Source organism: Thermoplasmatales archaeon (assembly GCA_014361195.1).
GTDB lineage: Archaea > Thermoplasmatota > E2 > UBA202 > JdFR-43 > JACIWB01.
The window spans coordinates 229,638-278,831 of sequence record JACIWA010000001.1; the positions used below are offsets into that span (position 1 = coordinate 229,638).

A 49,194-nucleotide genomic window follows, 5' to 3' on the forward strand; every position below is an offset into this window, starting at 1 on the left:
TTCAATCTTCATATTTTCCAAGTAAATATTTTATCCTTTTCCTTCTGAAAAAGTCTTCTCTCTCCATCTCCTCAAGCTGTCTTTCTATATAAGAAATAGTGTTCTTAAGGCGAGGTATGAATATGTATTCAAGAGCATTTACTCTTCTTTTTGTCTTTTCTATTTCCCTTCCTAGCAATTGTATGCTTGCTTCTATTTCCGCCACCTCAACTATTTTATTCATCAGCTCCTCTGCTTTTTTAACAGATTCATCAAACTCACTTGAAGTAGAAAACAAACTATAAGAAAAATTTTCTTTTTCTTCTAGCCTTAGTTCTGGTATGCTCACACCCATAATATTTCTCCCACCTGATATCAATTTTCTTTCCCTATGAATTGCTTCTGCCAATCTTTTTACCTTTTCCTCACCCAAAACCATTTCTGCCTTCACAATCGCCTTTAAAGCACTATTTATCATCTCCTCTAGCTCCTTCCTCTTTTCCTTCCTCTTTTTTATTAACTCAAGGAAAGAAGCTACAAGAGCATCCCTTTTCTCAGACAGCAGTTTATGTCCTTTAACCGCAAGTTCCTTCCTCTTCTTCACTTGCAGAAGTTCCATCCTTGTTGGCTTAACATCCTCTATAACTTTTTTCGTCATGCTCTATAATACTTCTCTATATACTTTTCATCTATTTTCTTCAGCTCGCCCTTTGGAAATCTTGAAAGGAGTTTCCAGCCCAGATCAAGAGTTTCCTCAAATGTCCTGTTCTCATCCCTCCCCTGCCTAACAAACTTATCCTCAAAATCATCCGCAAATTCCAGATATTTTCTATCCCTATCAGTAAGAGCTTCCTCACCTACAACCGCAACCAAGTCCCGCAAATCGCACCCCTCCGCATAAGCAGCATACAGCTGATTTGAAAGAGCATGATGGTCTTCTCTTGTTTTTCCCTTTCCTATCCCCTCCGCCATCAGGCGTGATAAGGATGGCAAAACCGCAACCGGAGGATATATTCCCTTGTTGTGAAGTTCCCTTGACAGGACAATTTGCCCTTCCGTTATATACCCTGTTAAATCTGGAATTGGGTGGGTTATATCATCATCTGGCATTGTAAGAATTGGTATCTGGGTTATTGATCCTTTCTTTCCAATAATTCTTCCCGCTCTTTCATAATTTTGTGCCAGATCAGTGTACATGTACCCTGGATACCCTCTCCTCCCTGGAACTTCCTCTCTTGCTGCGGATATTTCACGCAATGCTTCTGCATAATTTGTCATGTCAGTAAGTATAACCAAAACATGCATACCTTTGTTAAAAGCAAGATATTCCGCGGTTGTAAGAGCAACTTTTGGAGCAATCAATCTCTCAATTGTTGGATCATTTGCAAGATTTAAGAAAAGAACACTTCTTTCAATCGCTCCTGTTTCCTCAAAATCCTTAATAAAGAAATCAGATTCTTCAGCAGTTATTCCCATTGCACAGAAAATGACCGCAAAATTTTCTTCTCCACCCACTTTTGCCTGCCTCGCTATCTGGGCGGCGAGCTCATTATGTGGCAATCCCGCACCGCTGAAAATTGGCAATTTTTGGCCTCTAACCAGCGTATTCATTCCATCTATTGTTGAAATTCCTGTCTGGATCGGGTCGCGAGGATATTCTCTTGCTGAAGGATTTATTGGATAACCATTTACATTCCTTATTTCATCTGGTATTGGAGGAGGGGAGCCATCTATGGGCAAGCCCATACCATTGAATATTCTTCCAAGCATTTCTGCACTTATACCTATCTCCATTGGCTTTCCAGTAAAATTTACAGAAGTATTTTTTACATCTAAACCACGAGTTCCTTCAAAAACCTGAATGACTGCTTTTCCTTCACTTGCTTCAAGCACCTGTCCTAATCTCTCACCATCCCCTTTAATTTTTACAATTTCCCCATAACCTACTTCTCCAATCCCTTCCACAATGAGGAGTGGGCCTTTTATTTCTTTAACTGTTGAATATTTTATTCCTTCCATCAAGAAGTAATGTTTCCTTATTTTTAAGTTTTATCAATGCAAAAAGCATCTCTGTCCAGTAAATACCATTATTAAATTATGCTCATTTGCTGCTTCAATAACTTCCTTATCTCTTATTGAACCTCCTGGCTGGACAATTACCCTCACACCCGCTTTTGCAGCTTCATCAACCGCATCTCTAAAAGGGAAAAAGGCGTCAGAAGCCATTATTGAACCTTTTATTCTTTCTTTTCCCTTAAATGTTGCAATCCATACCGCATCAACTCTTGATGTCTGCCCTCCTCCTATTGCTACAGTACTTTTATCTTTAACAAAAACAACCGCATTTGATTTAACATGCCTAACGCATCTAACCGCAAAAACCATTGATGATATATCTTCTTTGCTTGGCTTTTTTATGCTCACCGTTTTCCATTCCCTTGGATCAATTCTTTTTACATCTTTTTCTTGAACAAGAAGCCCTCCTTCTACACTTCTTAATTCAATTTCCTTTTTCCTCTTTTCCTTTCCAAGCCCACTTATTTGTAAAAGCCTCAAATTTTTTTTATCCTTGAATATTTGCAAAGCTTCCTTGCTAAAAGAAGGGGCTATAATAACTTCAAGAAAAATTTTGCTCATTTCATTTGCCAAGTTTGCATCAATTTTCCTGTTTACCGCAACAATCCCTCCATATGGAGAATATGTATCTGTTTCAAATGCTTTTTTCCATGCCTCATCTATTTTTTCACAAGAAGCAATTCCGCAGGGAGTTGCATGCTTTACAATAACAACAGTTGGCTCATCAAATTCCTTCAAGCACTCAATCGCATGATTTGCATCTAAAATGTTGTTATATGAAAGCTCCTTTCCCTGTAGCTGAACAGCATTTGAAATACAAACTTTGCCAGCATTTTCTTTTACATAGAAAGATGCTTTTTGATGAGGATTTTCTCCGTATCTCAAATCCGCTTTTTTAACAAAGGGCAGGCACAGTATAGAAGGAAAATTTTTCTCATACTTTCTCAAAATCATTGCATCATAATAGGAAGTTTTCTGAAGGGCTTCAATTGCAAATTTCAACCTGATTTTTTCATCAAATCCCTTTCTCAAATACCTTTTTGCTATTTCATACTGAGAAGGAGAAGAAATTACGACGATTCTCCTCCAGTTTTTTGCGGCAGCCCTCACCATCGCGGGCCCACCAATGTCCATTTCATCAATTCCCAGCTCATAGGGATAAAAGTTGCAAACAACCATATCAACTGGTTCAATTCCTTTCTTTTTTAACTCCTCTATCTCTTCATCTCTTGCAAGAATTGCGGAGTGCAATTTTGTGCTAAGGGTTTTTATCCTACTTCCGAGCAATTCTGAAAAGCCTGTATAACGGGATATACTTTTTACTTTAATTCCTCTCTCATCTAAATATTTTTTTGTTCCCTGAGACGCATATATGCTAACTTCATTTTTTATTAATTCTCTGCAAAAATCTTCTATTCCTTTTTTATCATATACGCTCACAATTGCAATTTTTGGTTTCATTTTTTTCATGATTAATAAAAATCAATAAAAAAACTTTTTGGAGAAGCGGGCTCGAGGGGATTCGAACCCCTGGCCAACAGGTTAAGAGCCTGCTGCTCTACCTAGCTGAGCTACGAGCCCAGTAAAAAATAAAATCCGATATAAAAATTTGTTGCATTAAAAGATTTCTTGAAGATCTCAAAAATCATGCTTGCTGGCATGATTATCCTGATCGAGGATGGATACAATTCCTTCTCATGCAAATACTCTATGAAAAGCCAATGCACGGCTACAAGCTATTAGAAGAAATTAAGGAAAGAAGTTGCTGATGTCATAAGCTTGAGTCAGGCTCGCTCTACACTCTTTTAAGAAGAATGGGGGAAAGGGTTTTGCTCCAATCCAAGTGAGGAAAGAAGAATGTTGGCCAGATAGAAGGATATATAATATGACAAGTAAAGGGGTTGAAGCTCTAAAAAGCTTGAATCAATTATAAAGAGGAAAAAAACTCTTCGATGACCTATTAGATTTCTACCTTGAAAATTTTGAAAAAGTAGGTGATGGAGGTTAAATTATGGAATCTGCAATATTTCAAAATTTAACAAAAAGTTTTGGAGATGTGATAGCGGTGAACCATATAAGCTTCAACATTAAAAAGTGAAATCTTTTGTTTCCTTGGCCTGAGTGGGGAAGAAAACCTGATGAAGGGAGTACATCGATAATGGGGTATGATGCTATAAATAATCCTATATAGGCTAAGCAATACATTGGAGTGAAAAAGCGGGCAAACTTTTGAAAGAATTTGGTCTATATGAATTTAAGGACAAAATTGTCAGAGGATTTTAGAAAGGAATGAAGCAGAAACTTCTATTATGTATGGCTTTAGTGAATGATCTAGAAGTGCTTTTTCTAGATGAGCCTACTTCAGGGGTTGATGGTGAGAGTGCTAGATTTATGCGGGAATAAAGAAGGGAAAACTTTTTTCAAGTCACAATAGGAAGAGGTAAACCAGTTATGCCATAGAATAGCAATAATAAACCACGGTAAAATAGCAGTCACAGATACACCCGAAAATCTTAGGCGCCAGAGCATTGAAGAAATTTCAGAAAATCAGGATTTATACATCTAACCCTCAGCGATAATAGAATTTTTAGTTGAATTCATCGCTTGAGGATGTTTTTATAAAATTACAGAGCAATTTAGGCGATTTGTTATTGCAAAAAAGAATATAAAAATTTATTATTTGAAATGGCTAGTTATTATTTTCGGATTAATATTTCCACTTTTTTTCACATCAACATCAGTAGGCCCTATCATTATTCCATGGGAAACTCGCTCAAAAACCTTGAAAGACTTTTATGCAGCCCTTTTTCAATCTGCAATTATTTTTGGAGACATGCTCTCTTCTTTTTTGGCTTGATTATTGCAAGCTTTTGTTTTTCCGCCTTAAGCATTCTTTTATCCACCAACAGATATTCCTGCTACAACCCAGATGTTATTTTCCTTGATAAGATTCCCTTTGGTTTTCATCAGCGGTGTTTTTATACCTGTTGAGCGGCTGCCCGCGTGGAGAAGAATAATAGCATTTTTTTTCTTTAATATTCTCTCTCAGCGATAAAATTACACGAAAAAACTTTACCAAGGAGGCTGAGTTAATTAAAAAATCGGGTTAGAGCTTGGCCAGATTAAGGTGAAGAATAAGAGAAAAGTTTTATAGCTCTATTAATTTTCAATTTTATCTCCTATATCAGGATACTTAATGTGAAGTTTGCAAACAAAGTTGATTCATCAAAAATGAAGGTGTAAGCGATGCCTGGCTCGATAGCACAATAAATGAAACAAAAGCTAAAGCAAAGAAGGTTCTTTGCATGAAAAATCCTAGGAGCCGGATGGCGAGAGTGGAATAAAGCCAGCGGGCAAAATCGATGAAAAAAAGAGAAATTTGATATTATTGTAAAGATGGGTTGTTTTGATGGATGCCTGATAACTCCAAAAGAAAAAAAATTGAATTAAATATTCTTGATCCAAAAGGTAAAGATATTGAAGAATATAGAAAAGTTTTTTATTTGTATTTTAATATCAATTGATGAAGAAGGAAATACTTGTAAAGGACATAATGAGCAGGAGTCCGGTTATAATAAAAGGTGATGCAACTGTTCTTGAAGCATCAAAGGAAATGAAAGCAGAAAAGGTTGGGAGTGTGGTTGTTGTTAAAAATGGAAAACCTGTTGGAATACTTACTGAAAGCGATATCTTGAAAAAAATTGTTGCAGAAGGAAAAGATGCTTCAAAAACAAAAGTAAAGGATGTTATGAGTTCTCCTTTGATTAGCATATCTCCAAACGAAAAAGTTGAAAAAGCATTGAAATTATTCGGGGAAAACAGAATAAGAAGATTGCCGGTTGTTGAGAATGGAAAATTAGTTGGAATGATAACTGAAAGAGATATTGTTCAATTTTCTCCTTTATTCATTGATTTGATCGAAGAATGGGCAAAAATAACAAAGGAAAGAATTGATTATGAAAGAAAAGAGGGCATGCCTGGAAAATGCGAGGAATGCGGGATGGCCACGGACAAACTTATAGAAGTAGATGGAAGAATGCTCTGCGAATTTTGTGCTGAAATTTAAGGTGATTTTATGAAAGTAAAGGATATAATGACAAAAGGAGTTATTTATGTAAATAAGAGAGATGATGTTGATTATATACTTCAACTGATGGGAAAATATAAGATAACAAAAGCCCCGGTAATTGAAGATGGGAAAATTGTTGGCATAGTAACTGATAATGAGATAGCGGATAAGCTTGGAAGTATAAGGAGCAGAGGTGTTACTCCCGCCCGCTTGCGTGCGATGACTGTTATGGAAAAGAAATTTGATGTTGTTTCTCCTGATACGCCAATTGAGGAAATTCTTGAAACAGTTGGTGAGCCCGGGCCGACAATGCTTCCTGTTGTTTCAAATGAGCATCTTGTGGGGGTGGTAACAAAAGCGGATTTGCTACCTCTTGTTGAGGGGGATGAGAACATAAAGGAGATAATGACTTTTCCTGTAATTTCAGTTTCCAGGGAAGATAGGGTGATTCATGCAAGAAGATTGATGATTGATAAAAATATAGCGAGAATTCCTGTAGTTGAGAATGGCAAGGTAATTGGAATAATATCCGACTGGGAAATTGCAAATGCTTTTGCAAAACTTAAGAAGGGTATATCACTGGGAAAGCAGGGCTCTCATATAAAGAATTTACTTGTAGGAGATGTAATGAAAAGCCCAGCAATAACCGCAAAAGATACAATAACTATAAAAGAAGCTGCACAGATAATGATGAAGAATGAGGTTGGATGCCTGCCAATAGTTGGAGGAGATGAAAAAATAAAAGGAATTGTGACAAGAACAGATTTATTGAAGCACTTGCTAAAAAAATTAAAGCAGAGGCAATGAGCGAAGCCATCCTATATCACTGAAATAAAGCATCCTTATATCATTCAGCCCGAGCAAATTCATAGCTATCCTCTCCAGCCCAAGCCCCCAAGCAAGCACAGGATATTTTATTCCAAATGGCTCAGTAACTTCCGGCCTGAAAATTCCCGATCCACCAACTTCAATCCATTTTCCATTAAGTTCCACTTCAATTTCCATTGATGGCTCAGTATAAGGAAAATAAGAAGGACGAAATCTTATATTTTCAAATCCAATTCTTGAATAAAATTCTCTCAATATTCCTTTTAGCATACAAAAATTTGCATCTTCTTCATAAACTATCCCTTCAATCTGATGGAATTCCGGAAGATGTGTCGCATCTATATTTTCTCTCCTAAAAACCTTTTCTATTGAAAAAACTTTTGCTGGAGGAGAAGGATTATTTATTAAATATCGTATTGTATTTACAGTTGTATGAGTTCTTAAAATTGCTCTTTTTGCTTCTTCCTTATTAAATTTATATCCCCATCCCTTTGAGCCAGTTTTTCCTCCACTTTCATGTATTTCCGCAACAATATCAAGCATTTTTTCATCTACTTCTATTTTGCTTGGATTCCTGCAATAAAATGTGTCCTGCATATCTCTTGCGGGGTGGTCTTGAGGTATGAAAAGGATATCCATGTTCCAGAAAGAAGATTCAACATAGCTCCCCTTTATTTCTTTAAATCCCATTGAGGAAAATATTTTCCTTATTTTTTCTATGATCTGAGTTAATGGATGCATTTTTCCTAGATATATGGAAGGAGAAAATGCTCTTATATCATATTTTCTGAATTTTTTTTCTCTCCAGCTTCCATTTTTTAGCATTTCTGGAGTTAATTGAGAAATTTCATCTTCAAATTTTATCCCTTTTCTTATAACTTCCCATCCCTCTTCAGTAACAACAATGCTCCTTGAGATTTTTTTCTTTTCTTTTATTGCCTCCCTTCTCTTCAAAATATTCAGAATTTCTTCATCTATATCATAATTGCCTTTTTTTATCTTATCAAGCGCCTCCTCCTCCACCTGCCTTGCTTGCATTTCCTTTTTTCCTTTATTTGTGATTTTGAGATATTTTTTGTCGCCTATTTCATCTATTTCGCACCATCCCTTCTTTAAAGCCCAACCAAGCATAATTGAAAATTTTTTACCAAATTTTTCCTCAAGCTCTCTTATTTCACCTTCCTCTATTTTTTTCTCTGGCAAACCATCCTTCAAAAATTTTTCTCCTTCAGGAGTTAATGAATATTCTTTAACAATTTTCTCCTCTGTTATTACAAGCCCCTTTGACTGAAGCCAGGAAACAGCGTTCATTGCTTTAACCATATCCATTTCAATCTCTTCAATGCTCGCTTTACCATTTTTGTCAGCTAGCTTAATTAGTAATTGCTTTTCTAATGGCGAGAGGATTTCCATTGCTTTGTTATTTATGAAAAGTTTAAATTAATTTCTATATCTAATTTAACCTGCTTATATATTTTCCATCTATTTTATCCGCTATATATACCTCATTCCCCGCTTTCTTTATATTAAAACCATCTTCCAGCATCTTCTTCACATCTATCTTAAGTATCACTGGATTTTCACATCTTCTTTTACCCGCCTCAACCGCCTTCTCTATGCTTCCACTTAAATGAACCTTCTTTCTATCAACTGGAAATAATCCTTGCTCAAGGACAATTTCCGCTTCCTCTTCAGTTACTGGATAATATAGCTCATCAACATCCGCATCTGGCAAATCAGATAAATCAACATCTATCGTATGAGCATATGTTGCCCTTATTCTTCCATTTTTTATCTGATATCTTCCCTTTTCATCAGTTGTTGCAACCGCTTCAATGTGTTTCCTCCTTACCCAGTAAAAACCCTCTACTTTATCCTTTATTGCGTCCGCCATTCTTTCTATTTCTATCCATCCATTTTTATCAAGCTCCAAATCAAAATTTTGTGGGAAATGGCGAAGGATTCCAACCATCAAACTGCTCAACTTCCTTGCTTCCTTATCATTCATCAAAAATTTTCCCTTCTTTTTACATGATGGACATTCCTCGCCTCTATAAAAGCCATGTTGTTCGCATATACCAATCATTGAGTATAATTGCTTAGCAATTTAAATTATTTTCTTAACTCTCCTAGCGTTGTAATTCTTTCAGCAAAAGCATTATGTTTATGTATTGATTCAAGGCTTTCACTTCTTGCAATAACAACCGTGCTATCTGGAAGATTTTTGTATCTATTAACTATTTCTTTTAAAATATCTCTTACAACATCCTCAACAAACTTTGGGTTTTCATGAGCTTTTCTAACAATTTCCATCTCATCTTTTCTTTTCAATATTTCAAAAGTAGGGGCACTCATCGATTTTTCTATTATTGATATAATATCATCCGCATCTATGCTTCCGTCATTTTCAATAAAAACACTTGCAACATTTCTTTGGTTGTGAGAATAAGCTTCCCTGTAAGTGGCTTTTATATTTTCCATTGCACATGGACAAACCGTCATTCCTACCACTTCTACCCCTATAAATTTTTTTACTGCCCCTTCTCTTTCTCTTATTGCAACCGCCATTATCTTATATGGCTCCAAGCTTTTTTTCCCGCTAGGCGTGCATCTCTCAAGAAAATAATCTGAGCTAATTCTTACTTCCGCCCTCCTTGCATAGTCATGCCTTGAAAGCATTTCTTCCGCTATTTTTTCGCATAGATCTTCCAAACTTCCAGATGGTTGCCTCACTGATATATCAACTATTTCCTCTATTATTTCTGCATTTCTTGAGAGATCGCTTCCTTTTCTTGTAGGTGGCAAGTCAACAAAAAGGTCAATGTTTGCTATAAGATTTACAACTTTCTCCTTTCTTTTTATACAAACTGGTTTTCTAACTCCTTTAATACCTACTCTCGTCAATTTGAAATTTGCCTCTGGTTTTCTTGATTGAACATCTGGTAATACCATTACATAGATAAAAATTTAAGTATTTTAATATTTACTCCGCATGAAAACCGCATTATATGAATTGCATAAAGAGCTTGGAGCAACTTTTACAAATTTCATGGGATATGAAATGCCTTTAAAATATAGTTCTGTAAATGAAGAGCATATAAATGTTCGCAGAAAAGTTGGAATTTTTGATGTTAGCCACATGGGAAAAATTTTTTTGAAAGGAAAAGATATAAAAAGTTTCATAAGTAAAATTACCGTTGAAAGAGGGGAAAAGATAAGCGAGGATAAGGGAGCTTATACCCTGCTCCTTGATGAAAATGGTCATATAATAGATGATGAGCTATTCTTTAATTTGGGAAATGAGCATTTATTTATTCCAAATTCTGGAATGCAAAAAAAGATAATTGAATGGATGGAAAAAAATAATGAAGAAGGAATTGATATAGAGGATGCAAATGAAAATTATTCAATATTAGCCCTGCAGGGCCCTCTATCGCAGGAAACATTACAGGAAATAATCTCTCCTTTCAGCCTGCCACTTTTTGGATGCATCGAGCTGAAGAAGGAGCAATTTAAAATAGATTTTGATGGGAGATGCATATTGTCAAGAAGTGGATATACCGGGGAGAAAGGATATGAAATGTATATCTCTCCAGCTGAAGAAGCGGAAAAAATATTCAGGGCTTTGCTTCAAAAAGGAAATAAATATGGTATAATGCCCATCGGGCTGGCTGCAAGGGATACATTAAGGCTTGAAAAAGGATTTATGTTTGCTTCAAATGAATTTTCTGGAGGAAGAAATCCAATAGAAGCGGGCTTAGAGTGGTGCATTGATTGGGAACACGAATTTATAGGAAAGAATGCTCTCATTGAATTCAAGAAAAGGGAAGAATATGAAAGAATTGCTTTCCTTGAATGCATTGGTCCAGGAATACCAAGACATGGAGAGCATATATTTAAAGAAAATGAAAAAATAGGAATTGTAACTTCAGGAGGATTTTCTCCTTGCCTAAAGAAAGGCATAGCAATGGGTTACATAAGAAAATCTTTCATAACCATTGGAAATGAAGTAGAGATAATAGGGAGAAAAAATATAAGGGCAAAAATCGTAAAACCACCTTTTGTAGGAAAGGATGCTTGCTAGAAGCGATAGAAAAGCAAAGATTTTCAAATAATTTACCATATGCTTCTTTTTCCTATGGCCTTCATTGCAGATATTGCAGCTTTTGCTCCTTCTGAGCAGGCAACAACTATCTGCCTTACTCCTCCTGTTATATCACCCGCAGCAAAAATTTTATCAATATTTGTCTTTCCCATATCATCTATTTTTATGAAACCATGTTCATCCAAAGCCAGACCAACTTTTTTAGCAATCTCATTTCTTGGCTCCTCCCCTATTGAAACAAATACTCCATCAATGCTCATTTCTTTAACTTCATTTGTCTTAACATTCCTTATTTTAATCCCCTCCACCTTTTCTTTTCCAAATATTTCCTCAACCACACTATTCCATATAAAATTTATCCCTCTTTCTATTGCCTCTTCCTCAATTATCTTTTCCGCCCTCAGCTCGTCCCTCCTATGAACAATACTTACATCCACCCCTATATTTCTAAGATATATTGCTTCTATTACCGCACTATTCCCTCCTCCAACAACCACAACTTTTTTTCCTTTGAAAAAGAGGCCGTCACAAGTAGCGCAGTAGCTAACACCTCTTCCACTAAATTCTCTCTCGCCCTTAACATTCAATTTTCTCGGCTCTGTTCCAGTGCAAATTATCACCACCTTAACCCCGTATCTTCCTTTATCGGTTATAACTTCAATTTCTTCTCCCACCTTTATATCCTTTACTTCTTCAAAAAGCCTCATTTCCGCATACTGCGAGGCATGCTCCTTCATTCTTTCCATCAACTCCACTCCCCCTATGCTCAAAAATCCAGGATAATTTTCAATCTTAGGCGAATTTATTGCAAGCCCCCCTCCCATTCCCCTATCAAAAATAACAGCCTTTGCCCCTCCTCTACCCGCATATATGCCAGCGGAGCAACCCGCGGGCCCCGCTCCAATTATAGCTATTTCATAATCCATATTTGGATAATTTTTTCCATATAAAACCTTTTAGCTTCTAGAACTGGAAAAGATAGGATTGCTTGCCCTTCATCTCATATTTTTTAACATTTTCATATATTTCCCTAGCCTTTTCCTTATCTATGCTCAATATTGCGGAAATTTCATCTTCACTTAAATCAAATTTTGCAAGTATTTTTATTCCTTCATCACTTATCAACAAATTTCTCAAAATTTCGACAATCTCAAGAGTTTTTTTAGATGATGCATGAATTTTTTCTCCTATCTTCTTTGCTGCGCTCAGCTTTGCCTGCCTTATTGCCTTACTTTTCGCCATCTCTCTCAACCAGCGGGGAAAATAGCATGCCCTACCTTTTACCTCCTTTCTCCTTGAAATCGCGACACACCCGCTCATCAAATCACTTGCATAGCTCCACATTCCATAATATTGCCTTTTCCATCTTCTACCGAGAAAAACATCCGCTCTTGATAAATAATAATAAGCGGATGGCAAATCTGAAAAATGAAATAGATGAGGTAAATTTTCATCTATCCATAATATTAAGCTCTCGGGTTCTTCATCAATCTCCCTTGCTGTTCTTACCGCTTTTTTAATATCCTTTGCCTCAAAAATCTTTATAATACCTTCAAAAATATTCATTTCTCTATCCCTATATCCCAAGAAGGAGAGCATTTCCCTTCCTATTCTCTTGCTATATGATATTGATTGCAAATCATTTATTGCACTTCTCAAATCTCCTCCACTGCGATTTGCTATTACATAAAGTAAATTTTCATCGCAGATTATACCCTCATTGGCACAAATTTTTTTTAATAAACCAACAATTTCATCATTTCTTATCTTTTTGAATTCTATCAGCTTGCAAATTTTCCTCATCTCCTCCGCATTTCTAAAAAGCTCGTATAAATCATTCGCTATAATTATTATCGGCTGTTTGCTTTTCTTTATTGTCTCTATTATTGCTTTCTTTCCTCCAAAATCACCCTCTCTCTCATATAAATTATCCGCCTCATCAAGAAGAATGAGTTTTTTCACTCCCTCCTTCCATTCTCCGCTTGTTCCATAGCCAATTGCTTCATTTACCGCGCCCGCCAGCGCAACCTCCTCAATAACGCCTCTGCTTCTTTCATCGCTCGCATTTAGTTCTATCACATACCATCCAAAATCATTTGCAAGGGCATATGCGGAAGATGTTTTCCCTACGCCTGGCTTGCCATATAATATTACTGCTTTCTTCTCTGGCTTATTGCTTTCCCATTCTTCTGCCCATTTTTTTAGTTCAAGAATTGCCTCAGAGTTACCGACAATATCTTTTAAACTTTTTGGCCTGTATTTTTCTGTCCAATTCATTTAAATTCAATTTCATTGAAAATATCTTTCTTGAATTCTTCTCTTATTATATCCCCCAATTTTGTTGGTATTCTTATTCCATATTCCTCATAAACTTCAATCCCATCTCCTGTTATATATGATGGATTGAAAGGATCAAAATCGTGTGGAAGCTTCACAAGCTCATATTTATACTCTCCAGTTTCAATATCTCTTATGCAAACTCTATAGTTATATTTATTTAAAACAGTATAGCTCCCCTGCAATTTACTTACTAAATCCCTGTAGTAATTTATGCTATTTTTCAATTCTCTTATCTCATTTTCAAGTTCTCCAATTTTCTTTTTATGACTTTCCAGCTCCTGTAAAAGTTTTTCATTTTCATATTTCATTAAATCGCCCGTGGGATTTCCAACTTGTGATAATCTCATCCTCAAAATCTCATTTTCCCTATATAATTCAGTCAGCCATGAAAGCAATTTTTCATTCGCTGGCCTTTCTTCTTCAATTTTCTTTATTTTTCCTTCCAGCTCCTCTATTCTTTTTTTATAAATTTCTATTTCATTTTTTTCTCCCGCTTTTTCAACTTTCTCAACTTTTTCAACCCTTTCCTCTTTTTCCTCCTCTTTTGGCTTGGTTGTTATAATCATCACTCCGAACCATGCAAAAAGGAATAGCAGTATTGCCACTATCGTGATTGAAACATTATCCATTTTATCACATATATATACATTTCATATTTCTAAACTTTTCGCTTTTGGAATACTTCTATTATATGCTCAACAATTTCTGGGTTTCTCAATGTTGTCACATCACCAAGCCTTTCATTATTTGCAATTTGCTTTAACAGCCTTCTCATTATCTTACCACTCCTTGTTTTTGGCAAATCTTCAACAAATATTATATCCTCTGGTCTTGCGGTCGGGCCAATCACCTTATCAACCTGCTTTATCAATTCCTTCTTCAATTCATCGCTTTGCTTAAATCCTTCCCTGAGGACAACATATGCGAGAGGGGCTTGCCCCTTTATTTCATGAGATATTGCAACAACCGCAGTTTCAGCAACCGCTGGATGGGTTATCAATGCACTCTCCACCTCAGCGGTCCCAAGGCGATGACCCGCAACATTTAATATATCTCCGATTCTCCCGAGAAGCCAGAAATAACCATTCTCATCTATGAATGCTCCATCCCCTGTATAAAATTTATCATAGCCATATTTGCTCCAGTATTCCTCAATATATTTATCATCCGCTTTATATAAGCCGAGAAGCATCGATGGCCATGGCCTTGTTATCACAAGCTCTCCTTTTTGTCCAACTGGGCATACACCATTTTCATCTCTCACCTCCGCTTTAAGCCCTGGAAATGGGAATGTTGCGGAGCCTGGCTTGAGGGGCGTTATACCTGGCAATGGGGTTATTAAATGCATTCCAGTTTCAGTCATCCACCAGGTATCGACAATCGGACATCTTCTTTTGCCAATTACATTATAATACCAGAGCCATGCTTCAGGGTTTATCGGCTCACCAACAGAGCCAAGCAATCTTAGACTGCTCAAATCATGCTCATTTGGCCATTTCTCACCCCATTTCATTGCCATTCTTATTGCGGTTGGTGCGGTATAAAATATTGTAACCTTATACTTCTCTATAATTTCCCACCATCTACCAGGATCAGGATAATCTGGAGCCCCTTCATATATTATACTTGTTGTTCCAGTTGCAAGAGGGCCGTATACAATGTAGCTATGGCCTGTAATCCATCCAATATCAGCGGTGCACCAAAAGATATCTTCATCTTTAATATCAAAAACCCATTTCATTGTTGTTGTAACTCCAACAAGATAGCCACCTGTACTGTGCATCACTCCTTTTGGCTTTCCAGTTGTTCCGGAAGTATACATTAAAAAGAGTAAGTCGCAAGCATCCATCACTTCCGGCTCACATTCGCTTGGCATACCTTTTATAATTTCATCCCACCATACATCTCTTCCTTCTTTCATCTCCACACTCAAGCCCCCTCTTTTAACAACAATCACTTTCTCAACAGGCAAATTTTTGATACACTCATCCGCCTTTTCCTTATGATTTATCAATTTTCCTCTCCTATAATACCCATCACACGTTATAAGGTATCTCGACCCCGCATCCTCCATCCTGTCTTTCAGCGCCTCACTGCTGAAGCCCGCAAAAACAACAGAGTGGGGCGCCCCTATCCTGGCACAGGCGAGCATAGCTATCGGCAATTCTAGGATCATCGGGAGATAGATTGTTACAACATCTCCCTTTTTTACCCCTATGCTTTTGAGGGCATTTGCAAACTTGCATACTTCCTGATGCAATTCCTTGTATGTTATTTTTTTATTTTCTCCCATTTCTCCTTCCCATATATATGCGATTTTATCTCCTTTCTCATTCAACCATCTATCAATACAATTATATGAAGCATTTAATTTCCCGTTTATAAACCATCTATAATAAGGAGGATTTGCATCCAAAACTTTATCCCATTTTTTATACCAATGAACCATTTCTTTCGCTCTTTTTTCCCAGAAGGCTATATAGTCCTCTCCTTCTTCATAAACTTTTTTATCTTTTATCCATGCTCTTTTAACGAAATCATCTGGTGGCAATATTACTTCTTTTGATATCTCTTTCATATCGGGTGAATAAATAAACAATACTTAAATTTTATGATGTGAATTAAAAATCATGTATCCTTATTTTTCCATCTGATATTCTGCCTTCTGCAACAAGTGAATATATTGCAAAAACTGGTTCAACTTTTGGTTTCGCATAAACCCTTAAATTATAACCCTCTTTATTTTTTTCATTTACATATATCTTAATTTCCACATCCGCATTCTTTACCTTTGCAAATTTTGAAAATTCTTTTCCATATTTTTCAGTTAAATTTTGATTAAAAATCCAGTTTCCATCAATTTCTGGGTATTCATTAACAACCTTAAAATCTTCAAAGGTTTCAATAAATGGATCTTCATAAAAAGGCATATCTATCTTGAAAGTTGGCAAATAAATGTGTGCCCAATCATTGAAATCATATTGACCATTGCTTCCATCAGAATAATCAAAAAGATATTTCCCATCTTTTGAAAAGAACCATGGCTTGTTATAGATATATTGATAATTCATCACACTATAATAATCTTTTAGATAGCTATTGTATTCCTTTTCTGACATGCTTGGATATCTATCACCAAATCTTCTGCTCATAATATCTATACCAGGGAAAACGCCCGGCATAAGGCCGATGGTATGACCTAGCTCATGTAAAACAGTTTTTGCCAGCATAACTCTTATTTCTCTCGGAGTAAATGCAAGTCTCTTTTTAATTGAATTAAAATCATTGCTTGTATAAATTGTATCAAACTTATTGTAGTTTAAAGGTGTGGCAAATCCTCCGCCGTCCTCCCTTGAGCCAATTATTACATATCTAAATATGCCCTTTCTCTCGTCGGGAAAATGGTCGCGATAAAAAGCTAGGATTTGTTTCCCAATAACATCATCCGGATTTTTTATATTGGGTAAGAGTTCCCCTCCGCCATTCGGATACTGCTTCATCCATCCATCATCAATATAAACATTTATTCCATGGTGTGCAAACCTTTCAATTATCATTTGCTGGGATTCTTTATAAAATACATGCTCAATGTCAATAATACCTCTCTTTTCCATTCCATCTGTTTCTATATAAATATCTGGTTGAAACGGATCCGCAAAATATTTTCTCATCAAATATTCTTCATAATTTGTAAGCCCGTCTATATCTGGATCAAGATTTTTATGCTCATTATAAGTAAAGGGATCATATCCATAACGCCATTCCCAGGAAGTAGGAATGCCATCATTATCAAAATCCGTTTCTCTATCATCCTCAAGAGGATTTGTTCCCAATATGTTTACTTCTGTCCAATAGGGAATGCCATCATTATCAAAATCCGCTTGATAGAGATTAAACCATATTTCATAGTTTTCTCCCAAATAATGCCCCAGCCCATCATTATCTCTCAGACAATCATCTCCTTTCCATTCGCCAATTCTATAATCATATCTTAACCTTATTTTTTCTTTATCTACTTCTTGCTCCCCAAAAATTCCCTTCTCTATTTCAATAATTGAAATTGTTACATCTGAAAATGCCTTTTCTTCCTCAACATCAAAAACCATAACGCTTTCATATCCCGCAGTATCCCAGGTTTCATAAATTCCGCTTTCTCCTATATAACCTTTAGTGCTCACTTCTCTCCCATCCACAGCAATTTTATAATAAAATGATGGAGCATTTTTCCAGCTTCTTCCATAGCTTAGCATTTTTTCCATCAAGCTTCTATTTCTTATTCGCAATATCTCCACATAGAGAGCTTGATTTTCCATAGGACTTATTCTATCATCGATAACCTTTCTTTCCTCAGAAGGATGAGGAAATTTATAAAAAAATAAGATAATGGCTGATATAAGGATTATTAATAAAGCGACAAATGAAATCGCAATAAATGAAATCTTTTTCTTTTTCATTAAAACAAATAAATTTTCCTTTTTTATAGATTACGGATTTAACCAATATAAAGGTTATATATGGATAATAAATACCTCATGAATGTATGAAAAAATAATAGCATTAACAATATTTGCTATATGCTATTCGATTGCAATTTCAAGAAAAATAAAAATAGCATATCTTGCAATTGCTTCTGCAATCTTCCTTGTTTTGCTGGGTATTGTACCCGCAAAATACGCATTTTTTGAAGCAATTAAATGGGATGTTTTGGCAATTTATTGGGGCTTTATGATGGTTTCATATATCTTTTTAGAAAGTGGTATGCCTTCACTTATTGCCCATAGAGTAATAAAAAAATTTAAGAAAGAGAAATATGTAATTTTTATTCTATGCGCCATAACAGCTTTTATTTCCTCTTTCATGGAAAATGTTGGAGTTGTTCTTATAATGGCTCCTGTTGCAATAGAAGTTGCAAAAAGACTTAAATCAAATCTTTTCTATTATATTGTCCCAATTGCCATAAGTTCAAATGTTGCAACAACAGTTACGATGGTTGCGGATCCGCCTTCAATTATACTTGCTATAGAAACAGGAATGAATTTTTTTGATTTTTACTGGTTTTCTAACAGGGTGAGTATTGGGACATTATCTATTCTCGGAGTTGTTTTCGCTCTGCTTTCCCTTCTATTAATTTTTAGGAAATTGAATAAATCTTTTGAAATGGAGGATGAAAAAATAGAAGTTGATTATATTCCTTCAATTATTTTCATCTGCGGTGTTTTAGCGCTCGCAATAGCCCCGTATTTTGGAATAAGAGTTGGAATTGTTGGTATAATTGTTGGTATAATATCTCTTGCTTTTGGAAGAAGAAAAATAAAAGAAATGATTTTTGAATTTGACTGGAATTCTTTCTTTTTTATAACAGGAATATTTGTTGTTGTTTCCTCTCTTGAACTAACTGGCTTGCTGGGAGATTTTTCAAACTGGTTCGGAAAATTGGGAATAAAAAGCTCAAGCATAATGGTTGCAATATTAGTTTGGATTTCCGTTGCAATCTCTTCATTTGTCGATAATGTTCCATATACAATAATCATGATACCTGTATGCAGGCAAATAGCAAGCGTATTAAACATTTCTCCTTATCCTCTCCTCTTTGGCATGCTTATAGGCACTGGCATAGGAGGGAACATCACGCCCGTAGGAGCAACCGCAAATGTTTTTGCCTGCGGAATTCTGGAAAAGAATGGTTATAAAATAAAATTGAAAGAATACCTTAAGATAAGCCTTCCTTTCACAATTGTTGCGGTTGCAACCTCCCATCTCTTACTGCAACTTTTCTGGCTCTGAAGTATTGCAATAACTAAAATTTTGATAGGGAGAAAAATTTAAAAATTGTTAATCAATAATTTTTTTCATAATTGTGGCCTGGGTGGTGTAGCGGTAACATAAGGGACTGTGGATCCCTTGACCCGGGTTCAAAATGCAGCTTGCCTGCAAGTTGCGTGGAAATCCCGGCCCGGGCCCTCCCAAAATTTTTATTTATGTAAATTATAAAGGAAAGAATGATTTTACTTGCCATACTTGACGGATGGGGATATACAAACAATAAAATAGGCAATGCGATTTATTATGCAAAGAAGCCAAATCTTGAAAGATACTGGAGAAGCTTTTCTAAAACATTGCTTGGAGCAAGTGGTGAGGATGTTGGCTTACCTTCATGGCTCGCTGGCAATTCAGAAGTAGGGCATATAAATATAGGAGCGGGAAGAATTGTTGAGCAGGAATCTCTTAAAATTTTGAAAAGCATTGAGAATGGCGATTTTTTTGAAAATAAGGTTTTAAATGAAGCAATGAAAAGAGCAAAGAAAAGCAGGTTGCATCTAATGGGCTTAATAGGAGATGGAGGAGTTCATTCAATGATGGAGCATTTATATGGCCTTCTTGAAATGGCAAAAATTAAAGGAGTAAAAGAAGTATATATTCACTCCTTCCTTGATGGAAGAGATACTCCTCCTAAGAGTGCAATTGGTTATATAAAGCAACTGGAAGATAAAATAAGCGAGATTGGAGTGGGTGAAATAGCGAGCTTAATCGGAAGATATTTTGCAATGGATAGAGACAGAAGATGGGATAGAATAAAAAAAGCATATGATATGCTTGTAAAGGGGAGGAGGAGAAAAGTAATAAATGCGGAAGAAGGAATAAAAGTAGCCTATATGCAAGGCGAAACAGATGAATTTATAAGTCCTACGGTAATAAATGAAAAGGGAAGAATAAAAAATGGAGATGTTGTTATATTCTTCAATTTCCGCCCTGATAGAGCCCGCCAGCTAACTGAAGTATTTGTAAAGGAAGATTTTAATGCATTTCCTCGCTTGCCAATAAAAGTCCATTTTGTAACTCTAACAAAATACGATACTTCCCTGCCTGTGCCTTCCGCCTTTGAGAGCCAAATTGTAAATAATACACTCGGTGAAATAATTTCTTTAAACGGGCTAAAGCAAGTTAGGATTGCAGAAACAGAAAAATACGCCCATGTAACCTATTTTTTTAATGGAGGGAGGGAAGAGGCATTTAAAGGAGAGGAAAGAATTCTTACCCCTTCTCCCAAGGTTGCAACATATGATATGAAACCTGAAATGAGTGCTTATGAAATCACTGAAATTGCACTAAAAAATATGGAAAAATATGATTTTATTGTTATAAATTATGCAAATCTAGATATGGTTGGGCATACTGGCTCATGGGATGCTACTTTAAAGGCAATTGAAGTAGTGGATGAATGCATTGGAAAATTAGTTGATAAAGTTCTCAGCAAAAGAGGTATTGCAATAATAACCGCAGACCATGGAAATGCGGAAGAAATGTTCGATGGCAACGAAATTAAAACATCTCATACAAAAAATCCAGTTCCATTTATTGTTGCTGGTTTAGATGTAAATTTGAAGAAAGGGGTTTTAGGAAATATAGCACCAACAATTTTAGAGATAATGGAACTGGAGAAACCAAAAGAAATGATTGAAAGTTTGATAACATAAATTTATCCAAAAGCAACATCTAAAAACATCATAACCGCAAATCCAATTATAGCGGAAATGGTGGCAAGATCTGAATTTCCTCCTCTTTGTGATTCAGGAATAATTTCCTCCACAACAACAAAAATCATTGCCCCAGCTGCAAAAGCAAGAGCATATGGGAGAATTGATTTAAAAATAGAAGTTGCAAAAGCACCTATTACCGCAAAAATTGGCTCAACAAGTGCAGATAGTTGACCATACCAGAAACTTCTCAAGGAAGAGAACCCCTCTCCTTTTAAAGGCATGGAAATGGCCATCCCTTCGGGAAAATTTTGTATTCCTATACCAATTGCTAATGCTATCGCCCCATAAAAAGATGCCCCAGAAGCCACCGCTCCAAAAGCAACACCGATAGCCAAACCTTCTGGGATATTATGTAGGGTTATTGCAAGGACAAGCAATGTTGTTCTGCGCCATCTTGTTTTTATTCCCTCCGCTTCGCTTGTTTCAAGACCAAAATGGAGGTGAGGAAGAATTCTGTCAATAATCAAAAGAAATATACTTCCTGTTAAAAATCCTGCAATTGCGGGAAACCATGGAAAATTTTTTCCTTTCATCATCTCAATAGATGGTGCAAGTAATGACCAAAAACTTGCTGAAATCATAACACCACCAGCAAATCCAAGCATGCTTTTCAACAATTTTTTGTTCATCTCTTTGGTGAGAAAAACAATTGATGAGCCAAGTGCGGTTAGCCCCCAGGTAAAAAAACTCGCAATAAATGCCTGTATTACTGGATCAAAATTTTTTAAATATTCCAGCATAACAAAATTAACTAACTATTTTATCTATTTTTTCCTTCATATTCTTCCAATGTGTGCCCGCCCAGTATATTCTCCCGCAATTTTTGCAAATCCAGAATTCGCTCATATTTTCAAAAACATTTTCTGGGACTTTTCCTTTCACCTTTTCCTTTTCTATTTTCTCTATTTCAACATTGCAAATTGTACATCTCGAAAGGAAATTTTCTTCTTCCATGCTTATTTTAAATGCCTCAACCACTCTTTTTATTTGGCTATCTATATCTTTTTCCTCTATATATAGGGAATTTTTGTATTTTTCTGCAAGTTTTTTATCTCTTGTAAGCAAAATTCTCCCTTCCTTCATCGCATTTTCAATTATTTTCTCATCTTCCATATTTTTTAAATATAAAACATCATACCCAATTATGCGGAGCCATTTTGCAAGCTTTCCCAGCATTTCATCACATAAAAATTTCATTTGAATACAATATTTGAACACTTTTCAAGAGTTATTTTTGGTATCTTTGCCTTATATTTTTCTCTTACCATCCTGTCATAATTTTCCTCCCCCATTTCCTTTAAGATCTTCTCCCCTCTTTTCCTCTCCCTCTCCAGGCTTTCATTTACTTTCTGCGCCTCCTTCGGGCCTAGAATCTTTACAAAGAAATCCCAACCTACTCCTACTCCATAAGGAAGACCTTCTAAAAATACTTCTGTATCTTTTACTGGATAATTCCATATCCCTGTTGGCTCGTCTCCAAGCTTTGCGAGAGGAATTCCCATTGCAGCTTCATCCTCAGGACAAAATGTTGGGTCCGCAACAACCCACTCGCCATCTATCATAACCTGTGCGGTTCCATGAAGCATAAATGTTCCAAAAGCATCATACCATCCCTTTACTATAGGTGAAACTTCAACCATCGCTTTATACATCGGCTCTATTAAGGCAAGAGTGTAGAGATGATATCTTGCTTTCAGCCCGCCCGCCCTGCAGAGGGCAGCGAAAAGGGAAAGCTGATGGACACATGTTCCACAGCCGTTTTTAAGTGTTTCCACCACATCAGTCATGGGCACAAATGCAAGCTTGATATTTCTCTTTACAAAGTTGAAGACGCTTTCCGCATATTCCCATTCACTTTTTTTAAAAGCTCCTAGCTCGTTTGCCATCGCAATTATCTCTTTTGCACGGCAATTGCATAAATGAGTTGGGCGGAGATATCTTTCATTTGATTTGCAAAATTTCATACCTTCCCTATATTCTGGTATTCCATAATTTGGCTTATTTTTAAACCATTCAACCTTTTCTCCCATATGTTGCTGAATTACAAGGCGAGGATGTTTTGCCATGGTTAATAATAAAGCGGGCATAGTCCTGACTACATTTCTAAACATCCTCCATGGCATTATATATCCTTTTTCTATCCAAGATATCATATTACTCAAGCATCAATTTTCTCATTTCTTCCGCACAACCCCTTATCTCCTCTCCTTTTATCCTTTCTATCTCAGGCTGGAGCACAGGAGTTGCTCTATCACAAGCGGGGCATCTTTCATGCAATCTAACCTTATCACCTGTCACTATAAAGCCTGGATAGCTTAATGCAATACCATCAAGAAATGCAAACCTTCCTTCTTCGCCATATGAAACCTCCTCCCCATTCTCATCAACCACTAAAGGATGGAAATAGGTATTTGGGATATGCAAATAATGCCCTTCAGGACAATGAACCATGAAAGCATTTGCCTCAACCATTCCATACAAATCCAAGCAATTTTTCTGAGGAATACCAAAAAGCCTGTTAACCCTCTCCCTGAAATCCTTCACCGGCATCCTCTTGTCCTCATATATCTTCCACCCTCCCCCAGTAAGCACCGCCCCATTATCGCCAAAATCAAACCTTTTGCCTTCCTCCATCATCCTTTCCATCACCATATGCAGAATAAATGGAGCACCAACAAAACCAACTCTTTCCCTATTTTCATTTTTTTCTTCCGCCCAGGAAATTATATTTTCTATCATTTTTTCGTTCATTTTCTTGGTTGCATGCCTGGCCATTTTGCTCATCATTTTTTCCTTGAAAGTAAATGAAATCCCCATTGAAATGCGAAGTAACTGGGTTGTTATCTTCCTATCTATTGCAACCCTCACATCTTTAATTAAATCAAATAAAACATTTGTTACCTTCCCAACATAAATATTTGTTTTCTTTGGGTTTGGAAAGAGCAGATAAGCGCTGTTATCATATTCATACCACTCGCTCAACATCTCAACCGCACATCTTGCTATTGCATATTGCCCCATCTTATAAGTTTTTTCATCTCTTGGTATAAATGTGAATTTTCCTGTTGTTCCACTGCTATAACAAACTGTAATCCCCGCTTGCTGGAAAGCTTCTATAACATCATCATAGGATGGATCTCTTCCTTTTATAATCACTTTTGGCACTTCCACAGACATTAAATTTGCCAGCCATATTGCAAATTCCCTGCCACTTGGATAATCTTTGAAAAATTTATGTGTGATCAGAGGAATCTTATTAAAATCTTCAATGCTTTTTATATCATCAGGCGTTATACTTCTTTCCTTGCAAAGATTTCTATAAAATTTATTATTTTCATAATGATGTTTAAAAACATATTTTATTGCATTAAATCTATATTCATCCGCTTTTTCTTTAGACATGTTATACATGCTGGATGGCTCATAAATTGCCTTTTCTGAAGCATTTGATATTTTATCTGGCAAATAACTTCTCAATATATTATCTATTTTGCCCTTGATATCCTTCTTGATTTCAAGCATTGAAAGATATAGAAAGGGAAAAATAAAATAATTTTTTAAATAAAAATTTAATTTTTTTAAATTTTAGTTAAACTCTAAAGAAACTTTGGCATTTCTGACAGATTTGGAAGATATTTTCTAAATCTTTCTGGCCAGTTCTCTGGGTAAATTCCTTTTTGAGCAAGAAATGCAACCGTCCATCTTTCTAACCCAATTCCAGAACAACCGCTCCATAAATCGCTTTTTTGAGCTTTTATATTGAATGCCTTTACATATTTATCCCCTACTATTGAAATATTCTGTATCTCCAGCCATTCCTCGCTTCTATCTCCTCTGTAAGGAAGATATGCCTCGAAATCTATTGTTCCTTTTATTTCATCTTCTTCGCTCGCGACTAAGCCCGCCTGCTGGAGATAGAAGGGGGTTACTTTTGCCATCCTCCATTCTAAGTCAAGAATTTCATCAAATACATGCCTATACCTAGCCATCAATTTTTCTCTAACTTCAATAAGCTGTTCTTTTGTTCCAATATATACAATTTCTATCCTGTGAAATTCATCAACTCTCTCAATTCCATGTTTCCCACCCGCTTCATATCTATCAGATGGGGTAGAGCGATCAAATATTAGCAATGGTAAGCTATCTTCTGCAATTGTCTTTCCAGCAAGAGATGCATAGATATTAGGGCACTGGGCATAACATACTCCTTCTTTTGGCGGTTTCAAATTTTTAATCAATTCCTCCTCGCTCACTTCTTTCCTTATTTTAAGCAGATCAACAAAATTCTCCCATTCTTTTGCTTCCCTGCTCTTTGGCTCACATATATAATAAATTTCTCCTGGCATGCCTTCCAGATGGCCCGTTCTTATCCAAGTATCAAAGGAAACATGCATCGGCTGAATTATTTCTGAAAAGCCAAGAGGAGCAATAACTTCATTTATTGCAATCCTCTCCATCGCCCGCATGATTGCGGCTGCTGGCGGGAAGTAGAACCATTTTCCTTTCCCCATTAACTTTATCCATCCCAGCCTTATCATTTCTTCAGAAGGGTCTTTATCCCAAAAAATTTTCTTTTCCTTGCTCTGCCAGATTAAATTCCAGTATTCCTTTTTCCCTTCATAGTATTGAGTGGATATTTTCTCATTTATTCTTTTTATTATCCTATCAACATAATTTTCTCTCAGAAATTCCTCTCCTTTATCGGAGATAACAATTTTTGCATTTTTATCTTTTATTTCAACATCAGCAAATGGAATTGATATGCTTTTCATTGGCTCTTTATCCAATTCAAACTCAACCTCATATCTTTCAAGATGCAAATCTCTAACCCCTATTTTCATTCTTCCGAGAAATTCTTCTAGTTTTTTTACTATCCTTAAAGCCCATTCATGGCTCCTCCTTTTTTCAGAAATTATTCTTAAAAAAATCTTATTTTCTTTTATTTCCCACCTCAATTCTGCATCAATTGATAAATTAGCAAAAAATGGCGCCAAATTTTCTTTTTCTACTGGCTTGCTTGTTGTCACACTACATTCCAGATCAAATTTCATCGAAGTAAAATACAAAGATATTTAAAATTTGTTTGTTTTATTTCCATGCTCTCTGTTGGAGTGCTTGCTTCTGGAAGAGGAACAAATTTACAGGCAATAATGGATGCTTGTGAAAAGAAAATAATAAATGCAAGAGTTGAGGTAGTTATAAGCGATAATGAGAATGCATTTGCTCTGGAAAGGGCAAGTAAAAAAGGAATAGAGGCAATATATGTGGATGGAAAGGATAAAAGAAAGCATGAAGAGGAAATAGATAAAATATTTGAAAGAAAAGGTGTTGAATTGATTGTTGGAGCTGGCTATATGCGAATTCTCTCACCCTGGTTCATAAACAGATGGAAATACAGGATAATAAATATACATCCTTCATTGCTTCCCTCATTTAAAGGAATAGATGCCCAGAAACAAGCTTTGGAATATGGAGTTAAAATAGCGGGTTGCACAACCCACTTTATGGATGAATTGCCCGACCATGGCCCAATAATATTGCAAGCAGCGGTAAAAGTAAAGGAAGATGATACAAGAGATACTCTTGCGGAAAGAATTCTACAGGTTGAGCACCAGATATTGCCAAGAAGTATAGACCTGTTCGAAAAAAAGAGGTTGATAGTGGAAGGAAGAAAAGTAAGAATATTACCAGGCGACACATGGCTTGACAGATATCGCTACCCAGATGTATTATATTCAGAAGGATACTAATGCGGGCGCCGGGATTTGAACCCGGGCAACAAGCTTGGGAAGCTCGTGTCATAACCCCTAGACCACGCCCGCTAAATGATAATTATGAAGAAATATTTTAGAGTTTTGAATGGGCCTGCCGAGATTTGAACTCGAGTCACCAGCACCCCAAGCTGGTAGGATACCAGGCTACCCCACAGGCCCTAATTTTAATATCCATTTCCCTAAAAAACTTTTTTATCTAAAAACAATTACAGGACACTCTTCCATACATTTTAAGCAATGAATGCATTTATCGTTTACCCATGCCTTTCCATCTTTTAAATAAATTGCTCCTTGTTCACATTTCGAAACACATATTCCGCATCCAACGCAATTTATTGCCCTGTAAATCAAATCCTTTACTGTTTCCTCATTTCTCTTTTCCCCCAGCATCTTCATAAAATTTTTTATCCTTTCTTCATTTCCTTCTATAACATATTCTCTTTCCATCTTTATTTCATAGGGTTTATCAAACCATTTTGGCTTTTCCCTCCATCTCCATAATCCCAGGCTTATCCATTCCTCGGGCAAATTATTTTTCTTCGAAAATTTAATCAGGAATTCATTAAAATCATCCCATCTCTCGTGCTTTTTAATCTCAAACTCCGCAAGATCGCAAGCGGGGCACAGCCAGCAACCAATCCTGCTAAATCCTTCCTCATATAATTTATTCCATTTAACCTTTTTATTGAATAGATACAGCCAAACATGCATTGCACTCCAGTTCTGGATGGGTGAGGCACCTATTTGCCCATGCACCCATGGATTTTTCCAGATACTTCCATGCTTTTCCCTTCCAAAAGATTCATATCTTCTCTGGCCTATAAAAGAAAGAACACTTGAACCGAAATTTTTTCTTATAGCTCTTCCCGCGACGCCAAGCTTGCATGTTTTACAGCACCACCTATAATCTCTTGCAGGAGGACCAAAAAAATCAATGCTTTCCCAGAATATATTGCCCGCACTTTCCTCTATTAAATTAATTCCAAATTTATCCGCAACTTCATGCACATGTCTTTTTGTTTCATCAAACTCCAAGCCAGTGTCTATAAATAGCATTGGAAAATCATATCCACCTTCCATAGCTAAAAGAAGGGTTGCAAGGCTATCTTTTCCTCCGCTAAATGAAACACTTTTTGGAATATTATATCTATTTGCAATTTTTTCAATGAAGGAAATTGCCTTCTTTTCCGTCTCTTCTATCACATCACCATTTTCCTCAATGATCTTTTTCCATCCATTTTCTTCTTTCCTTTCACATTTTTCTTCTTTCCCTCTCCATCTCACCTTTATCGCCATTCCTCTTTTCATTTCATCCGCATTCATTCTTGCTTTCCCAGTTGCGATCACCTCTCCTTCCTTATTTAAAATAACTACTTCATCTCCTTTTCTAACATTTCCATCAATTTCAACTATTCCGGGAGCCATCAAATTTGATGTTTTCAATATCGCTTCTTCCGCCCCCCTATCCGCAATAACATATCCTTTTTTTATCTCCAACAAAGACATATACCAGGGACGAGGCTGAAAATAAAATTTTTTGTAGAAAATATCATAATAAAAAATTCCGGCAACTTTCCCATCAATAATCACCTCATCACTCCTATCTATAGATGGAATAGCATTCAAAATTGTATTTTCCGGCAGATAATAGTCACCAAATTCTTCAATTATTTTTTTCTTTATCATTTCTCTATCAAAATCAAATGAAGGGCGCACATCCCCTGGAGGGGTAATCTTTACTTCTTTTGCCACGCTTCCACAGGAGCATCTCTCCTTTAGAACGGGAAGATTGCAATCCTCACAATATTTAAGCGGTATTTTTCCTAAATAAATCACAGGATTAAAAGATGCATATATAATAAATATTTGCCTTATATTTGCCGACACAGCATCAAAATCGAATAAATTAAATAAGGAAAAAATAATTAAATTAATGGTGGTTGCAATATCTCCAGGAAAAATAATACTTTTCGGGGAGCATGGAGTTGTATATGGTAAGCCATGTCTATCTGTTGCAATATCCCTCAAAGTTGCGATCAGTGTTGAAAAAAGCGATTCAACAAAAATAAATGACGATCCCTTAAATGAAAAAAAACACTCTTATATATCAAAAGCTATAGAAAAATTATGGAAAGAAGGAGGAGGAGTTTCAATTTCAACTTTTTCTCAAATTCCGTCTGCAAGCGGGCTTGGTTCATCTGCAGCTTTAACAACCGCTTGCGTCGCATCCCTCCTTTCAATGAATGGAAAATTTAGCCTTCCAGAGGTTGCTAGAAAAAGTTTTGAAGTGGAGTATGATGTTCAGAAAATAGCTAGTCCAAATGATACATCAGTTTGTGCAAAAGGCGGGGCTATTTTTGTATCAAATAAAAGGGGGGATAATTTTTTATGGTCAATAGAAAAGGATGGGAAGGAATGGTACATACACTCTGTAGAATTGCCACCGATGAAATTTGTTATTGGCAATACTGGAGCTAAATCAAAAACACCATTGGTTGTAAAAAAAGTTGAGAAATTTGTAAAACAATCATCTTTTGCAAAGGAATTGCTGGAAGAAATGGAGGATATAGTTATTGAAGGCAAAAAAGCCCTCGAAAAAAATGATTACGTTGGGCTCGGCGAAATAATGAATAAAAATCAGAAAATTCTTCACACGATTGGAGCTAGTTCAAGGGAAATCGAAAAGCTAATAGATATTACCAGGAAGGCGGGAGCATATGGTGCAAAACTTACAGGAGCTGGGGGAGGAGGGAGCGTAATAGCAATAAGTGATGAGCCAGAAAAAATTGTTAAGGAGATGAGAAGCAGGGATTGCGATGCATTTGTTGTTTCGGTTGCAAAGGAAGGAGTTAAGGTTTGGAGTTGAATTTTTCATAAAAGATTTATATTTGGAGTAGTATATATCGAGATGGAAAGCATATCGGAGAAAATAAAAAAGAATAATATAAAATGGGTCCAGATCCATTTTGTTGACTTGATGGGAAGGCTAAGAGTATTGCATCTTCCTTCAAGCAAATTCTTTAGTGAGGATATATTTAAAAGCGGTATAAATTTTGATGGTTCATCTGTTGGCATCAGCAGTATTGAAAAATCAGATATGATATTGATCCCAGATAAAGAAACTTTTTCTATTCTACCGCATGAAAATGATGAAGCAAAGATTATGGCCGATATATACGATGCCAATCTTAACCCTTCTCCTTTTGATTCAAGAAGAATTCTCAAAAGTGCGGTAAAAGAATTAAAAGATTATGAAGTAAAGATATCTCCAGAAATAGAGTTTTATGTTATTAGAGAAGTACATGATATGCCAAAAAAGGGTGGATATTTTGCTCCTCCTCCATTTGATGAAATGAAAAATTTCAGGAAATGTCTATCTGAGATTTTAGCTCAGAGTGGCTACAATATTAAATATCATCACCATGAAACTGGATCAAATCAACATGAAATTGAAATTGGTGAAATGGATGCAATTTCCTCTGCTGATTTCTGTATCTATTTTAAATATATAGCTAGAGAAATTGCAAAAAGGCATGGAATTAAAATTACTTTTATGCCAAAGCCATTTTCTGATGATGCAGGGAGCGGGATGCATATTCATATTTCATTGTATAAAAATGGAAAAAATGTTTTCTATGATAGAAATGATGAATATGGATTGAGCAAAATTGCAAGATTTTTTATTGGAGGTGTTTTAAGTCATGCAAGAGGAATATCTCTTTTATCAAATCCAACCTCAAATTCATATAAGAGGCTTGTTCCAAATTTTGAGGCGCCTGTTTATGTGGCGTGGGCGAGACATAATAGGAGTAGCTTAATAAGGATACCTGCAAAAAAAGAAGTAGATATAGAGATAAGAAATGGTGATCCTTCTGCGAATCCTTATCTATTTTTCTCAGCGGTTATATATGCGGGGATAGATGGAATAAGGAATAAAATCGAATTCGAGCCTGTGGAAGAAAACATATATGAAATGGATGAAGAAGAAATTAAGAGAAGAAAAATAAAAAAGCTTCCATCAACACTTATTGAAGCGGTGGAGGAGTTTGAGAAAGATGAAGTTATAAGAAATGCAATTGGAGAAGCATCTAAAACCATAGTGGAGAGAAAAAGAATGGAATGGAATGAATATATGTTAGAAGTTACACCTGTAGATTATAGATTATATATGGACTGCTGAATTAAAGGGATAGTTTTAAATATAAATTTTAATTCTGATGAGAGATGACAAGAATGTTAGTTATAGAAGATGAAGAGCCGATTCAGGAGTTAATAAAGGAGTATCTCTCTCCATTGAAGTTGGAAATTTATCAAGCATTTAGTGGTGAAGAAGGAGTAGAAAAATACCGGGAGCTTTTTGAAAAGAAAAAAAAGCCGGATATAGTAATAATGGATTTGAAATTGCCTGGTATAGATGGAGTTGAAGCAACAAGAAGAATATTAAAAATTGACCCTGAAGCAAATGTTTATGGATTCACCGCTTATTTTGGCACACAATGGGCAAAAGAACTAGAAAAAGCGGGAGCAAAAGGGGTAATAGCTCGCCCGGTCGGTTTTGATGGTTTTAGGGAAATAATAAAAGAATTGCTTAACATATAGTTTTATCTACTAAACCAAAGCTCTTCTGGTATCTCTGAATAAATATCTTCGTAATCTTCCTCCACCTTCTCTTCTTTTTTCTTTTCCCTCTTCTCCTTGTATTTTAATATAGCTTCTTTATTAAGGCACCAATAATGGGTGCGCCAGCTCCTTCCATCATAAATAGTTGTTTCCTCCCTTTCAGTTAGAAGCATACCCTCTTCCTCTAGAATATAGAAGAGTTGTCTATCTTCTGGCTCCAAAATATTATCAATTATTCTGTCTTCAAAGCCAAACAAATCCATGACAAAATTTGCATCCTTTAAAGCGGATTCATAGTCAGTATCTGTGCGATAAGCTATTGCCATCGCCAGATCTTCAAGAGTTATAATCATAGGAAACATAAATATTCCTTATATAAAAATTTAGCGGTGTCATTGCTTTGTTGCATAAATATTAAAATAGCCTAAACCTATTTACTCTTGGGATGGGTTATGAAAAGACAAAGATGGATAAAAATACATCGATAAAAGAGATTGGGTATATAACGAAAAACTTATGGCTCATGGAGAAGCGTATATTTCTCTAGATTTTATTAACTCTGGAACAAAAAGTTAGAAAAATTAAACAAAAACAAGGTTGGTGCACTTCATTATCCGGGCTCTCTAATAATATTTTTGGCATATCTCCATACCTTACTGGGTATAGATTATAGGGGTCTGGAAGGATTTTTAAGGGGGCTATCCAAGTTAGTGAGTTTTAGGGTGCCAGACTATTCTACGATATGCAGAAGAGTAAATAGGAGAGCTCCAAATAAGAAACACCTTAACCCAATATGAAGAAAAAGAAGTTGTGATATCACTCGCCTTACTGGTGTAAAGGTAACAAAGAGGTGAGTAGATGCGACATAAATGGAAAGTTCGCAGAGGTGGATAAAAGAAAACAGGTAGTGGGTATTGCGGTCAATGATGAAAAGACATGATAACGAAGAATTTGAAAATTTAGTAAATCAATCTATAGAAAATGTAGAGGCAAAAGGAGGCAAGATTGTACAGGCAAACGCAGATAGTGCATACGATTCCAACGAAAATTTTCAAAACTTAACAAGCATCGTATTAGGGCAGGAATAAAAATCAGAAGAAATGCAGGTCCTACATTTAAAACTAAAAAACAGAAAAAAGTACGCATGTGATTTCCGTAAACTAGGTTATGAAAGGTGGCGTGATAAATATGATTATGGTAAGAGATGGTATACTGAAAGCGTTTTCTGAATCAAACGTAAATCTGGAGAATATGTACGTGCTACAAAACTAGAAAACATGTTTCATGAAGTGGAATTAAAGTATTTTTTCTATAATGCCTTGATACAGTATGATATAACTAATAGGACGCTATGGGCAGACCCGTAAGAAAATCTAAAAATAAAAACATAGATTAAATGAAAGACTAGAAATCGGTTAATTATGCAACAAAGCAGGTTAATATTATGATTTTATGAAGCTTTTATATCTATGGATGGGTAAATTTTTAAATAAAATATACATAACAGCATGAAAGATAAAATAGCGAATGCCATTGCGGATTTAATTTCTTCCGCAGTAATTGATCTGCCATCAGATGTGGAGAAGGCATTGATAAAAGCAATGGAAAAAGAGGATGAAATTGGAAAAGCACAGCTTAAAGCAATTTTAGAAAATGTTGATCTCGCAAGAAAGCAAAAGAAACCAATTTGCCAAGATACTGGAACACAAACTTTTTTTGTAAGAGTTGGAACAAATTTTCCATATATAGATATAATTGAGGAAGCAATTATTGAAGGAGTGAGAAGAGCAACAAAAAATATACCATTGCGTCCAAATGCGGTTGACTCATTAAAAGGAAAAAATAGCGGAGATAACACAGGAAATTTTGTCCCTCCAATTCATTGGGAAATTTTTAAGGGTGACGATTGCTTTATTACTGCAATGCCAAAAGGAGGGGGTTCAGAAAATGCTTCTATTGTAAAAATGCTTCCTCCTGGAGTGGGAATTAAAGGAGTAAAGAAATTTGTGCTTGAATGGGTTGCTTCGCTCGGCGGCGACCCGTGCCCGCCAACTACTGTTGGGGTGGGCATTGGAGGAAGTGCGAATGTGGCCATGGATTTGGCAAAGAAGGCACTTATAAGGAAAATAGGTGAAAAGAATAGAGACAAGGAAATTGCAAAAATCGAGGAAGAGCTTCTGGAAGCAATAAATTCAACTGGTATAGGAGCAATGGGGCTAGGAGGAAAGACAACAGTGCTTGATGTACATGTTGAAGTTGCTCATCGTCACCCTGCATCTCTTCCTGTTGCTATAGCCCTTCAATGCTGGGCAAATAGAAGGAAAAGTATTAAAATTGATAAGGAGGGGAGAATATGGAATATAGATTAAATCTGCCTGTTGGCGAAGAAGATATTTTGAAGATAAGAGCGGGAGATGTTATTTATGTAAGCGGAACAGTTGTGACCGCAAGGGATGAGGCACATAAGAAAGCAATAGAGATGTTTGATAAAAAAGAAAAATTGCCGATTGATTTCTCAAAGGTTGCAATTTATCACTGCGGGCCAATTGTGAAAAAAGAAGCTTCATCCTGGGTCGCCATCGCAGCGGGCCCAACAACAAGCAGGAGGATGGAATTATTTGAATATGACTTTATAAAAAGATTTGGAACAAGGATAATAATAGGGAAGGGAGGAATGGGTAAAAAGACAAGCGATGCGTGCAAGGAATTCAAAGCTATTTATGCATCTTTTACTGGAGGAGCTGCGGTTTTAGCTGCAAATGCAATTAAAAAAGTTAAAAATGTTTTCTGGCTTGAAGAGCTTGGTATGCCAGAAGCTTTATGGGTGTTTGAAGTTGAAAACTTCGGTCCCCTCATAGTTACAATAGATGCTCATGGAAGAAACATAACTGAAGAAGTGAAGGAAAAGGCTCAGGAAGTAGTTAAAAAAATTGAATTTGAAGAATAGATTCATTAGGAAAATGCTTGAGGAAAAACAGGTTCTTTTTCTACTCTAAAAAGATGTATTTGAGATAACTCTTGCTAAAAAATTTTGAAAAAAGAAGAATTGCTCCCTTCCTTATTATGGAGTAATAAAAAACAAGGAGATTTTCTGGAAAAGGAAACAAAGAAAACATATTTAGGAAGCGAAATTTTCCACTTGGATAAAAATAAAAAGAAAATTTTATAAAAATATTTAGGTTTAAGGTTGGTGAAAAATGATAGGAATAGTTATATTGTATAAGCTGAAAACTCCTATGAGTAAGGCAGAGGTTAAGAAAGCAAAAGAGGAATGGGAGAAATTCAAAAAATCAATAAAAAAAGATGTTAAATTGATAGGAGAATATGCTCACGCATGGGGAACATCATACAATGGCTTTATGCTCATGGAAGCAAAAAGCTTTGATGCTTTTCAGAAATTCTGGGGAGAATTCAGGGATGTAACAAGATGGTATGCCATAGAAACCCACACTATATTTGGTGAAAAAGAATAAAAGATAAGTTACAGTAAATCTATTGCCCCTATTTCGTGCAAATCACTTATCCTATTTGATTTTATCATTGAATTGGAAATTGTATATAGCACATCATCGATATATAAAGAGCGAGTAATCTTGTAATTGTAATCAAAGCCTGAATAAATATCCACCACGAACTCATCGTATTTTTCATCTCCAGAAATCAAATCAATTTCAATGTATGCATAACCATTATCCTTTATTCTGAATAAATAGGTGTAAATCTCCTCTCCTCCATTGGCTTCATAATTTTTTTCGATTAATTCCACCACATTTTTGTCATATTTATCTATTACCCAATTTTTATCCCTTTCGCATTTCAGATTTATTTTAATATAATCTCCTTTCTTGGCGGATAAATAGTGGTAATGAATATCGCTTTCATTATAGGTATAGTTATATGTGTATGTTTTTTCTTTAATTTGCTCATGAGATATTCTTCCTCTGTAGGAAATTCCTTCTTCAGCTGAAATATTAAAAACATAAACTCCCCTGAATTCATTCCATATTTCTACAGGAATAACAAGCATATTTTTTGATTTACTTAAAAGAAAAGCATGATGATCCCAAGATGCTTCAGAAAATGCTTCCTTTATTACATATTTCGATAACTCTTTTGGAGAGGAGAAATTCGAAACATCAAATAGAGCAACTTTTAGCCCTATTCTCCTTCCTTCCTCATCCGCTTCAAAACCAACTCCTATTAAATGCCCTTCATCGTAAATATGTAAATATTCGGAAGCACCTGTAACCTTCAAATTTCCCGGCTCAACTGGCATGAAGGGATTGCTCAAATCTATAACAAAGAGCGGATCAATCTGGCGGAATGTTACAAGGTAAAGAATATTGCCCATAAATCTCGCGGAATAAACCTGCTCCCCCTCCGCCAGCCCCTCAAGAGAGCCAACAATTTTTAGCTCTTTATCCAACACATATACGTTATTTTTTGATTCCGAAACGCTTCCATTCCACCATTCCGCCCGCTTTGTGGTTACTACTCTTAAGTAGCCATTATGCTCGTCCATTGAAAATTGATTCAGGATATGCCCTACTACACTTCCACTTGCTTCCAGCTTTATATCTTCTCCATCTATTTTAAATCTATATATTGTAGTTTCTTGCGATGGCTTAACGCCTTCTACCCATATATACCAGTAATTTGTTGTCACAAGATAAATGTTTGAATGAGAAACATAAATTGTGCTTGAATCACCCAGCATAAAAGTTTTCTCACTGCTTTTTCCGCTAGATATATTGATTGCGGAGATAATTGTATAAGCGTAATAGTTTTGAGGAGCATCAACATATTCTATCTCTTCTGGAGGAATTTCATTCACTCTTTCATTTTTTTCTATTCTTGGGAGAGGAATTTCTTCATAATAGTAATATATTGGCTGATTTGAGATAATATAAATTGTTTCATTAATCATCCTTGAGTTGGAATAAAAACCGCTGACACTGTAATTAAAATATAATGATGGGCTTTCTTTATCTGATATATTATATACTTGCAAAACTGTTTTTGGAGAGTAATATCCTTTATCTTCCTCCGCCCTGAGTATAGGGTACCATCTATAAGAGCCAATTATTCCTAGTTTATCCCAGTTGATAAAAATTCCCTGTATGCTATAATCAACCTTGATGGAAGATAAAATTTTTAACTCGTCCGCTTTTATAATGAAAACCTCCTCACCTTCATTTTTTGTAGTAACTTTATATATAAATTCTCCATCTGTTTTAACAATATCCGCCTCATCTACTCCTTCTACTTGAACATTTGTAGTTGAAAAATCTTTTTCCGCTTTCAACTGAGCATCAAGAGTAATCCCCTCAGCATCAAAAGTAATCAACTGAGTCTCTCCTCCCTTAGCATTATTTTTTATAAAGGAAACCATCTCTTCATATGAATTAAATCTCTTTATTTTTCCTGAAAATGCCTCAATTTTTGAAGGCACAAATAGAATTGCAAATGTTGCTATCGCTACCACCGCAATTATTGCTATTGCAACAATTTTCTCTTTCATGTGCCTATATACAAGTTTTATATTTAATTGTTTATAGATTGTTATCCAACTTGTTAATCTTCCCAGATAGCATCTAAAACTTCAACAATTTTTTTTGCCTTCTTTTCTCCTATCCCTTCAACTTCTTTCAGCTCCTCAAAATTTGCATTCATTACATTTCTTACACTTTTAAATTTGCTTAAAAGTCTTTTTGCTAAAATAGCAGAAACATTTGGCAAACCCTCAACAACAAATCTCTGCCATTCTTTTAATTCCATTTTTGGCTTTTTCCCTCTTAAAGCAATTTCTCTTTTATTTTTTAATTGCTCCCTGCATGCAATTGAATAAATTATAAAAGAAGTCTCCTCTTTATTATCTGTTTTTATCACTGGAATGTTATAATCAACTAAAATGCACGCTATTGCTCCATAAAGTGCTTTGAAATTAAAATCTCTACAGGTTTCTTCATTTTCTATAATAAGCAAGGGCTTTTCATATCCTTCCTTTAATCTTATTATTTGATCAAATATTCTCTTCTTTATTATTGAATCAATGAAATCGTCCATTGTTTTTCTTTCGATACATATTCTCTCGCTTACAACATAATCCCCAACCACAAGCTGTTTTATTTCAACATCCGCAATTGAGGAGAGAAGAGAGGGTATCCCAGAAAAATATTCCCTTGAATCCGCTATAATTTTTATTTTTTGCATAAAGTAAAAAATTAAATTTTTATATTTATTTTGCTTAAGATATTATGATAATTGCTCCATCTCTCCTTTCTGCGGACTTTTCTCGCCTGGCGGAGGAAATAAAAAAATTGGAAGATGCAGAAGCGGACTGGCTTCACCTAGATGTAATGGATGGAAATTTTGTCCCAAATATAACATTTGGCCCTTGCGTTATAAAAAGCATCAGGAAAATCACAGATATGCCCTTCGATGCACACCTGATGATTGAAAAGCCCGAGCAACATTACTTAAATTTTTTATCTGCTGGAGTAGATATAATAACTGTTCATGTCGAAGCTACAAAATCTCTTTACAGGCTCTTGGAAGAGATAAAAAAGAATTGCAAGGCAGGAATTGCATTGAATCCCGCAACACCTCTCTCTTCAGCAGAAAATGTTCTAGATACCATAGATTTGCTTCTTATAATGACAGTTGAGCCAGGTTTCAGCGGACAGAATTTCATAGATAAAATGGTTAAAAAAGTAAGAATGGCTAAAAAGATGATAGGTAAAAGGGAAATTTATCTCGCAGTGGATGGAGGGGTGAATGATAAAAACGCAAAAATTTTGAGGGAGGCGGGCGCAGATGTGCTTGTGTCTGGCTCCTATATATTTAGCAGTAAAAACTATAAGGAGGTAATAAAAAAATTAAGACTTTAACTTTTCTTCAAGTTTTTTAATCTTTAATCTTATCTTTTCCAGTTTTTTTTCATATTTCTCCTTTAATTTTTTATATTTTTTCTCTGACAGCTCTCCTTTCCTTTTCTCCAATTCTTCTATATCTTTCCTTATCATCCCTCTTATTTCATTCAGCTCTTCAATTTTGTCTTTTATTTTCTGATTCATGCACAGTAATTTAAATAAAAAGAAAAACTTTACTATTATGGAAGTTAAAAGATACCTTGGCTTCGGCTTTGAATCAAATGTCTATCTTATAAAAACCGAGAAAATTGCTATTATCGATACTGGAACAGGTTTTTATTCAAAAAATTTAATAAACCAGCTGGAGAAGGAGATAAATATGGAGGAAATAGATTACATAATCCTAACTCATGAGCATTTTGATCATTGTGGAGGAGCTAAAGAGCTAAAGGAATTAAGCAACTCAAAGATAGTTGCACACAAAAATTCTTCCTATATAATTGAAGAAGGGCTTGATATAAGTGCCTCCTTTTTCAATGCCATTCAGCCAAAAGTTGAAATTGATTTGAAAGTCAGAGGAGGAGAGGAAATAGATTTAGGAGATATTAAATTAAAAATTTTACATACACCAGGTCACTCAAAAGGAAGCATAAGTATTTATGAGGAGGATAGCAAATCCCTCTTTTCTGGAGATACAGTATTTGCCTATGGAAATGTTGGAAGAACAGATTTTTTTGGCGGGGATTTTGAAGAGTTGAGAAGTTCAATAAAAATTCTTAGCTCGCTAGAAGTTAAAAATTTATATCCAGGGCATGGAGAATATATCCTGAATAGCGGTGGAAAGCACGTTGCAATGGCAGAAAAAATGTTAGATAAATTTTAATATATTTTATATTTTCAAAATAGTCAAGATAGCAGGGGTTGCCGAGCTTGGACAAAGGCGCAGGCTTGAGGGGTCTGTCTCGTAGGAGTTCGAGGGTTCAAATCCCTCCCCCTGCACTAATTTTAACCATTAAAAATATGCGGGCGCCGGGATTCGAACCCGGGCATTGAGCTTGGAAGGCTCATATCCTAACCAGCTAGATCACGCCCGCTGTATGTAAAAACAAAAGGATATTTTAAAATTTTTGCGATGGTTTTATTTATTTGTAATGCTTTGTTTTTATGAAAAAGAGCTTAATTTTTGTTATATTTCTTCTTATTCTTTTGCCATCTGAGGATTTCAATGGTAATAAAAATTGGGAGATAGAAACAATTGATATGCAGGAGAATATAGGAATGGATACAAGTATATGCATATTCAATGAAGATATTTTTATTTCGTATTATGATGTTGAGAGAAAGATTTTAAAGCTCGCATCTTTTGTAAATGGGAAATGGGGCATAGAAATAGTTGATTCAGGAAATGTAGGAATTTATTCTTCAATTGCTGTTGATTCCTATGGACTCTTGCACATAGTTTATTATGATGCGAATAATGATAGCCTTAAATATGCAAAAAAGAACAATTTCTGGAAAATTGATACACTGGATTATGGAGGTGTTGGAAAACATGCATCAATTGCAATTTCAAATGATATTGTTCATGTAAGCTATTATGATGAAAGAAATGGAAATTTGAAATATGCAAGAATTGAAGGAGATGAAAAGAGCATAGAAATAGTTGATTCAGGAAATGCAGGAATTTATTCTTCAATTGCTGTCGATGCGTTTGGGCGTCCGCATATAAGTTATGGTAATGTAAGAGGAAAGCTATTTTATGCATTTTTAAAAGATGGAAAATGGATTATAGAAGAAATTGATAAAAATAGTGTAATATGGGAATCAACTTCAATTGCAATTGATAATCTCTCGCACCCCCACATATGCTATTATGATATTTCAAGAGATGATGTTTGGTTTTTAAAGCACGCGTATTTTGATGGTAAAAAATGGAGGGTGGAGGTTATAGACCCTGATTTGATAGGATTTTATAATTCAAAGGGTGCATCAATTGCAGTCGATTCTTATAAAAGAATTCATGTTGCATATTTTGGATGGAAAGGATGGGATTTGAAATATGCTTATTTTGATGGAGAATGGCATCTGGAGAAAGTAGATGAAGAAGGAGATGTTGGAGCATACCCTTCGATTGCTATTGATTCAAATGGCTATCCCCATATAAGTTATACTGATAGAAGCAATCTTGACTTAAAATATGCAAGGAAGATAAATTATGAGCCTAAAAAGCCGGAAAAATCAAAGGGAAAAATTTTTGCTAAAATTGGAAAAGAATTCTTTTATGAAACAATTTCAAACGATTTTGATGGAGATAAAATAAGATACGGATGGGACTGGAATGGTGATGAAATAGTTGATGAATGGACGGATTTCTATGAGCCAGGAAATAAAATAAAAATATCACATTTATGGAATAAACCTGGAATTTATAAAATAAAGGTTATAGCGGAAGATGAAAAAGGTTTTTTAAGCAAATGGTCGGAGGGAAAGATAATTTTTGTCATAAAATAATGCAAATTTTAAATATTTTTAAGAAATATTCCTCATGAATGAAATAATAAGGAGGCTTTGCAATGCTCATGGCATTTCTGGCTATGAAGATGAAATAAGAGAAATCATAAGAGAAGAGCTTCAGAAATTCGTTGATAAAATAGAAGTAGATAATTTAGGGAATATAATTGCTTTTAAAGATGGAGAAGGGCCAAGTATAATGCTTTGCGCTCACATGGATGAAATTGGTTTAATGGTAAAGAGTATAGGCGAAGATGGTTTTATAAAATTTTTAAAAATTGGAGGATGGTTTGATCAGAGCTTGATAAACAGAAGAGTTATCATACATGGGGAAAAGGGGAAAAGATATGGAGTAATTGGCTTCAAACCACCCCATATTATGAAAGAGGAGGAAAAAAAGAAGGCAATTCTTGCGGAAGAAATGTTCATTGATACGGGAGCAAAAAGCAGGGAAGAAGTGGAAAAAGAGGGAGTAAGAATAGGAAGCCCTATCACGCTGGATGTGGAAATGAAGGAATTAATAAACAACAGAATAACTGGAAAAGCAATTGATGACAGAATAGGCATTGCAATGATGATTGAAGCAATTAAAAGAATAAAGAATAATTCAAAAATATATTTAGTTGGAACAGTGCAGGAAGAAGTGGGGCTTAAAGGAGCAAAAACAAGCGCTTATAAAATTTCTCCAGATGTTGCAATAGTTTGTGAGGTAGCGGTTGCAAAAGATTATCCAGGAGCGGATGAAAAAGAAAAAAGCATAAAAATTGATGGAGGCGCGGTGATAACCGTTGTGGACGCAGGCGGGCGCGGGCTGATAGTGCAGAGGAATGTGCTGAAATGGCTTGAAGAGACTGCAAAGAAGGAGGGGATAAAATATCAGCTTGAGGTAAGTGAAGGAGGGACAACAGATGCAACCGCAATACATCTGACAAAGGAAGGAATTCCTTGTGGGGTAGTGAGTGTGCCAACAAGATATATGCATTCCGGGGTGGAGATGATTAGCTTGAATGATTTTGAGGAATGTGTTAAACTCGTTTCTAAAGCAATTGATAACTTAAAACTTCTTTATGAATAACTCCATCCCAACTTTATATTTCGAAGGAGAATAATTTCCTATAACTCTAATATTTTCTATTTCCGCTTCATAGCCCTCGCTCCTTATTTTTTCCTTTATCTCTTCCACCCTTTTATCAATTTTTTTTCTTTCAATTATTTCATAATAATGAATAATTTTTCCTTTTTCAATCGCAAAGGGAAGAAAATCAAAGCTTTTATGCGGTAAATTCATTATTACATGCTCCGCAGATGGCAAACAGGGCAAAACATCTTTTGCATCTCCTTCAATCACTTCAATATTTTTTATTTTATTCAACAAAATATTTTCCCTTGCATATTTTATTGCATCTACATTTTTATCTATTGCAAAAATCTTTTTTGCTTTTGAAAACTTTGCTATTAAAAGGCTAAAAGGAGCTACGCCCGCGAACATATCAATTACAATTTCATTCTCCCCAACCATTTTTGCAACCCTCATCCTCTCGCCAGCAAGGCGAGGGGAAAAATAAACTCTGGATATATCAAGCTTTATTTTTATTCCATATTCATTATGAATTGTCTCTGTTTTATTCTCCCCTGCAATAAATTCAACATTTCTAACCCTATACTCATCATAAACACCTCTATCATAAAAAACTGATTTTATATGCTTGTTTGATAATAGTATTGCATTCGCAATCTCCTTTAAGTTTTCTTCTCTCCCTCTCAAAATTGCTATCTCACCTATTATATCAATTGAAAGGGTGGATGGCTTTATTCCTTTAGACGCCAGAATCTCTTCATAGCTTTCTATTTTTATATATTCAAAATCTTTTTCGCATATAAAGCAACCTTCAATCTCGATTTCTTTTTCAACTGGAAAATAGACATAATTTTCATCTCTTATAACCTTGAACTCCTTTGAAATCAAATTTTTTTCAATTAATTTTTTTCTTATCTCTTCCGCTTTATTTTTCGGAATTGCAATGCAAATATGCTTCACATATATAAATCCCCAAATATATACATTTATGCTTTCTTTTATAGGCCTAGGACTATGGGATGAGAAAGATATAACATTGAAAGGATTAGAAGAAGCAAAAAAATGCGATAAAATTTTTGCGGAATTCTATACAAGCAAAATCGGCGTTGGTATAGAAAAAATAGAAGAATTAATAGGAAAAAAAATCCATGTTTTGAGTAGAGAAGAGGTAGAGAATGGAAAAATTTTATTGGAAGAGGCAAAAAAGAAAAGAGTTGCTCTACTTGTGCCAGGCGACCCGATGGAAGCCACAACGCATATTGATCTCAGGATAAGGGCGATTGAGGAAGGAATTGAAACAAAAATTTTTCATGGTGTTAGCATTATATCTGCATCCGCAAGTTTTGTTGGATTACAAACTTATAAATTTGGAAGAGTAATAAGCATTGCTAAGCCATCTAAGGGCTATTTCCCTCTCTCACCTTATGAAAATCTTAAAGAAAATTTTAAGGCGGGGCTCCATTCATTATTGCTACTTGACATTGGAATGAGTGCAAATGAGGCAATGGAAATTCTTCTTGAAATGGAGAAAATGAAAAAAGAAAAAGTTGTTGATGAAAACTCATTTATTGTGGTAATTGCAAGAATTTCTTCAGATGACGCAATTGCGAGAGCAAATGAAATAAAATATTTAATAAAGGAAGATTTTGGCGAATTGCCACACTCAATAATTTTCCCTGGAAAACTGCATTTTATGGAGAAAAAAGCACTAATAAAAATAGCAAATGCTCCAGAAAAAATAATAGAAGGGGAAAGAGATTATGGTGCTACTGGTTTTGGCTCAACCCATTCTGGGCTGTAGCATATGAGTGTTGGGTCTCCGAATATCACTTGAACATTTGTAACCTGCATTGATGATGGTCCATACATTGCAAAGTCATCGCCAGTGGTATAGTCTCGCTGATGCAAATATATGTATGTGGATAATGCTTCTCCTATTGGTTTTCCTTCAACCATGAAATCATATATCCACCAGTCATCAAGCAAATCTTCCTGTGGGCATAAACCAGTTCCCGCATTTCCATACCATAACACTGCTCCATGCTCAAGATATATATCTGGGCCGAAATGCTGACCTGTTGTACATGACATCCATAGTTCTATTTCGCTGTGCAAATTCTGGAATAGCTGGTCAACCCATTTGAAATGAATGAAGTCATATAGATTTGGCTCTTTTGCATTATACCATGTGAATCCACCCCATCTCGGGTCTTTTGTTTGAGTATCATCATACATGTATCCACGCCATCCATCCCACCATGTAAAATCGTGCAAATGGTGATATCTTGGCTCCGCTTGTGGGAAATCCTCTGCCCAATTGCGAGGTTGTGCGGAAATTCCGCTTCCTCCTGTTCCATGGCCAGAATAATAACTAACAAGTGCCCCAGTATTATATCTTTCAAGCAGATTTTCCCATATACAATGACCTTCATAGAATCTTCCATGAGAGCTGAATGATTTTTTTAATTCACGAGATGAATATACTGTATATGATTTTCCATCATTTGTGCGCCATGTGTGACCATCTGGGAAGTTCATTAGCTGGGAAGTTGTAACATTTCTCCCTGGATTTGCATAAATTATTGCTGGATATAATATATTTCTGCATATCAATGCGGTTTGCATTGCGGGTGTATCAAATATTATTTGTCCCGCATATGAATTATTTCCTGTCATTGCAAGTATTACAAGGTGGCGAATATCATCTTCTCTGTCCGCAACAAATAAATATGCTTCTTTTCCTGGCAAATCTAAGTTATATTTCACTGTTAGATTGTATATTCCATCATGTATTGCGGTAAACCATCTCTTCTCCAAATCAAAGCCGGGGCTTGGTATATTTCCTCCAAGTAAATCTTTTAGGAAATCTATCCAGTCAAATGGCTCACTCATTGATGGAAGATGGCCTTGAGCTCTGCATCCATGATACCATCCTCCGCCGTATGTGCGCCATGTTGTTGCCTTATCAAGTATATCATATGCTTCTGCTGCTTCTCCAATGCTTAAAACTGGTGAGCCATGGTATGCTGCTATCATTCCCGCTGGTGCAAAATAGCCATTAAGCGTTGCAAGAGAAGTAATTGTTATGAAATTCTCTGATTTTGGATCTTTCTTTATTGCATCAACTACTTCCGCCATTGTCTTGTATTCTGTAACACTTCCAGGCAAGCTTGCGGAGCTTACCTTACCTATATTGACAAATATTATGTTTGATACTCCGAGCTTTGATAATGCGGATGTTGTTTCTGCAGGAACGCTATCTTCCTTCACATAGAGCAATGGAGCATGCTTTAAGGAAGCAATTACCGCAGCATTTGCAGAGGATAAGGCCGCATTAACTCTTTTTGGATTATGCTCCCTAACTTCTATTTTTATATGATATGGTATTGAATCACTCATCTTTTCCTGTCCATATGGATAATGAGGAGCAACAATTGCGGTCCATTTTCCTGTCATTGGATAATGTGCTTCTACAGTGTGCTCTTTGCTATATGTTGGTTCCCATCTGCGCCATTTCTCAAATCCTATACCTTCCCAATGCCCTCCATTCCATACATGTATCGGATTTATTGGACCACCATTCCAATGTGGCACAGACGGATCTCTTATATTTCCATATGGATCAATTAGGAATACTTCTAAATAGCTTGGCTCATCTGTTGTTACAGTAACTTTTATACTGCAATCTGTTGTTGAAATTGGTATTGTATATCTATCCCCACTATAAACGGTTACTTCAAGTGTCCAGTCACCGCTATTTGAACCAACATATGGAATCCATAATCCTGGAGTTGAAACTGGGAAGTATATGTTTGTATTATCTCCTCTTGCATCATATGGGAAAGGCCAGTCTTCTTCAGTGCCAGGCTCATATCTTGGAGTTATTATTCCTACCGCAGGTGAATCTTTCCCGCGAGTATAAACAGTCATTGCTCCCCAGCTCTTATCAAGGAACATTGGCAAAGCTTGCTTTCCTCCAAAATCTTTAAGTTTTGAACTTCCTTTTGGAGCGGTTGTTACTTTTGTTTTAACTACAAGTGTTGCATCCTTATCAACTACTGTATTAATCTCATCTTCAAAATCACTTCCATCAACAGTAACGACCGCAATGCTTGAAGTTGTCCATTTTGTTGTTGCTATTTCAGCTGCTGCTTTAACTGGATCTGCATTCAGCACATATTCTGTTGCGGTCATTCCGTGTCTTGCAAGATATGTATTCCAGTCATCCAGTAGGTATTGAGTTGTGTCATCAACTGTTCCAAACCAGTGAGTTTGCTTATTTACTCCTCTATAAACAATCGGTGAAACATATCTCTTTCCATCCTTGATATAGTTTGCAGCAGGTATCGCAGCTATATATGCATACTCATCTTTATTGCTATTTGGGTCATCATTAACAACAAATGTCTGTGCAACAGGAATTATTTCTGGCTGTGGAATCGGGCCAGGTGGCGGAGGGGCGCTTACTCCAAGAGTTAATGTTAAAGTATATACTCCTGAGCCATATAAGAAGTAATTCTTCGGCCACTTGCTTTTATCCCATCCAGGGAACATATCTATTTTTATCTTCCATGTTCCACTCACATCAGCGGGATAAAGAAGTGTATCATCTCCATAATATTGGGCACTATAAACCCATTTGCCACTTGGATCATAGAGATGTATATCAAAATCTGATTTTTGCATTGGCTTTATTTCTACTTTTATCCCCTGCCCAGCGCTAACATCAAAGCTATACCAGTCTTCCCAGTCATTCATGTCCATGTAACCATAATATGTGCCTGGTGTAATTTTAAGTGCCTGTGATATGTCATTTCCCGCATCTTTTCCGCTACCCGCATCATTTTGTCCCTCTATTTTAACATCAAAAGTATATTCTCCAGCAGTTGCCCCGCTTCCCACATATATGCGAATTGCCCATGATCCTGTTTTGTCTGAAGTAAATTCAACGCTCTCCGCAGCATTTCCCGCATTTGCAGAAGTTGCAGCAACGCTTCCATCAGGTTTTACAAGTTGCAAATCAAAGTTTGATTTTGGGTTAAGTGTAACCTTTATCTTTTGCTTTTCACACACTGAAAATGAGTACCAGTCTTCATTATCTTTACCTGGCTCAAGCTCACCAGTAAATTTTCTTCCGGGTGCTTCATCTCTAACTTCTCCAGGATATATTGGCAATGCTCTCTTCATCTCATTTCCTGTATCAACATTGTAGCCAGCATCATTCCCCTCTCCAAGAATTCCTACTTCTTCACTATCATCTCTTATGTAGCTGTCAAGAAGGTAGCCCTTTACTTCTTCATTTCCTGATATATCTGTTGTTTTTATTTTCTCCTGCAATTTTGTTATAGGCTTGCTCTTCTCAGGTTGCATTGTTATTCCAAAGCCCATCGCAGATATTGCTAATAACACCACAATTCCTACCGCTATTTTCGCTTTTCCTTTCATTTTTCAGCCTCCAATATATAATAAAAAACATATTTATATTTATTTCGTTTCATTTATATTTATTTCGTTTCAGGTGGCAAAATTTTTTTAATTTGTCTGCTCAGCTCAACCAGCTTTTCTATATTGTTATAATTTGATGATGCATTCACTATGCTATCAAGAAGTTTTGGAGGATTTGAGGAGCGAAATACATTTGATGAAATAATTATCCCATCCGCCCCCATCTGAAACAGCAAAGCAATGTCTGCGGGAGAGGCTATCTCAAGAGAGGCAAACAGCAAAGCCTTTAATTTTCTTTCTTTTCCCTCTTTTATCAGCCATAGAACATCTTCAATCTCTCCAAAATCGGTTCTCAATATTTTTGCCCCTTCTTCTATTCTATCATCCGCTTCCTCAATGCTATTAACCTTGCATATGAACGGGGTGGAAAAATCTTTCTTTTTTATATATTCTATATCCCCCGGCTCGCTCTCGTCTATTATATCTACTCCTATTTTTTCAAGAATCATGGCCTCAACAAAATGACCAACTCTACAACTTGCAATCAATGGAAGAGAAACTTCTCCCTTTATTTCCTCTATCATTTCAATGTCAAAATTTCTTACAAAAACTCCATGAGCATGCTTATCTATTTCTATAGCCTGATTTATATCATCTACTTCAACAATAATCCCATGCGTTATTTTTTCAAAAATATTTTCCATTGAATAGAAATTTTTAAAAATATAAAAACTTAGCGAATCTTTTCATTCATTTCATCATAAATTTTTTTGTTTTATGCGGATTTATAGCTGTTGGAGTTGTTGACTCAATAGCAAGCAGTTTATAAGTTTCAAATTCAGTTCCTCTTCTACCTTTAAGAATATATGCGGGGTGAGAAAAAATGTGAGCAACTCGTTGTTATTCTTTCTGAATTTTCTAATCCCATAGAGATGCTTCGCACTCTTGCAAATAAAATTAATGGGGAAAGGAAAATAATTGCGACACTCTGCTTTGCATGGAAGGATTCAATTCTGAAAATGATGGCGCATCTCTTGTTGGATAGGGAGCATAGAAAAAGCAAACAAAATTATGGTGCATTCCTCTTATCCAGATAGCAGGGCTGCTGGGAGAATACTTGAGGTGGCTAATAGAATGCTCCAGAAATTGAAATAGATCCTGAGCACTTTATATGGAAGTGAAAAAGATAGAAAGGCAAATAAAGGAGGAAATGAAAAAAGCGGAGCCAAAAATAAAAGGAGAGCAGATAATGTATAGATGAATGCAGGGGGAGGGATTTGAACCCCCGAAGGACTTCACCACAGGATCTTAAGTCCTGCGCCGTTGGCCTAGCTTGGCTACCCCTGCACAAGAAAAATAAATTTGATATAAATAATTATTTGGTAAAGTGGAATTCGTATCTGTAAGGAATTTCCCCTATCTTTGCTCTATAACCGCAGATTTTGCATCTATAGCCAATTACAATCTTTTCCCCGAGCAATGACAAATTTTTTATTTTTTCAATTGCGCCATAGCAAACAGGGCATTTAGAAACTTTTCCATTTGATTTCTTATTTTTTGTTGATATCTTTACAAATCCACACCTTGCTATCATATTTCTTGCCCTTCCCATGCTTATTGTATATTTTTCATCAATTTTTTTTAGCTCGTTCAAAATCTTATCTCTAAAATGCTTTAAGGAGTTAAAACTCTTCTCCTTTCTAATTGCATTGAAAATCGCCCTCCTTATTTCTTCTTCTTTTGGCAATTTATACATCTTTTATAAATTTATTATTTGTTTATAAATCCTTGCAGAAAAGTAAATCCTTGCGGAAAAGGGGTAAGAATTGTAAATAAGGATTGCGAAATCCTTGTATAAACAATTTTGATTTAAATCATGGAGGCAAAGATATAGCTTTAATGCTAACAATGCCTTCTTTTATTTCTTTCAGCAAGCAATTCAGAAAGCAATTTCATTTA

44 protein-coding genes, 7 tRNA genes and 1 pseudogene (1 of these 52 cut by a window edge) are annotated in these 49,194 nt (G+C 35.7%); 21 read left to right on the forward strand and 31 right to left on the reverse strand.

Going from position 1 to position 49,194, the window contains the following annotated elements; translation table 11 throughout:
• The 5 genes from H5T44_01110 to H5T44_01130 all read right to left on the reverse strand — a co-directional run.
• On the reverse strand, positions 1–12 hold the 5' portion of the coding sequence (locus H5T44_01110) for a hypothetical protein (GenBank protein ID MBC7080845.1). 144 nt of this gene lie to the left of the window's left edge; 12 of the gene's 156 nt are visible here — the first part of the coding sequence; its start codon is at positions 10–12; its stop codon lies beyond the left edge, outside the window.
• Complete coding sequence (locus tag H5T44_01115) at positions 2–637, reverse strand: V-type ATP synthase subunit D (protein MBC7080846.1); 636 nt, start codon at positions 635–637, stop codon at positions 2–4. The genes H5T44_01110 and H5T44_01115 overlap by 11 nt, the downstream gene beginning before the upstream one ends.
• Positions 634–1,998, reverse strand: coding sequence for a V-type ATP synthase subunit B (locus H5T44_01120; protein ID MBC7080847.1), 1,365 nt, complete (start codon positions 1,996–1,998; stop codon positions 634–636). Before H5T44_01120 ends, H5T44_01115 begins: the two co-directional genes overlap by 4 nt.
• A 33-nt stretch (positions 1,999–2,031) precedes the next feature.
• Positions 2,032–3,516 carry a bifunctional phosphoribosylaminoimidazolecarboxamide formyltransferase/IMP cyclohydrolase gene (purH, locus tag H5T44_01125; protein MBC7080848.1) on the reverse strand — a complete coding sequence of 495 codons (1,485 nt, stop codon included), beginning with the start codon at positions 3,514–3,516 and terminating at the stop codon, positions 2,032–2,034.
• Positions 3,517–3,562: 46 nt separating this feature from the next.
• Positions 3,563–3,636, reverse strand: a tRNA-Lys gene (locus H5T44_01130).
• Positions 3,637–5,578: 1,942 nt separating this feature from the next.
• Here H5T44_01130 and H5T44_01135 point away from each other — a divergent pair.
• Both H5T44_01135 and H5T44_01140 read left to right on the forward strand, forming a co-directional pair.
• Positions 5,579–6,121: a CBS domain-containing protein gene (locus H5T44_01135; GenBank protein ID MBC7080849.1), complete on the forward strand. Its 543-nt coding sequence runs from the start codon at positions 5,579–5,581 to the stop codon at positions 6,119–6,121.
• Positions 6,122–6,130: 9 nt separating this feature from the next.
• Positions 6,131–6,931, forward strand: coding sequence for a CBS domain-containing protein (locus H5T44_01140; GenBank protein ID MBC7080850.1), 801 nt, complete (start codon positions 6,131–6,133; stop codon positions 6,929–6,931).
• On the opposite strand, the gene H5T44_01145 is transcribed toward H5T44_01140, so the two are convergent.
• From H5T44_01145 to H5T44_01155, 3 genes are read right to left on the reverse strand one after another with little or no spacing between them, the layout of a single operon-like run.
• Complete coding sequence (locus H5T44_01145) at positions 6,914–8,365, reverse strand: phenylalanine--tRNA ligase subunit alpha (GenBank protein MBC7080851.1); 1,452 nt, start codon at positions 8,363–8,365, stop codon at positions 6,914–6,916. The two genes, H5T44_01140 and H5T44_01145, sit on opposite strands and share 18 nt — an antisense overlap.
• Before the next feature lie 40 nt (positions 8,366–8,405).
• Complete coding sequence (locus H5T44_01150; protein MBC7080852.1) at positions 8,406–9,038, reverse strand: RNA 2'-phosphotransferase; 633 nt, start codon at positions 9,036–9,038, stop codon at positions 8,406–8,408.
• Between the two features lie 26 nt (positions 9,039–9,064).
• Positions 9,065–9,904: a GTP cyclohydrolase I FolE2 gene (locus tag H5T44_01155; protein MBC7080853.1), complete on the reverse strand. Its 840-nt coding sequence runs from the start codon at positions 9,902–9,904 to the stop codon at positions 9,065–9,067.
• 40 nt (positions 9,905–9,944) lie between these two features.
• Here H5T44_01155 and gcvT point away from each other — a divergent pair, with 40 nt between their 5' ends.
• The gene (gcvT, locus tag H5T44_01160; GenBank protein MBC7080854.1) at positions 9,945–11,036 is read left to right on the forward strand and encodes a glycine cleavage system aminomethyltransferase GcvT; all 1,092 of its coding nucleotides are present in this window, start codon (positions 9,945–9,947) and stop codon (positions 11,034–11,036) included.
• A gap of 32 nt (positions 11,037–11,068) precedes the next feature.
• On the opposite strand, the gene trxB is transcribed toward gcvT, so the two are convergent.
• Genes trxB through H5T44_01185 form a run of 5 tightly spaced genes read right to left on the reverse strand, consistent with a single transcriptional unit; the run spans position 11,069 to position 17,851 of the window.
• Positions 11,069–11,983, reverse strand: coding sequence for a thioredoxin-disulfide reductase (gene trxB, locus H5T44_01165; GenBank protein MBC7080855.1), 915 nt, complete (start codon positions 11,981–11,983; stop codon positions 11,069–11,071).
• A gap of 37 nt (positions 11,984–12,020) precedes the next feature.
• Positions 12,021–13,334, reverse strand: a complete 1,314-nt coding sequence (locus H5T44_01170; protein ID MBC7080856.1) for a replication factor C large subunit — start codon at positions 13,332–13,334, stop codon at positions 12,021–12,023.
• Positions 13,331–14,026 carry a hypothetical protein gene (locus H5T44_01175; protein ID MBC7080857.1) on the reverse strand — a complete coding sequence of 232 codons (696 nt, stop codon included), beginning with the start codon at positions 14,024–14,026 and terminating at the stop codon, positions 13,331–13,333. The genes H5T44_01170 and H5T44_01175 overlap by 4 nt, the downstream gene beginning before the upstream one ends.
• Positions 14,027–14,055: 29 nt before the next feature.
• The gene (acs, locus tag H5T44_01180) at positions 14,056–15,975 is read right to left on the reverse strand and encodes an acetate--CoA ligase (protein MBC7080858.1); all 1,920 of its coding nucleotides are present in this window, start codon (positions 15,973–15,975) and stop codon (positions 14,056–14,058) included.
• A 43-nt stretch (positions 15,976–16,018) separates the two neighbouring features.
• Positions 16,019–17,851: a hypothetical protein gene (locus tag H5T44_01185; protein MBC7080859.1), complete on the reverse strand. Its 1,833-nt coding sequence runs from the start codon at positions 17,849–17,851 to the stop codon at positions 16,019–16,021.
• An 82-nt stretch (positions 17,852–17,933) separates the two neighbouring features.
• Between H5T44_01185 and H5T44_01190 the strand changes: the two genes are divergently transcribed.
• The 3 genes from H5T44_01190 (at position 17,934) to H5T44_01200 (ending at position 20,872) form a co-directional block, all read left to right on the forward strand.
• Positions 17,934–19,181 carry a hypothetical protein gene (locus H5T44_01190; protein MBC7080860.1) on the forward strand — a complete coding sequence of 416 codons (1,248 nt, stop codon included), beginning with the start codon at positions 17,934–17,936 and terminating at the stop codon, positions 19,179–19,181.
• A 76-nt stretch (positions 19,182–19,257) separates the two neighbouring features.
• Positions 19,258–19,357 (forward strand) — tRNA-His (locus H5T44_01195).
• 39 nt (positions 19,358–19,396) lie between these two features.
• Positions 19,397–20,872 carry a 2,3-bisphosphoglycerate-independent phosphoglycerate mutase gene (locus H5T44_01200; protein MBC7080861.1) on the forward strand — a complete coding sequence of 492 codons (1,476 nt, stop codon included), beginning with the start codon at positions 19,397–19,399 and terminating at the stop codon, positions 20,870–20,872.
• A 2-nt stretch (positions 20,873–20,874) separates the two neighbouring features.
• Here H5T44_01200 and H5T44_01205 read toward each other — a convergent pair whose 3' ends face one another.
• The 5 genes from H5T44_01205 to H5T44_01225 all read right to left on the reverse strand — a co-directional run bounded on the left by H5T44_01205 (position 20,875) and on the right by H5T44_01225 (position 25,986).
• A complete protein-coding gene (locus tag H5T44_01205) occupies positions 20,875–21,675 on the reverse strand; it encodes a ZIP family metal transporter (GenBank protein MBC7080862.1) in 801 nt (266 codons plus the stop codon).
• 7 nt (positions 21,676–21,682) lie between these two features.
• Positions 21,683–22,111 carry a Mut7-C RNAse domain-containing protein gene (locus H5T44_01210; GenBank protein MBC7080863.1) on the reverse strand — a complete coding sequence of 143 codons (429 nt, stop codon included), beginning with the start codon at positions 22,109–22,111 and terminating at the stop codon, positions 21,683–21,685.
• A gap of 17 nt (positions 22,112–22,128) precedes the next feature.
• Complete coding sequence (locus H5T44_01215; protein ID MBC7080864.1) at positions 22,129–23,088, reverse strand: transglutaminase family protein; 960 nt, start codon at positions 23,086–23,088, stop codon at positions 22,129–22,131.
• 1 nt (position 23,089) lies between these two features.
• Positions 23,090–24,457 (reverse strand): hypothetical protein, encoded by a 1,368-nt coding sequence (locus H5T44_01220; GenBank protein MBC7080865.1) that lies wholly within the window; start codon positions 24,455–24,457, stop codon positions 23,090–23,092.
• A gap of 74 nt (positions 24,458–24,531) precedes the next feature.
• Positions 24,532–25,986, reverse strand: a complete 1,455-nt coding sequence (locus H5T44_01225; protein ID MBC7080866.1) for a serine--tRNA ligase — start codon at positions 25,984–25,986, stop codon at positions 24,532–24,534.
• Between the two features lie 45 nt (positions 25,987–26,031).
• On the opposite strand from H5T44_01225, the gene H5T44_01230 reads away from it, so the two are divergent.
• Complete coding sequence (locus H5T44_01230) at positions 26,032–26,685, forward strand: phosphoribosylglycinamide formyltransferase (GenBank protein MBC7080867.1); 654 nt, start codon at positions 26,032–26,034, stop codon at positions 26,683–26,685.
• Here the strand turns inward: H5T44_01230 and H5T44_01235 are convergent.
• The 3 genes from H5T44_01235 to H5T44_01245 all read right to left on the reverse strand — a co-directional run bounded on the left by H5T44_01235 (position 26,686) and on the right by H5T44_01245 (position 28,545).
• Positions 26,686–26,757 (reverse strand) — tRNA-Gly (locus H5T44_01235).
• Positions 26,758–26,795: 38 nt separating this feature from the next.
• Positions 26,796–26,868: transfer RNA gene (locus tag H5T44_01240), tRNA-Pro, on the reverse strand.
• 33 nt (positions 26,869–26,901) lie between these two features.
• A complete protein-coding gene (locus H5T44_01245; GenBank protein MBC7080868.1) occupies positions 26,902–28,545 on the reverse strand; it encodes a phosphoadenosine phosphosulfate reductase family protein in 1,644 nt (547 codons plus the stop codon).
• A gap of 97 nt (positions 28,546–28,642) precedes the next feature.
• Between H5T44_01245 and mvk the strand changes: the two genes are divergently transcribed.
• The 3 genes from mvk to H5T44_01260 are packed head-to-tail and all read left to right on the forward strand — an operon-like array spanning position 28,643 to position 31,308.
• Positions 28,643–29,575, forward strand: a complete 933-nt coding sequence (mvk, locus tag H5T44_01250; protein MBC7080869.1) for a mevalonate kinase — start codon at positions 28,643–28,645, stop codon at positions 29,573–29,575.
• Positions 29,576–29,617: 42 nt separating this feature from the next.
• Positions 29,618–30,889 carry a glutamine synthetase gene (locus tag H5T44_01255; GenBank protein ID MBC7080870.1) on the forward strand — a complete coding sequence of 424 codons (1,272 nt, stop codon included), beginning with the start codon at positions 29,618–29,620 and terminating at the stop codon, positions 30,887–30,889.
• A gap of 53 nt (positions 30,890–30,942) precedes the next feature.
• Entirely contained in the window at positions 30,943–31,308 is a 366-nt protein-coding gene (locus H5T44_01260; GenBank protein MBC7080871.1) for a response regulator, read from the forward strand.
• Positions 31,309–31,310: 2 nt separating this feature from the next.
• Here H5T44_01260 and H5T44_01265 read toward each other — a convergent pair whose 3' ends face one another.
• Complete coding sequence (locus tag H5T44_01265) at positions 31,311–31,682, reverse strand: hypothetical protein (protein ID MBC7080872.1); 372 nt, start codon at positions 31,680–31,682, stop codon at positions 31,311–31,313.
• 219 nt (positions 31,683–31,901) lie between these two features.
• On the opposite strand from H5T44_01265, the pseudogene H5T44_01270 reads away from it, so the two are divergent.
• From H5T44_01270 to H5T44_01290, 5 genes and pseudogenes are all read left to right on the forward strand, one after another.
• Positions 31,902–32,126 (forward strand): annotated as a pseudogene (locus H5T44_01270) (transposase).
• Positions 32,127–32,252: 126 nt separating this feature from the next.
• The gene (locus tag H5T44_01275) at positions 32,253–32,417 is read left to right on the forward strand and encodes a hypothetical protein (protein ID MBC7080873.1); all 165 of its coding nucleotides are present in this window, start codon (positions 32,253–32,255) and stop codon (positions 32,415–32,417) included.
• 420 nt (positions 32,418–32,837) lie between these two features.
• Positions 32,838–33,698, forward strand: coding sequence for a fumarate hydratase (locus H5T44_01280; GenBank protein MBC7080874.1), 861 nt, complete (start codon positions 32,838–32,840; stop codon positions 33,696–33,698).
• Complete coding sequence (locus H5T44_01285) at positions 33,683–34,276, forward strand: fumarate hydratase C-terminal domain-containing protein (protein MBC7080875.1); 594 nt, start codon at positions 33,683–33,685, stop codon at positions 34,274–34,276. Before H5T44_01280 ends, H5T44_01285 begins: the two co-directional genes overlap by 16 nt.
• Before the next feature lie 250 nt (positions 34,277–34,526).
• Positions 34,527–34,802: a hypothetical protein gene (locus H5T44_01290; protein ID MBC7080876.1), complete on the forward strand. Its 276-nt coding sequence runs from the start codon at positions 34,527–34,529 to the stop codon at positions 34,800–34,802.
• An 8-nt stretch (positions 34,803–34,810) separates the two neighbouring features.
• Here the strand turns inward: H5T44_01290 and H5T44_01295 are convergent, their stop codons facing one another.
• A complete protein-coding gene (locus H5T44_01295; protein MBC7080877.1) occupies positions 34,811–36,850 on the reverse strand; it encodes a beta-propeller domain-containing protein in 2,040 nt (679 codons plus the stop codon).
• Positions 36,851–36,903: 53 nt separating this feature from the next.
• Positions 36,904–37,542, reverse strand: coding sequence for a hypothetical protein (locus H5T44_01300; protein MBC7080878.1), 639 nt, complete (start codon positions 37,540–37,542; stop codon positions 36,904–36,906).
• A 44-nt stretch (positions 37,543–37,586) separates the two neighbouring features.
• Here H5T44_01300 and rpe point away from each other — a divergent pair, with 44 nt between their 5' ends.
• Positions 37,587–38,219 carry a ribulose-phosphate 3-epimerase gene (gene rpe, locus H5T44_01305; GenBank protein MBC7080879.1) on the forward strand — a complete coding sequence of 211 codons (633 nt, stop codon included), beginning with the start codon at positions 37,587–37,589 and terminating at the stop codon, positions 38,217–38,219.
• Here rpe and H5T44_01310 read toward each other — a convergent pair.
• The gene (locus H5T44_01310) at positions 38,208–38,405 is read right to left on the reverse strand and encodes a hypothetical protein (GenBank protein MBC7080880.1); all 198 of its coding nucleotides are present in this window, start codon (positions 38,403–38,405) and stop codon (positions 38,208–38,210) included. The genes rpe and H5T44_01310 overlap by 12 nt on opposite strands.
• Positions 38,406–38,442: 37 nt before the next feature.
• Between H5T44_01310 and H5T44_01315 the strand changes: the two genes are divergently transcribed.
• Together H5T44_01315 and H5T44_01320 are read left to right on the forward strand one after the other, a co-directional pair.
• On the forward strand, positions 38,443–39,084 hold the full coding sequence (locus H5T44_01315; protein ID MBC7080881.1) for an MBL fold metallo-hydrolase: 642 nt from the start codon (positions 38,443–38,445) through the stop codon (positions 39,082–39,084).
• Positions 39,085–39,115: 31 nt separating this feature from the next.
• Positions 39,116–39,200 (forward strand) — tRNA-Leu (locus H5T44_01320).
• 22 nt (positions 39,201–39,222) lie between these two features.
• Here H5T44_01320 and H5T44_01325 read toward each other — a convergent pair.
• Positions 39,223–39,295: transfer RNA gene (locus H5T44_01325), tRNA-Gly, on the reverse strand.
• Between the two features lie 70 nt (positions 39,296–39,365).
• On the opposite strand from H5T44_01325, the gene H5T44_01330 reads away from it, so the two are divergent.
• Positions 39,366–40,712 (forward strand): hypothetical protein, encoded by a 1,347-nt coding sequence (locus H5T44_01330; GenBank protein MBC7080882.1) that lies wholly within the window; start codon positions 39,366–39,368, stop codon positions 40,710–40,712.
• A 34-nt stretch (positions 40,713–40,746) separates the two neighbouring features.
• Positions 40,747–41,787 carry a M42 family metallopeptidase gene (locus tag H5T44_01335; protein MBC7080883.1) on the forward strand — a complete coding sequence of 347 codons (1,041 nt, stop codon included), beginning with the start codon at positions 40,747–40,749 and terminating at the stop codon, positions 41,785–41,787.
• On the opposite strand, the gene H5T44_01340 is transcribed toward H5T44_01335, so the two are convergent.
• Entirely contained in the window at positions 41,767–42,750 is a 984-nt protein-coding gene (locus H5T44_01340; GenBank protein MBC7080884.1) for a class I SAM-dependent methyltransferase family protein, read from the reverse strand. The genes H5T44_01335 and H5T44_01340 overlap by 21 nt on opposite strands.
• A 28-nt stretch (positions 42,751–42,778) precedes the next feature.
• On the opposite strand from H5T44_01340, the gene dph5 reads away from it, so the two are divergent.
• The gene (dph5, locus tag H5T44_01345; protein ID MBC7080885.1) at positions 42,779–43,591 is read left to right on the forward strand and encodes a diphthine synthase; all 813 of its coding nucleotides are present in this window, start codon (positions 42,779–42,781) and stop codon (positions 43,589–43,591) included.
• Here the strand turns inward: dph5 and H5T44_01350 are convergent.
• From H5T44_01350 to H5T44_01365, 4 genes are all read right to left on the reverse strand, one after another.
• A complete protein-coding gene (locus H5T44_01350) occupies positions 43,549–47,235 on the reverse strand; it encodes a PPC domain-containing protein (GenBank protein MBC7080886.1) in 3,687 nt (1,228 codons plus the stop codon). The genes dph5 and H5T44_01350 overlap by 43 nt on opposite strands.
• Before the next feature lie 59 nt (positions 47,236–47,294).
• Positions 47,295–47,939, reverse strand: coding sequence for a hypothetical protein (locus H5T44_01355; GenBank protein MBC7080887.1), 645 nt, complete (start codon positions 47,937–47,939; stop codon positions 47,295–47,297).
• A 558-nt stretch (positions 47,940–48,497) separates the two neighbouring features.
• Positions 48,498–48,582: transfer RNA gene (locus tag H5T44_01360), tRNA-Leu, on the reverse strand.
• 28 nt (positions 48,583–48,610) lie between these two features.
• Positions 48,611–48,991: a hypothetical protein gene (locus tag H5T44_01365; GenBank protein MBC7080888.1), complete on the reverse strand. Its 381-nt coding sequence runs from the start codon at positions 48,989–48,991 to the stop codon at positions 48,611–48,613.
• Positions 48,992–49,194: the final 203 nt, after the last annotated feature.

Excerpts from the sequence above, each read along its gene's own strand:
- H5T44_01115 (MBC7080846.1), bottom strand. The coding sequence starts at position 637 with ATGACGAAAAAAGTTATAGAGGATGTTAAGCCAACAAGGATGGAACTT.
- H5T44_01120 (MBC7080847.1), bottom strand. The coding sequence starts at position 1,998 with ATGGAAGGAATAAAATATTCAACAGTTAAAGAAATAAAAGGCCCACTC.
- purH (MBC7080848.1), bottom strand. The coding sequence starts at position 3,516 with ATGAAACCAAAAATTGCAATTGTGAGCGTATATGATAAAAAAGGAATA.
- H5T44_01135 (MBC7080849.1), top strand. The coding sequence starts at position 5,579 with ATGAAGAAGGAAATACTTGTAAAGGACATAATGAGCAGGAGTCCGGTT.
- H5T44_01140 (MBC7080850.1), top strand. The coding sequence starts at position 6,131 with ATGAAAGTAAAGGATATAATGACAAAAGGAGTTATTTATGTAAATAAG.
- H5T44_01145 (MBC7080851.1), bottom strand. The coding sequence starts at position 8,365 with ATGGAAATCCTCTCGCCATTAGAAAAGCAATTACTAATTAAGCTAGCT.
- H5T44_01150 (MBC7080852.1), bottom strand. The coding sequence starts at position 9,038 with ATGATTGGTATATGCGAACAACATGGCTTTTATAGAGGCGAGGAATGT.
- H5T44_01155 (MBC7080853.1), bottom strand. The coding sequence starts at position 9,904 with ATGGTATTACCAGATGTTCAATCAAGAAAACCAGAGGCAAATTTCAAA.
- gcvT (MBC7080854.1), top strand. The coding sequence starts at position 9,945 with ATGAAAACCGCATTATATGAATTGCATAAAGAGCTTGGAGCAACTTTT.
- trxB (MBC7080855.1), bottom strand. The coding sequence starts at position 11,983 with ATGGATTATGAAATAGCTATAATTGGAGCGGGGCCCGCGGGTTGCTCC.
- H5T44_01170 (MBC7080856.1), bottom strand. The coding sequence starts at position 13,334 with ATGAATTGGACAGAAAAATACAGGCCAAAAAGTTTAAAAGATATTGTC.
- H5T44_01175 (MBC7080857.1), bottom strand. The coding sequence starts at position 14,026 with ATGGATAATGTTTCAATCACGATAGTGGCAATACTGCTATTCCTTTTT.
- acs (MBC7080858.1), bottom strand. The coding sequence starts at position 15,975 with ATGAAAGAGATATCAAAAGAAGTAATATTGCCACCAGATGATTTCGTT.
- H5T44_01185 (MBC7080859.1), bottom strand. The coding sequence starts at position 17,851 with ATGAAAAAGAAAAAGATTTCATTTATTGCGATTTCATTTGTCGCTTTA.
- H5T44_01190 (MBC7080860.1), top strand. The coding sequence starts at position 17,934 with ATGTATGAAAAAATAATAGCATTAACAATATTTGCTATATGCTATTCG.
- H5T44_01200 (MBC7080861.1), top strand. The coding sequence starts at position 19,397 with ATGATTTTACTTGCCATACTTGACGGATGGGGATATACAAACAATAAA.
- H5T44_01205 (MBC7080862.1), bottom strand. The coding sequence starts at position 21,675 with ATGCTGGAATATTTAAAAAATTTTGATCCAGTAATACAGGCATTTATT.
- H5T44_01210 (MBC7080863.1), bottom strand. The coding sequence starts at position 22,111 with ATGCTGGGAAAGCTTGCAAAATGGCTCCGCATAATTGGGTATGATGTT.
- H5T44_01215 (MBC7080864.1), bottom strand. The coding sequence starts at position 23,088 with ATGATATCTTGGATAGAAAAAGGATATATAATGCCATGGAGGATGTTT.
- H5T44_01220 (MBC7080865.1), bottom strand. The coding sequence starts at position 24,457 with ATGCTTGAAATCAAGAAGGATATCAAGGGCAAAATAGATAATATATTG.
- H5T44_01225 (MBC7080866.1), bottom strand. The coding sequence starts at position 25,986 with ATGAAATTTGATCTGGAATGTAGTGTGACAACAAGCAAGCCAGTAGAA.
- H5T44_01230 (MBC7080867.1), top strand. The coding sequence starts at position 26,032 with ATGCTCTCTGTTGGAGTGCTTGCTTCTGGAAGAGGAACAAATTTACAG.
- mvk (MBC7080869.1), top strand. The coding sequence starts at position 28,643 with ATGGTGGTTGCAATATCTCCAGGAAAAATAATACTTTTCGGGGAGCAT.
- H5T44_01255 (MBC7080870.1), top strand. The coding sequence starts at position 29,618 with ATGGAAAGCATATCGGAGAAAATAAAAAAGAATAATATAAAATGGGTC.
- H5T44_01260 (MBC7080871.1), top strand. The coding sequence starts at position 30,943 with ATGTTAGTTATAGAAGATGAAGAGCCGATTCAGGAGTTAATAAAGGAG.
- H5T44_01265 (MBC7080872.1), bottom strand. The coding sequence starts at position 31,682 with ATGATTATAACTCTTGAAGATCTGGCGATGGCAATAGCTTATCGCACA.
- H5T44_01275 (MBC7080873.1), top strand. The coding sequence starts at position 32,253 with ATGATGAAAAGACATGATAACGAAGAATTTGAAAATTTAGTAAATCAA.
- H5T44_01280 (MBC7080874.1), top strand. The coding sequence starts at position 32,838 with ATGAAAGATAAAATAGCGAATGCCATTGCGGATTTAATTTCTTCCGCA.
- H5T44_01285 (MBC7080875.1), top strand. The coding sequence starts at position 33,683 with ATGGAATATAGATTAAATCTGCCTGTTGGCGAAGAAGATATTTTGAAG.
- H5T44_01290 (MBC7080876.1), top strand. The coding sequence starts at position 34,527 with ATGATAGGAATAGTTATATTGTATAAGCTGAAAACTCCTATGAGTAAG.
- H5T44_01295 (MBC7080877.1), bottom strand. The coding sequence starts at position 36,850 with ATGAAAGAGAAAATTGTTGCAATAGCAATAATTGCGGTGGTAGCGATA.
- H5T44_01300 (MBC7080878.1), bottom strand. The coding sequence starts at position 37,542 with ATGCAAAAAATAAAAATTATAGCGGATTCAAGGGAATATTTTTCTGGG.
- rpe (MBC7080879.1), top strand. The coding sequence starts at position 37,587 with ATGATAATTGCTCCATCTCTCCTTTCTGCGGACTTTTCTCGCCTGGCG.
- H5T44_01310 (MBC7080880.1), bottom strand. The coding sequence starts at position 38,405 with ATGAATCAGAAAATAAAAGACAAAATTGAAGAGCTGAATGAAATAAGA.
- H5T44_01315 (MBC7080881.1), top strand. The coding sequence starts at position 38,443 with ATGGAAGTTAAAAGATACCTTGGCTTCGGCTTTGAATCAAATGTCTAT.
- H5T44_01330 (MBC7080882.1), top strand. The coding sequence starts at position 39,366 with ATGAAAAAGAGCTTAATTTTTGTTATATTTCTTCTTATTCTTTTGCCA.
- H5T44_01335 (MBC7080883.1), top strand. The coding sequence starts at position 40,747 with ATGAATGAAATAATAAGGAGGCTTTGCAATGCTCATGGCATTTCTGGC.
- dph5 (MBC7080885.1), top strand. The coding sequence starts at position 42,779 with ATGCTTTCTTTTATAGGCCTAGGACTATGGGATGAGAAAGATATAACA.
- H5T44_01350 (MBC7080886.1), bottom strand. The coding sequence starts at position 47,235 with ATGAAAGGAAAAGCGAAAATAGCGGTAGGAATTGTGGTGTTATTAGCA.
- H5T44_01355 (MBC7080887.1), bottom strand. The coding sequence starts at position 47,939 with ATGGAAAATATTTTTGAAAAAATAACGCATGGGATTATTGTTGAAGTA.
- H5T44_01365 (MBC7080888.1), bottom strand. The coding sequence starts at position 48,991 with ATGTATAAATTGCCAAAAGAAGAAGAAATAAGGAGGGCGATTTTCAAT.